A 45,901-nucleotide genomic window follows, 5' to 3' on the forward strand; every position below is an offset into this window, starting at 1 on the left:
GCTAAGGTTGTTTATGAAACCAAATTTATCATCAAAAACCTGAGTGTAGGATTCAAAAACGGAAGGGTCTTTTTTTCCATTAACCAAAAAACGATAGTCTAAAAATTTGTTAGAATCTACTTCGTGAAAGTATTCGTTAGTTGTTTCGAAGTCAAATTTCATTCGCATACATTTCGAAATAATTTCTAAGGCTTCTAAATTCAAATCCATTAAAAACTGATGTTTTTTTTCGAAAAAAGGAATAAAATCATCTTCAAAATATTCAAAAAAAGGCGAGCTTCGGTAAGCGGCTTCTAAAGATTTGAAATGCTGTTTTTGCCAGTCAAAATCATTTTCTATCTGAATATCTTTTGTTTTTTGATGACTTGTTCGGGAATGTTTTATTGGAATATTTAGTAGTTGTACACCATTTGGACTATAAATGTACGTACGGTTTCTGTTTGTTTGTTTTTGAAAATTATCTTCCATTTCAAATACAATACTTTCAGCCTGAACCATGGCTACAAAATGGCTGATTGACGGGAAATAGGAAGGATGTAATAGGGTTTTCATTTTATTTTTTTGTTTAATTGGTTAATCGTTTAATAGTGAAAATAGTAAACGATTAACCAGTTCAACGAATAAACGGTTTACATTTTACTCGCTTTTCTTTTTTTCCAAAAATACTCACCGACAAAGAAAGCGGCTAATAAAATTAAGAAAATCTTGAAATAAGATTGTGGCTGACCTTCGCCGCTAACAGTTGTAAATACTCTGTTCCAGCGTACTTTGTTCCAGCCTTTAGCGTTAGTATCCCAACTCATCCAGATAAAAACCGGCTTTCCTACAATGTGATCTTCCGGTACATATCCCCAATAACGACTGTCTTCGGAATTATGACGGTTGTCTCCCATCATCCAGTAATAATTTTGTTTAAAAGTATAGCTGTTTACTATTTTTCCGTTCAGTCTGATTTCGTTTCCGGTTACTTTTAAATCGTTTTTATTGCCGTTATCGTCTTTTTCATAAGTTGTAATAATTCTTTCGTAAAACGGCAGGCTTTCCAAGTTAAGAGGAACTGTTTTTCCTTTTTCAGGAATGTAAATTGGGCCGTAATTGTCAATATTCCATTTATTGATTTGTGGGAAAACACCTTGTCCAATTCCTCTGCTTATTTGTCTTTTTACAGAAGTAATACCTGCTGTGTTTTTTAATCTTTCTGCACTAGCAGCAGTTAATGCACTAAAATATAGAGTATCTTTAAATTCGTTTATTCCTACACGATCAGTAACATCCATTTCTTTTAATAGATTTTCAAAGTTTACTGGAGGATTTTTAGTGTCAATTCCTACTGTGTAAGAAAACTGAGGTTTAGCACGTTCTGGAAGTTCTAAAGCTTTTCCGTTAATGTGAACAATTCCTTCTTTAATGGATAAACTATCTCCCGGAATCCCCACGCATCTCTTTACGTAATTAGACTCTTTGTCAATCGGTTTGATAACTCCTGGAGATCCTTTAGGTTCAAAGAAATAATGTACCGTATCTACAGGCCAGTTGAAAACAACAATGTCGGTGCGTTTTATTTTGTCTTCAATTCCGGGTAATCTAAAGTAAGGCAATTGAGGCCAATTTAAATAGGATTTTCTTTTAGTCATTGGAATCGAGTCGTGAACCATCGGTAAAGCAACTGTAGTCATCGGAACTCGGGCTCCGTAATTCACTTTGCTAACAAAAAGGAAATCACCAACTAACAATGATTTTTCCAAAGATGGAGTTGGAATAGTATAAGGTTGTACAAAGTAAGTATGCACAAAAGTAGCTACAATGATGGCAAATAACAAAGAACTAACCGTGTCTGCTGTTTTATTCGCCGGATGTAAACTTCTTTCGGCGTTGTATTCTAATTTTTGCGTGTAATTAACGTAGTAGATATACAATCCGCAAGTTACAATTCCTAAAAAGGTATCTAATTGAGAGCGTTTCCCAAAAGTTCTTAAGGTTTCGACCCAAATCACCGGAAACATAATCAAATTGATAATTGGGATAAAAAGTAATAAAGTCCACCAAGTTGGCCGACTAATAATTTTCATTAGGACAATAGCATTATATACCGGTATTGCAGCTTCCCATTTTTTTCTTCCGGCTGCTTCATATAGTTTCCAAGTTCCTAAAAAATGAATAACTTGAACTAAAAGGAAGAATACAAACCATTGATATAGTGTCATAGTTCTTTTGAATTAAAAAGTTAATTGTTTTTTGATTATAGTCCTAAAACGTCTCTCATACTAAAAATACCGTGTTTTCCGGCAAGCCATTCGGCAGCGATTACAGCGCCAAGAGCAAATCCTTCACGATTGTGAGCGGTATGTTTAATTTCGATACTGTCAATTCCTGAGTCGTAAGTTACCGTGTGCGTTCCAGGAACTTCACCTGTTCTGACAGCTTCAATATGAATTTCGTTTTCTTTGGCGTTTTCCAATGTCCATTTGTCGTAATTGCTGTTTTCAATAACGCCCTGAGCTAATGAAATAGCAGTTCCGCTTGGTGCATCAAGCTTATGGATGTGGTGGATTTCTTCCATTGAAACTTTGTATCCTTCAATGTTTGACATGATTTTGGCTAAATATTCGTTTAAACCAAAAAATAAATTTACGCCTAAGCTAAAGTTAGAACTCGAAATAAAACCACCATTTTTTTCTTTGCATAAAGCAATCATTTCGTCATAACGATCCAGCCATCCGGTAGTTCCGGAAACAACAGGAACGTTGTTGTTAAAACAGGCAGAAATATTTTCAACAGCGGCCATAGGAACACTGAAATCAATGGCTACATCGGCAGTCGAAAGTCCGTCGAAAGTATTGAATTCGTCTTTTTTCAGGACAATTTCATGACCTCTTTCCAGAGCAATTCTTTCAATTACCTGTCCCATTTTTCCGTATCCTAAAAGTGCTATTTTCATTTGTGTTTTATTTTTAAATTAAAAGAGTTCTTTCTAAAACTCCATTGTTTTTTGTTAAAAGTCGTATGTCAGGCTTACGCCAACATTGGTTTTGTAATTCAGATTGTTTTGGTAAAGAGTAGGGCGAATGGATAAGCGCTCGTCTACATTGAACTGTTTCAGAGCCGCATCAACATTGGCATCGATGATGTTTAAAACATAAAAACCTACGATAAACAAAGTGGAATAATCCCGATTACGCTGATAAAATTTTTGTGCAGCAATCAAACGGCTGTCGTCCAAATAGGTAAAATCGTCATCGTTGTATCCTTCCAGTCTTCGTTTGTACGCATCTCTGAATTGATGGTATTTTTTATTACTGTCTATGTAAAAATAAAGACTGGTTCCTATGGCACCATAAACCAAAGGAATTTTCCAGTATCTCTTATTGTATGCCTGACCTAAACCCGGAATAACAGCCGAATAAAAAGCGGCTTTTGCCGGAGTTAACGGGTCGATGTCTATAGATTTTACAGTGTCTTTTGCTGTTACAACAGTTTGAGTCGTTTTTTGTGACCACCCGCTAGTATTGCAAAAAAGAATAAGAAATAGTGCTATGGAAATACTCTTGTTCACTATTTCGTAATTAATTCAATTATGCGATTAAAATCATCTTCCGACTGGAACGGAATGGTAATTTTTCCTTTTCCGTTATTGGCTACTTTTATATCTACTTTGTTGCCAAAATAAGAATTAAAAAGTCTTTTTTGACTTTCGTCGATGTCAAACGAAGCCGCTTTAACTTTTGCAGCCGGTTTTGGTTTCAAACTTTCGTGATAATTTTTTACCAAAGCTTCGGTGTCACGAACCGAGAGATTCTGACTTACAATTTTTTGATAAATATCGGTTTGAGCGTCTAAATCTTCAATGTTGATAATGGCTCTTCCGTGTCCCATGCTGATAAAACCGTCACGAATACCCGTTTGGATAATCGGATCCAGTTTTAATAAACGCAAATAATTGGCAATAGTAGAACGTTTTTTTCCTACGCGATCACTCATTTGCTCCTGAGTTAATTGGATTTCATCCATTAAACGTTGGTACGAAAGCGCAATTTCAATCGGGTCTAAGTCATGACGTTGGATATTTTCCACCAAAGCCATAACCAAAGATTCGTTGTCATTGGCAATTCGGATGTAAGCAGGAACGGTAGTTAGTCCGACTAATTTAGAAGCACGCAAACGGCGTTCTCCCGAAATTAACTGGTATTTATTGAAATCTAATTTTCGAACGGTAATTGGTTGAATCACTCCTAATTCTTTGATAGAAGTAGCGAGTTCATTTAAAGATTCTTCGTTAAAATTACTTCGGGGCTGAAAAGGGTTTATTTCAATAGCTTCAATTTCAAGCTCAATGATATTTCCAACAACTTTGTCAGCATTTTTGTCCTCAACCGATTTGATGTCATTATCCGGATCTTTCAATAAGGCAGATAATCCACGTCCTAAGGCTTGTTTTTTTATTGCTTTTGTCATAAAAATTATTGGATATTTTTCTTTATAATTTCCTGAGCCAGATGCAAATAGTTAGTGGCTCCTTTGCTGGTGGCGTCATAATTAATGATGCTTTCACCAAAACTTGGCGCTTCACTCAACTTCACGTTTCTCTGGATAATCGTTTCAAAAACCATGTCGTTGAAATGCTTTTGAACCTCTTCAACTACCTGATTAGACAAGCGTAATCTGGAATCGTACATCGTTAATAGCAAACCTTCGATGTCTAATTCCGGATTATGGATTTTTTGAATGCTTTTTATGGTATTCAAAAGTTTACCAAGTCCTTCTAGTGCAAAATATTCACATTGAATAGGAATAACAACCGAATCGGCAGCTGTTAAAGCGTTTAGTGTTAATAGTCCTAAAGAAGGAGCACAGTCGATAATGATATAGTCATAATCGTCTTTAACGCTTTCTAAGGCTTTTTTAAGCATGTATTCTCTGTTTTCCTTGTCTACCAATTCGATTTCGATAGCCACAAGGTCAATGTGAGCCGGAATAACATCCACATTGGGAGCCGAACATTGTACCACGGCTTCCTTAGGAGTATTGCTGTGTTCTAAAATTTGGTAAGTACCAATTTCTACACTTTCTACATCAATACCTAATCCGGAGCTGGCATTTGCCTGAGGATCAGCATCTATTAATAATACTTTCTTTTCTAAAACACCTAGTGAGGCAGCAAGATTTACCGATGAGGTTGTCTTTCCAACGCCTCCTTTTTGATTAGCAATCGCAATGATTTTGCCCATTTATCTTCTATAATTTTGAACGGTAAAAATACAATTTATTATTGTTTCTGAAAATCTATTTTGTTAACAATTGTTAAAGGGATAATTGTATTCTTTCAAGAAATCCGGCTTTGATTTTTTGGTTAGATTTTGATGAACTTAATTTTTTTAAAATTTTAGTTGCAAAAGAGAAAAAGAGTTGTATCTTTGCAGCCGCTTTCGGGGTGTAGCGTAGCCCGGTTATCGCGCCTGCTTTGGGAGCAGGAGGCCGCAGGTTCGAATCCTGCCACCCCGACATTATGCTTTTTAAAAGCAGTCAAAACCCCTTAAATCGTATGATTTAAGGGGTTTTTCTATTTATTTGACTCCAAAATGTTCAAGTTGTATCAAATAAAATGAGACCTATTCGGCTACCCTTTTTGTTTTCCTAAATTTAGGTCCCTTTTAAAGGGATGACATCTTCTAATTCAGTCAGTTTTTTTGTTTGGTATTTTTAAATTCTTGGGGTAATCGAATCTATTTATTGACATAATAGTATCTCCAATATAATTTGAATTTACCAGAAAAGAGATGTTAGATATTAAATTTTGGAAATATGAAAACAATGAACAACACATTTGGGGTATTATTTTATCTTAAAGTACAGAAGGTTTCTTCGCAGGGTAAAATGCCAATTTGCGCAAGGATAACGGTAAATGGTAAGCGTACAGAAATATCAGTAAAGCGCTCAGTAACGGCATCAGAATGGGATAGTAAGAAAGGGATGCCAAGGGGAAGTAGAAAGGAAATCGCTGAGCTTAGTATGTTTCTTAATCAATTCAAGGCGAAAATTATAAGTATATATCAACAGATGCTGCTTGCAGATGTTGTAATAGATGGCTCTGCAATTCGAGAAAAAATGTTGGGTACAGGAAAATTAGCTCCAACATTGCTAACACTTATCGAACATCATAATGAGCAACAGATCCATAAATTGGCTCAGGGTACTATGAAAAATTACTATACAACCCAAAGATATATTAAAAAGTTTCTTATGGAGAAGTACTACAGGGGAGATATCATTCTTTCTGAATTGACCTATAGATTCATATTAGATTTTGAGAGTTATTTATTTAATCATGTCCCGAAAGACCATCAAAAGCCTTTAAATAATAATGGGATTATGAAACATATTGAAAGACTGCGTAAAATGATAAATATGGCCGTATTGTTGGATTGGTTACCCAAAGATCCGTTTTCAAGCTTCAAAAAACATTTTGATAAAGTGGAGCGACAATGCCTGAACAATCGAGAACTCGCAGGATTAGAAAATAAACATTTTGACATCGAACGTTTGAGACATGTTAGGGATATGTTTTTATTCAGTTGTTATACAGGACTTGCTTATATTGACCTTGCTGAACTAACACCAAATAATATTGTTACTGGTGCTGATGGAGAGCTTTGGATATCTACAAGTAGGGTAAAGACTGATACTGGAGTGCGTGTACCTCTATTACCGCAGGCGATTGACTTAATGGAAAAATATAGAGATGATCCAAGGGCGTTAAATAACGGAACCGTTTTTCCTGTAATTTCAAACCAGAGGATGAACGGCTACCTGAAAGAAATTGCAGATCTTTGTGGAATAACAAAAACTTTGACATACCATATCGCGCGTCACACCTTTGCAACGACTATTACGTTGAGCAACGGTGTGCCGATTGAGAGCGTATCTAAAATGTTGGGACATACAAGTATCCGTACCACTCAGATCTATGCGAAGGTAATAGAACGCAAACTTAGTGAAGATATGCGTAATCTTAAACAGCGAATATCTTCCAGTAACTTGCAAGACAAATAAAAGCGACATATAGAAATTTTGACATATACAAGGTGGTTATTTAAGACCACCTTTTACTTTTAGTTGACTTAATCCTCAATTATTTTATTCTTGTTAGCTAACTATGGTGAAAAATATTTTGGTAGTAAATGAGAGTCAAAGTTAGCCAAATGGATCCAATTATATTTGTTCAGGACTGTAGTGGCTTACTTTGCATGTCTAATTATAAACTACCTGATTAATAGGTTCAGATGGTATAAGCTAATAAAAATATCAGAATTATGAACGTGGATCTAATTACAAAGGATGACCTTGAAAAATTTAAAAAAGAATTGTTGGAAGAAATTCGCAGATACCAGCAGTATCCTCGTAAGCAAGGTCAGGAAGCCCGTGTTTGGCTAAAAAGCTATGAAGTTCGTAAACTTTTAAATATTTCAGCAGGAACTCTTCAGAATCTTCGATTGAATGGTACTCTTCCTTATAATAAAATAGGAGGACTTATGTACTACCGTTATGAGGATATTCAAAAATTGATGGATGGAACTAGAAGTGTTAAGTGAAATCCATGAGAAGAAAATTAAGTATAAGTGAATTTGTGTGATCCTGATCACATTTCCCTCTTTGATGTTACTTTAATTTAAAAAGGTATACTATTAAGTGTTTACAACCGAACAAATCTCGAACCATTTTATAGAGGATTTGGAGCAATTAGCGGATATTGATAATAAAGTTTTGTTCATTCAATTTTAAAGTTTTTTTAATTTATTCTAAAATTTATTAAGTTAAAAAATTAGTATAATTTCCTGATTTTTTGAAAATTGAATTAAAAATTTGAAGTTCTGATTTTGAATAAAAAAGCAACCACTGTTAATGGATAAAAATAACAGCAGTTGCTTCAACTAAAAACTAAACTAATCTAAGTTTTAATATAGAGTATTTTTTTAAGATTTTTATATTGAATTACCAATACCTACCAAAACAATAGAAAGTAGAATTAAAGCAATTCCGTATAAAAAGATGCGGAAGGTTTTAGCGGTAACACCTGTCCATTCTTTTAGGATTAATCCCCAAACGTTTGCGGTTAAGATGATGGTTGCCATGTGTACAATCCAAGAACTAGCACCGTTACCTAGTTTACTTTCACCCATTCCATAAAAGAAAAACTGTAAATACCACATGGTTCCTGCTAGACCTGATAACAAAATGTTTCTCACGATAGGTGTTTGCACATTGGTATAATCAACAAAGGTTTTGTTACGGAAATTAAGGAACATACACCATATAAAATTGGTTGTCAATCCACCCCAAAGCAAGACAATATACGTAACATTGTTTTGGAACAAAGGATTGAAACCTTGCGCTACAGCTTCGTCAGCCATGGGTTTCCCTGCTTCGATACCAAAGTTGAAGAATGAACTTAAGATTCCAGAGATAATAGCGATAATTAAACCTTTCACCAAATCAAATTCTTGTTTGTCTAATTCACCACCAGATAGATCTTTTTCTTTCATCATTCCTGCTTTACCAGAGAATGCAATTCCTAAAAGGCAAACAACAACACCTAATAATACTAATTGTCCACCAGAACTGGCGAGCATATCTGATGAAGTCACCTTTCCATCGGTTGGATTAAAATTGTAATATATAGGAGGCACCAAAGCACCAAAAGCTGAACAAAAACCTAATACGATAGAGTTCCCTAAAGACATTCCAAGGTAGCGAACACCCAAACCATAAGTTAGTCCTCCAATTCCCCAGATTACTCCCATAGAATAGGTAAAGGCTTTTACAGAAAAAACAGTTTCTGAGATGATTTCCATGAAATTAGGGACGGTTAAGTAAGCTGCCAATGGAGGTACAATAAGCCATGAAAACAGACCACCAACAATCCAGTAGCTTTCCCAAGCCCATCCTTTCACTCTTTTGAAAGGCATGTAAAAACTACCCGAAGATATTCCTCCGATAGTATGAAAAATAAGACCTAATAATGCTTGCATATTTTTGGTTTTTTAAAATTAATTATGGTTAGAAATAGAATATTTATATCAAATGATTTTTGAATTCTTCAACAGTGGCACAATTCAATTGCTCCATTACCTGTTGTAATTCGGTTTTTAATAATGTCATCGTGTGATCGCCTCCTTTTTTACCAAGGGCAGCCACGCCATACATGAAAGAGCGTCCCATAAAGGTAAACTTCGCTCCACAAGCCATTGCTCTTGCTACATCTGGTCCAGAGCGTACCCCACTGTCCATCATAATTTCGATTTGGTCGCCATATTTAGCCACCAATCGTTTTAATGAATTGATAGCTGATTCACCAGCATCCAATTGACGTCCACCGTGGTTGGAAACGATAATCCCATCAATTCCTAAACGAATCGCTTCTTCGATATCCTCTTCAGAAGCCACCCCTTTCAGCACTAATTTCCCTTTCCACATGTCTCTGATTGGCTTTATTTTAGCCTCATTCAAACGTCCAGAAAAAGTATCGTTCATGAATTTTCCTAATTGTTTTAAATCCAAACCTTTAGGCATATAAGGTAGCAAGTTGGCAAAATTAGGTTGTCCATGAATTAAGGTTTGCATTGCCCATTCTGGTTTGCCCATTACTTGTAAAATATTGGCAACAGACATTTTAGGAGGCATTGCTAAACCGTTACGAACATCTCTAGGTCTGAATCCAAAAGTAGGCACGTCACATAGAATCACCAACACAGGACATTCGGCTGCTGCGGCTCTATTAATCAAAGCATCTCTTAGTTCATCTTTTGCAGGATGATACAATTGAAACCATGCTTTACCTTCTGTGATTTCGCTAACGCGTTCGATATTGCTGGTGGTTACTGTACTTAAGATAAATGGGACATTGTGTTCAAATGCGGCTTTCGCCAAAATTTCAGTAGCATTCGGCCACATTAATCCTTGGAGTCCCACAGGAGCTACACCAAAAGGCGCGTCGTATTCGATACCAAATAATTTGGTTTTCATGCTCGAACCTTGATGGTCTCTAAGGTAATTTGGTTTTAGTTGTACTTCTCTTAATTCCGAAGTATTTCTATGTAAATTAACATCTTCGTTACAACCTCCGTCAAGATACTCAAAAGCAAATTTTGGTATCTTTTTTTGCGCTTGTTTTCTTAAGTCGTCTATCGAAGGGTAACTAGAGTCTAATTGTGATGCCATAATAGCTTTTTTAATTGATTATAAAAGGAACGTGTTTTTTGAGCGAATAATTTTCTTTCAAAAACTTAGAGTTCAATTTGGTGTCCGAGATAGAAATAGCTGCTCCAAGTGCTGAGCCTAACGAAGAATTCGTAGAACGAAGCACCATATCTCTTAGATAATGAGATAATAGTTTGATAAATACATCATTATCACTAAAACCACCATCGACAAAGAGTTTCTTTATTTTGGTGTTTCCAGCGGCTCTCTTGATGCTTTGTACTTGCAATAAAACCAATTCAATCATCAAGTGATGGTAGGCCTCTTTGAAATTATCATAAATAATCTCTGTTTTTGCAGGCATGTTAGCATCTTCGATAGCATTCCATCTGAAACAGTATTTGAAATCCTTTTTGATTTTATGATACAAATTAGAGTCAAATAAAACGGTTTTATGATAGTCATGCGCTAAACCAAAATGATCAGCTAAGGCATGCACTTGATGTGTGTATTCATTCCCTAATAACAATCGAGCTGATTTCACGGGTTTACCGTTAATTCGCATATAATTGATACAGTCGTCTTGAATGTCTTTTACCGTTAACGTTTTATCTGAAAAAGGATTCAGAGAAACGCTCCATGTTCCTGTAGAGACTAAAATAAACGGTTCTTTAGAACTACGTACATAAGGTAATAAAGCCGAAGAACTATCGTGAATTCCTACCCCAATTTTAATTCTTTTTCCGTTGTAGTTCATATTGATACTCGTCTCGGTAGAAACAATAGGAGGGAGGATTTTGTGAATTTCTTCTTCGTACACCCAAGAGTGATAATCTTTCTTTTCATAATCCCAAAGTGCGGTATGACAACCAATGCTGGTGTACTCGCTCAACGGGATTCCAGTAAAGATATAACTCATATATTGTGGCAAGTGCAACGAGTATTTGATTTTTTTGAATACTTCAGGCTTGGTATGTTTTAACCAATACAATTGCATTCCTGAATTTAACATACCAGAATTAGTTGAGCCTGTTTTAGCCGAAAATTCCATTTCAGGCCCATATTTTTCATAGAACGAAGCGATTAACGCTTCGTCCATGGGTTTAGTATAATTGTAAAGAGGAGTTACTAGTTCGCCATTTTCATCCAAATGAACAAAACTAGCGCCGTAGGTAGAGAAATTGATGGCTTTGACATCGTATTCCTGTGCCTCTAATATTCTATGAAATAATTCTTTGAGCCATTTATGTAAAGCTACGATGTCTTCGGTAGGAAAGCCATCTTCGTCCTGAATTTCATCAAATTTTATGTATTCGCGATACACTTCCTTGAAGTCTTTATCAAAGAGGAAGAATTTTTTATTGGTTTTTCCAATATCAAAAACAGCAGTTACTTTTTGTTTCATTATTATTTAATTATAGACCTGTTGCTACTGAATTACGACCTCTTTCTTTGATTAAACCATTTCTAACATCTAAAGAACGGAAGGCATTGATAGGGCTAATGACACCACCTCTGTTCAATCTTGCTTTTTCAAGCAATGGTCTCACATCTGTTCTGTAGGCACCTTGCAAAATTTCTTGGCATTTTATTACATCATGAGCTAGTTGTGCTGCTTTTAAAGCTGCTTGGTCTACTAATAATGCTTTAGCAAATGCTTCTTGAATAGCCTCCAATGATTGGATTAAATCTTCCAAAGGATCTTTTACGTTATGACTCGCATCAATCATCCAAGCTAAGTCTGGATTTTGTGGGTTGTTAGCCATTCCGTACACCAATTCGTTAAAAATTAAGAATAAAGCATAAGGTTTGATACTTCCAGCAGTTAAATCGTCATCACCGTATTTACTATCGTTGAAGTGGAAACCACCTAATTTTCCTTTTAACATCAAAATGGAAACGATTTGTTCAATATTGCTGTTTGGTAAATGGTGTCCTAAATCGACTAATGATAAAGCTTTTTCACCACATTCGTTAGCCAACATATACGAAGTTCCCCAGTCTTGAATAACAGTAGAGTAGAAGTTAGGTTCGTATGGTTTGTATTCGATTAACATTTTCCAGTCTTCAGGTAATCCTTTGTAGATGTCTTTTAAACTGTCTTGTGTATTTTGTAAAGCTGCTTGAAAGTTGTTTTGTCCTGGGAAACAAGATCCATCCGCTAACCAAACTGTTAATGCTTTTGAGCCTAATTTGTTACCAATGTTGATTACATCAATATTGTGTTGGATGGCTTGTTCTCTTACCTCTTTTTCAATATTACTTAACGAACCGTATTTGTAGCTGTATTTAGAGTCTTTTTGATCTTGAAACGTATTCGAGTTTACTGCATCAAATTTGATGTCTAATGATTGTGCCAATTCTTTAACAGCATTGTAATCTTGCGGTACATCCCATGGAATGTGTAAAGAAACCGCACCAGCAGTTTGTGTTAAAGAGTGGATTAATCCAATATCTTCAATTTTTTGTTCCAAAGAAGAAGGTTCTCCGTAGAAAGAAAAACGTCCAAAACGTGTTCCTCCAGCTCCCAATGCCCAGCTTGGGATAGCAATTTGAAAGTCAGCCAATTTAGAAAGGATAGCCTCTACATTGTGACCGTTTTGTGTTAATTTATTAGCTAAAAAGTCAAAGTTTTCTTTATGAGAACCTAGACCAGCTTTATTAAAATCCTGAATTTGTTCAGTGGTTATTTTCATAATAGTATTTTTATATAAGTCGAAAGTGAAAAGTCTAAGGTCGAAAGAAAAAAAAGAACTGAGACAGCTACAATATTTTAAAAATTTCGACTTTAGAACCAAAATGATTAGGTACTAAGTTTCTAATTTTCTAAGTTTTGTTGACTAAAGTTATAGTCTCTGAGTATCTTAGGAACTTAGTACCTTAAAAGTTTTTATCTTACAAAAGCATTGGCCATTCCACCATCAACATTGATGATGTTACCTGTAGATTTGTCTAATAAACCTACTAATGCAAATACACCCGTAGCAATATCATCTGGAGTGATGATTTCGTTTAATAAGTTTCTTTTAGCGTAGAATGCTGGTAATTCTTCAACGGTAATTCCGTTTGCTTTAGCTCTTCCTTCAGCCCAAGCTCCTTCCCAGATTTTGCTGCCTACAATAACTCCGTCAGGATTTACCGTATTTACTCTTACTTTGTCTTTTGCTAATTCTGCAGCTAACAAACGTACCATGTGTTGTTGCGCTGCTTTTGCAGTTCCGTAAGCTACATTGTTTGGTCCAGCTACTAAACCATTTTTACTAGCAATAGCAATATAATCACCACCCAAACCTTGTTTACGAACGATTTCAGTAAATTGTTTTGCTAAATCAAATTGTCCTTTTACAAGGATACTTTGTAGAATATTCCAGTCTTTTTCAGTTGTATCTTCGATAGATTTAGAAATTGCTAATCCCGCACTGTGTACGATGATGTCCACACCTCCAAATTCAATAACCGCTTTTTTGTATGCAGATGCAATAGAATCAATATTGGTTACATCACAAACTGCATAGGTTGAAACGTCTCTTTTATACGTAGCATTCGCTTCGATAAGTGCTTGTTCATTGATGTCAGTAAGGACTACATTAGCTCCATTTGCTGCTAATTTATCAGCAATCGCTTTACCAATTCCTCCACCTGCTCCAGTAACTAAGGCTACTTTACGAGACAAAGCCGCTTCTTTTGGCATACGAGATAATTTAGCTTCTTCTAGCAACCAATATTCAATATCAAAAGCCTCTTGTCTTGGTAATGAAGTGTAGGCTGTAATCGCTTCAGCACCACGCATTACGTTGATCGCATTGATGTAAAATTCGCTTGCAACTCTAGTAGTTTGTTTGTCTTTTGAAAAACTAAACATACCTACTCCTGGATAAATAATGATCACAGGGTTTGGATCACGCATAGCTGGGCTATTGCTTTTCTTGCAAATTTCGTAGTAGTTTTTGTATTCTGCTCTATAGGCCTCAAATGCAGGCTCTAATTTTTTAAGAATAGCGTCCGAATCAGATAAATCTTCATTTGGATCTAAAGTCAATACTAAAGGTTGGATTTTAGTTCTCAAGAAATGGTCAGGGCAAGAAGTACCCATAGGCGCTAAACGCTCTAAGTCATTACTGTTAATGTATTCCATGACCACATCACTATCAGAGAAATGTCCAATCATTCTTTTTTCAGATGAACATAGACCTCTTAATAAAGGCATGATTTGCGCTGCTTTTTCAAGACGCGCTTCTTTAGGTAAGCTTTGTACTTTTTGTCCACCAAAAACACTTCCTTTTTCAGCAATTTTTTTCTCAATATATTCAGAAGCCATTTCGATAACCTCTAAACTGTTGATATAGCACTCATAAGAAGTATCTCCCCAAGTAAACAAACCGTGAGAACCTAAAACGATTCCTCTGATTCCAGGGTTATCTGCTAAACATTTTTCTAATTGTAATCCTAAGTCGAAACCAGGACGTTGCCAAGGCACCCATCCCATGGTGTCACCCCAAATTTCTTTGGTTACTTTTTCGCTATCAGCAGCAGCTGCCACAGCAATCAAAGCATCAGGATGCAAGTGGTCAATATGTGCAAACGGCAATAATCCGTGCAAAGGCGTATCGATAGAAGGTGCTTTACTGTCTAAGTCATAGATACAGTGATCAAAAAGTCTTACCATACGGTCTTCATCTTCTAGTCCACCGTACACTTTTTTCAAGTCACGTAATCTATCTGTGTATAATCCAGCGATTCCAGCTCTAGTCAAAGTTCCAATATCACCACCAGAACCTTTTACCCACATTACTTCAACATTTGAATTGGTTAAAGGGTCTTTTTCGATAGTTTTACAGCTTGTGTTTCCACCACCATAATTAGTTATTCTAAGGTCTGCACCTAAAATGTTTGAGCGATATAAAAATAAAGCTACTTGATCATCTCCTAAAGCATTTGCTTTGTCATTATCCCACAGGTAATTAACGTGGTTGAATTTTTTTACTGCTGTATCCATAAAATGTTTTTAATGTGTTTTCAGCAAATTTATATTATGTATTAAGTTCATCTATCCTGTTTTGTACTGTAGTATGGGGAGTTTTTTTTAAAACGTTTTTTTATTCTTATAAAAAAATGTTGGTTTTAGAAAAAAGCTATTCCTCAAAAAAGATTTTAAAAATATATTTTCAATCAGAAATTAATAAAATGGTAAAAGTTTAAAAATTATAGTATGTATATTTTATTTTTTACTTTTTTTTAATTCATAAAAAATAAGCCTAATTTTTTTTAAACCAAAATTGACTTAACATTTACTTAACTTGTTATCGATTATTTTTCTTATCAAAGTGTAAATTGAAAGAAAAAACCTTAAAAATAAATAGTTTTTACCAATGAATCATTAAAAATGGAATTTTTGACCCCTTTAATTGGTACTTTTTGATTCTTATAACCCTTTAAATTGCACTCAAGATTTAGTTAAACTTTAAAACTTGATGTTGTATGAAACTGTTAAATTATATTGATATTAATAAAAATTCGAGAGTGCCAATGTATAAACAGATAGTAGATTCGGTTATGAATAATATTTCTAATGGGAATATTGTATTAAACGATAAATTACCATCAATCAATACAATTAGTGAAGATTTTAATTTATCACGAGATACAGTAGAGAAGGCTTATAGTATTTTAAGAGAAAGAAAAATAATTATTTCAATTCCTAGAAGAGGTAATTATGTGGCTAATGTCGATACCAATCATAATTTGCGAATTTTATTTTTAATAAGTAAGATGAGCTCTTATAAAATGAATATATATAATTCATTTTTAAATGTAGTCGGTATCAATTCTAAAATAGATTTAATTATATATCATTGTGATGAGTTAATATTTCTCAATTCATTAAAAAATTGTATGGGTATGTATGATTATTATGTTGTAATGCCACACTTTAAGAATGATAAATTACAGCATGCCAGCTTTACGGAAGCTACATTAAAAGCTATAAATAATATACCTAAAAACAAATTATTAATTTTAGATAATATTATGCCTCCCTTACTCGAAGATATTGATGTTTCGGCAGTTTATCAAGAATATGATAATGACATATACGAAGCCTTAAAAAAGGGGATTAATAAAATTAACAAGTATAAAAAAATTGCATTAATATATCCGGAAAAGTCTGTATATCCATATCCAAGAAGAATTTTACATGGCTTTAGGAAATTTTGTTTAGAAAATGAAATGGATTTTGAAATTCTTAATGGTGTTTGTGATGATATGGTTTTTAAAAGAGGGGATTTATTTATAGCTATAGAAGAATCGGATTTGGTTGAATTAATGAATCAGATTAGAGAAAACGAATTGGAGTTGGGAGAAGAAGTGGGGGTTATTTCATATAATGATACTCCACTTAAGAATTTATTAGGGATTGCTACTATAAGTACTGATTTTAAGATAATGGGAGAAACTGCAGCTCAAATGATTTTAAATAATGAAAAAGCAAAATTTAAGGTTCCGTTTAAATTTATAGATAGGAAGTCTATATAAATTTTTGGGGCATAAAGAAAAATTAACTTAAGAGGTTTGGAAAGTTATAGGAAATATTTTTTAGGATTATTACTTGGATTTTATAGGATTTCAAAGTGAATAATAGTTTTATATGTGAATTCTTTATTTTACTTTTACATTATATCTTTTTAAAATCCTTATTATTTCAATAAATAATGTCTAAACTATACGTTTTTTTCTTTCTTTTTTGTTACACATGGCTTGGATTTTCTCAAAATGATATATATAAGTTTAAGCATTTATCTACAGCCGATGGTTTGTCTCAAAATTCTGCAATAACCATTATTCAAGATGATTTAGGTCAAGTATGGATTGGAACTAGAGATGGATTAAATAAATACGATGGTTCTAAATTTACCATTTACAGACATAATAGAGCCAATCCCTTATCAATCAGTAACAGTGATATTCTTTGTTTAAAACAAGATAGTGATGGCTATATTTGGGTAGGAACAGCCATAGGCTTGAACAAGTACAACCCCCAGAATGATTCGTTCAAGACGTATTTTACAAATAAAGAGAAAACGACCCTTAGAGACAATACCATTTGGGCTATAAAAGAATTGTCAAATAAGGAGTTGTGGGTAGGGACTCCATCGGGACTATCCATTTATGATAAAGCTCAGGATTCTTTTAAATCGGTATCTTCTGAAGGGTTAATATTATCCATTTTTGAAAATAAGAAAGGGAAAGTTTTTATTGGTACTAAAAATGGTTTGAAACAACTTGTCAACAAATCCCGTACTGAATACCAGTTTAAAACAATTAAGGGAACTGAAAATTTTAATATTCTGGATATCATTGAAAGCCCTACTGGGAATTTGTTATTAGGAACAAGAATGCAAGGGCTTTTAGAATACAATACCGTTACCGGTGTAGTTTCCCCTTATTTAAAAGAACTGAAAAATACCCATAAAAATGTAAGACAAATGCTTTTTGATGATAAAGGCAAACTTTGGGTGGGTACTTACGGCGGGCTTTTAGTAGTTGATAAAAACAAAAATATACGACTCTTTAATAGTAATATTAATGACAATGAATCTATTAATGATGATTTTATTAAATTTTTATTTAAGGATAAAAAAGGATCTATTTGGATTGGGACTTATAATGGTGGTATCGGTATTTGGGATGAATCCAATGTGAATTTTATTAATATTACTCAAAAACCGGGAAACTTGGGGTTGGGTTTTAAGGTGGTGAGCTCCATAGTGAGTTATAAGGATTATTTTCTTTTTGGTACAGAAGGAGGAGGGGTTTCTATTGTTAATAAGAAAACCAAGTCCATCGAACATTTAAACACTAAAAATACACCAGCTTTTTTAAGTGACAATATAAAAACCTTGTTTGTTACGAAAGACAATAATCTTTGGATTGGAACCTTTGAAGATGCATTTGTGGTGTATAATTTGGAATCCAAAAAAATAACTACTTCGTTACACAGCCAATTATTTAATTATTTACAAGGTATTGGTGTCTATTTTATCAGAGAAGATAGTAATGGCGATTTGCTATTGGGAACCATTGGAAAAGGATTAGTTAGGTATAATCCGACGACTAAATCGATAAAGGCAATTAACTTTGAATCAAAACCTAAAGGATTAATTGTTGGTATTGTAAGGTCTATAAAAATTGACTCTAAAGGAAATATTTGGGTGAGTACCATTAGGGGATTGAATCTTATCGACCGCAAAGGGAATATAAAAGACTATTTTTTTGATAAAGAATCGCAAATTGGCTATAGCGTTACCTCTGTTTTTGAAGATTCTAAAGGTCAAATCTGGGCAACGACAGAAGGCGATGGGCTTTTTAAAATGGTCAATAATCAATTTAAAGCTGTTGATGTAAAAATAGGAAATGCAACTCCAGTGAATGGGGTTAGATGTATCATTGAAGATGCAAAAGGTAATTTTTGGATGAGTACCGTTAATCAAGGCATTATTTATTTTAATCCTGTCAATAATATAGTTTTAGCCAGTTATACCCGAAAAGAAGGTTTAGGAAGTAATCAGTATAATAATAATGCTAGTTTACGAGTGGACGATTCCAAGTTCTTTTTTGGAGGTCCTTCAGGTGCAGTTTATTTTGATGCCAACAACTTGGTAAAAAACACCTATTCGCCTCAGGTTATTATTACCGATTTTAAGGTAAAAAATAAGTCAATTGGTGTTAACGATAAAAGTAAATTACTTACTAAAACAATCACATTTACCGAAGAAATTGAACTGTCCTACGAACAAGGTAATTTTAATATCAGTTTTTCTATCCCCAATTTTATTAATTCGAGTAGTAACCACTATCAATATCGTTTGAAAGGTTTGGAAAAAGATTGGAACGAAACCACACAAAATTCGGTTTCCTATACCATTCAAAATCCAGGAAATTATACATTTGAAGTAAAGGGGATCAATAATGATGGTGTTTCAAATAGTAAACCAACTCAATTAAAAATTAGAGTAAATCCTGCACCTTGGAGAACATGGTGGGCTTTTTTAATTTATGGGATTTTTATATTCAGTAGTTTGTATTATTTATTAAACATTTTAAAGTCAAAAACAGAACTTAAACATCAATTATATTTGGAAAAGATTGAAGCTGAGCAAACAAAAAAAATCAATAAAGCTAAACTTGAATTTTTTACAAATATTTCTCATGAGTTTCGAACACCTTTAACTTTAATTTTGGGGCCTTTACATCAGATATTAGAAGATTATAAAGGTAGTAGCTTGATGTATAAAAAATTAAAAGTTATAGAAAGTAGTGCTAATCATTTATTACAATTGATTAACCGTTTGATGGATTTTAGAAAAGTAGAAAACGAATTAGTAAAATTAGAATCTGCCGAAGGAAATATTGTTAAGTTTTTAAAAGAAATTTATTTGTCTTTTACAGAGTATGCTAAAGATGGAAATTATGAATATAATTTTTATACTCCATCAGAGTACATTATGGTTTATTATGATCGATATAAATTAGAGAGAGTATTTTATAATTTAATATCTAATGCATTTAGATATACTCCTAAAAATGGCAAAATAACGATTAGAATTATTGAAGAAGGTGGGAAAATTAAAGTTCAAGTTGAAGATTCAGGTGTAGGTATTGCAAAGGAATATCAAGATAAAATATTTCAACGGTTTTTTGAAGTAGCAGCTAATAAAAAACCAGATAATGATTACAATAAAGGTACAGGAATTGGTTTGTCTATAGTTAAAAGTATTGTTGATTTACATAAAGGAAAAATTTCTGTAAAGAGTAATGAGAATGATGAAGGATCTGTTTTTACGGTAGAATTGTTATTAGGTAGAGAACATTTGTTAGATTCTGAAATAATTCCTGATTTTAAATTTAGTGATGATTTGTCACAATATGTAGATCAGCTGGAAGAACAAACTGTTTTACTTGAAGAAGATGTGCTGGATAATGTTTTTTTAAGTGAAAAACCAAACATTCTTTTAGTAGAAGATAATAAGCAGTTACGAAAATTTATACGGAATTTATTAAAGCAGGATTATAATGTTTTAGAGGCAGAAAACGGAAAAGTAGCGTACACAATTGCACAAAAGGAACAAATTGATCTTATTGTGAGTGATGTTATTATGCCTGTAATGACTGGTACTGAATTGTGTTCTTTGATAAAAGAAGATATAAAAACAAGTCATATTCCATTTATATTATTAACCTCTCGTTCTTCTTTAATTTATAAGTTGGAAGGTCTTGAAAAAGGAGCTGATGATTACATAAGCAAACCTTTTAATGTAGTTGAATTTAAACTAAGGATTAAGAATTTATTAGCTTCAGTCTTTCGTTTAAAGCAAAAGATGTCTTCTGTTGATCAATTGAATCAAGATGAACTTGTTTTATCTTCTTTAGATCAGGAATTATATAAAAAAGCAATACAAGTTGTGGAGAACAACCTTGGAAATGAGCAATTTGATGTTTTGTTTTTTTGTGAAGAACTAGGAGTGAGTAGAACTGTTTTATTTAGAAAAATCAAAGCATGGACAGGTTTTACGCCAAATGATTTCATTCAGCATATCAGGTTAAAAAGAGGTGCTTTGCTGTTGGAGCAAGGGAAAATAAATATTTCTCAAATTAGTTATAAAATTGGTTTTAAAAATCCAAAATACTTTAGTAAATGTTTTCGTGAAAAATTCGGAAAAACTCCTTCTGAATATGCTAAAACTTTTATGGATGAATAATATGTTGAAAGAATAGGTGATTTGTATTAAAGTCTGTCGTATAAATATATGAACCAGTCATGATTTTGTGACTGGTTTTTTTGTATATAAAGTTAAGTTTTTAACAAGTAATTGTATTGATTTGTATGTTTTTAGTAGTTTTTTATTACAAAAAAAAACAAAATGGTACTTTTGGATACCTAAATTGATACTTGTCAAATGTCTTATTAACCTAATTTTATCTTGAAATTAATTATCAAAATTTTGAGTTAAACATGAGAATTAAACATACAAAATCTTTTGAGCTACTAATAATACTTTTCGTTGTAGTTATGGTGTTAATTATTTTTTATTTTATATAATTTTTACAAAACGTATTTCAAATTAATTAAGAAGTTGGGTTATGAATATAAAACAATAATTTGGAATAATCTACAACAAGATTTATTAAAGTGTAAACAAATTGAATTTTATATATAGTTTCAAAATAATTTTTATACCATACAGAACAGGACAGGATTAATTTCTTTATGTTTTAAAATTGTACTGTTTTAAAAGATGGTGATTTTTGTCAATCTAATAAAATTAACCAATAAAAAATTAATTTATGCTAAAACCAAAACTAATTATGAAACGAAAAGTGAAAAGAAAGAACGGAGTTTCTGGGTTAGAATTATTGCTGTTAATGTTGTTTTTAACATTTTCAGCCTCTAATTTATTTGCCCAAGATAAAATTTCAGGAGTTGTAAAAGACAACGCAGGCCTTCCAATACCAGGTGTGAATGTGTTAATAAAAGGTACAACTACAGGTGTTCAAACAGATTTTGATGGTCGTTACTCAATAGTATTGACTAATGGAGCTAAATCTTTATTATTTAATTATGTAGGTTATAAAAACCAAGAAATCCTCATTGGAGATAAAAAAGTTATTAATGTAACCTTAGTAGACAATACAGAAGATTTAAACGAAGTTGTAGTTATTGGGTATCAAAAAGTTGAAAGAGAAAAAGTTTTAGGTTCAATTGCTACTGTTAAGTCTGAGTCTATTGAAAAATCAGCGCCTATTGATGTTTTGCAAGGGGTTCAGGGGAAAGTAGCTGGAGTTCAAATATTATCTAACAATGGACCAGGAGAAGGGTTTGATATCAGGATTAGAGGTATTGGCTCTATAAATGGATCAACAAGTCCTCTGTATGTAGTAGATGGTCAACAAACTTTTAATATAGATAACTTAAATCCAAGTGATATTGAAAGTTTTGAAATTTTAAAAGATGGAGCAACTACAGCGCCTTATGGTGCTCAAGGGGCAAATGGAGTTGTAGTAATAACTACAAAATCAGGAAAAAAGGGAGAAATTAAAATTGATGCAACTGCTGTATCAGGAATCAATTCTTTGGTGGGTGCCGTGCCTGTTGCTAATGCAAGACAAAGAATTTATATGGAAAGAACGTTAGATGGAGGTAATACTAATTTAACAAGGTTAGATTCTTTAAATTTAGGATACAGACAGTCTCCAGATAATCAGAAATTAATTACAAGGTCTGGTTTGAGATATCAAGCTAATGTGTCGTTGAGTGGAGGTGGTGATAAATCTAGCTTTTATTGGAATACGGGTTATTTAAAACAAGAAGGTGTGGTGCTTAATAGTGATTTTAAAAGGTTAAGTACTCGTTTGAAATTAGATTTAAAGCCTACTCAAAAATTTAATGTGGGAACAGTGGTTAATATGTCATTTGAAGAAACAAATGGGATTAGTTCAGGTGCTGTACTGGGGAATGCATTAAATAGGATTCCTTATATTACAGTTTATGAGCCTAATGGAGATTTGTCTCCAACCCCTACAAGTTACAATGGTTCAGCAAATCCAGTACAACAATTGTTGCTCCGTAAGCAAGCTAAGAGAGCTTACAAGTTCAATATTTTTAATTATGCTGAATATAAAATTTTACCTCAGTTAACATTAAAATCTACTTTAGGGTTAAACATGAGTTATATAAAAGATGAAGAGTATTCTCCTAAAGCGCTTTTAGTGGGTGGTGGGACTTCTACTGATTCTCGTTCTACTGCTGGTGAAAAACATGCTTTGGCGTATAATGTACAACAAGATAATTTCTTGAATTTTAATCAAAAATGGGGAAAACACAGTTTATCTGCTTTTGGAGGTATGCAAATACAGGCTTTAAGATTCGAAACTTTGGGGGTTAGTACATCCTTGTCTAATGATTTAATTACGACATTAAATAATTCTAATTTAGATTATCTAGTTCCTCAGTTCTCAAATTCAAATAGAGATCAAACTGAAAATTATAGTCAAGGTCAATTTTCTTTATTTACAGGATTTAACTATGATTATAATAATAAATATTTGGTGGGTGCTACTATGCGTAGAGATGGTTCTTCTAAATTTGGACCAAGCAATAAATATGGTTATTTCCCTTCAGGATCAATTGGTTGGAGAGTAAGTAAGGAGAGTTTTATGAAGAATATAAACGCTATCGATAACCTATTAATCAGAGCAAGTTATGGTATTGTGGGTAATGACAGAATTCAAGATTTTCAATTCCAAAATCAATCACTTCCAAATGGTCTTTATAATGGAGTGCTTGGAATAAATCCAGATGTTGTTGGGAATCCTAATATTAAATGGGAATCAACAGCTTCATCAAATATTGGTTTTGATTTAGCAATGTTTAAACGTAGATTAAATATTACAGTTGATACATGGTTGAAGGATACCAAAGATTTGTTAGTTCAAACCCGAATTCCTCAAGAGTCAGGTTTCCAATCGATTCAGGAAAATAGAGGAGTAATTAGAAATAAAGGTTTAGATTTTTCTGTAAATGGAACTATTATTAAATCAAAGGATTTTACATGGGATGCAGGATTTAATATTGGGTTTTTAAATAATAAGGTGACTAAATTAGATGCTCCTATTATAAATGGAGTATCAATTATTGAGCAAGGGCAACCTATTGGTAATTTCACAGGTTACAAACAAAACGGTATATACCAATACGATGAATCGAATGCTTATAATCCAGACACAGGTGAGCGTTTATATCCTAATTTTGATGCAAATGGTTTCTTTTTGGGAAGTTATAATACAAAGAATGGTCAAATTTATACAGGTTCAATTAGACAATTGACTTATAATAATAATGTATTAAAAGGAGGAGATTATATTTGGGAAGACACTAATAATGATGGTAAAGTAACTTCTGATGATATTCAAATTTTAGGAAATGGAATCGCTACTACCTATGGTGGTTTAACCCAGGATTTTAAATACAAAAATTTCACTCTTGGTGTGCTTTTCGATTATAGTTTTGGAAATGAAATTTATAGACGCTACGATCATGACAGAAATAGTTTTAGAGCGGGTACCATTACACCTTCCCCTGACCGTATCGATCAAGCATGGTCTCAACAAGGAGATATCGCTACTTATCCAGTAATTGCAAGTGCATCAAGTCGCCCTCAAAATAGATTTGATTTTGCTAATAACACAGCAAATAGTTTATATATTGAAGATGGTGCTTTTATCAAATGGAGATATGTTCGAATGGGGTATAATTTTTCTAAAGAGGTTCTTAATTCATTTAATATTGGATTAAATGCTTTAACATTAAATCTTCAAGTAAATAATATTATGACTTGGACTAATTATTCAGGTTATAATCCAGAGTTTGGTAATAGAGATAGTCTTTTGCAACCAAGTGTGGATAATTTAAGATATCCAAGTGATAGAGAAATAATATTAAGTTTAAGAGTACAATTTTAACAGTGAAATTATGAAAATATTAAAATTTAAACGTGTTGCTATATTATTTGCAGCTGTAGGAATGTTTTGTTCTTGCGATAGTTTTGTGAATGTTGATGGGGAAAGTTTTGTAGTAACAGATAATTTTTATAAGACTCAAGAAGAGTTGGATTTAGGTTTAGCAGGGGTCTATGATGGTTTACAAAATGCATATTCTAATGCTAATTATGTTTTTGGAGAGTTTAGATCAGATAGTTATTTTCCTGCTCCATCAAGTACAAATGTATCCAGAACGTCGTTTCATAATAGTACGATGGATCCTGGTGACGGTTCTTTGAGTTGGAAAGATTTTTATGTAACTATTGATAGAGCTAACAGAGTGATTATTGGAGGTGAAGCTTTAGAAGGTGTTAATCCTAATACTTTAGCACAAGCTTACGCAATTCGATCTAAGGTTTATTTTGATTTAATCCGTATATGGAAAAATGTTCCTTTGTTATTAGAGCCTATAAAATCTCGTGAAGATGCATATAAGCCTGTAACTTCTTATGATGAGATAATGAATACAGTAGTTATTCCTGATTTACTTAAAGCGGAATCTTTGTTTACAATTTCATCATCCCCTTTTAATTTTTCAAAGTCTAGTTTGTTGGCTCACAAAGCAGAAGTATATATGTGGCTAAAACAAGAGGGGGTTGCTGAAAAAGCTATTGAAGATTTAATTGCACTTAAAACACATTCATTGGTGACAACTCCACAAGCTTGGCAGGATTTGTTTTATAATCAATATGTTACAACTGCTTTTCCAGATGCACGAGGTAAGGTTCAAACTGGTTCGGAACTAATCTTTTCTATTCGTTATGATGTGGCAGATGCTACAGTTTCAGGTTTGTGGAATACATGGGTTGCAGGATCGTCTATTACAGTTATTTCACCATTAGTAGAAAATAAGTGGATTGAAAGATTTCCGCAAGATGAGGCTAGTTGGAATGCTAAATATCCTACTACACCACCCGTATTTAGTCAAACTACTACAGTAGGAGGTGTTACTACTGTCACGCCTCTTTATGGCGATTGGAGGCAATTTGCTTCAAGACAAGGTGGAGATTTTTTAATCGGTATGGGGTCTACAGCTATAGGAGAAGCTAGATTACACAAATGGACAAAAGATCGTTCTAATATGGTAGTGAATTTAGATAGATCGGATGTTGTCATGTATCGATATGCAGACATGATTTTATTATTAGCTGAAGCTAAAGTAAAATTAACAAAACCTGGAGAAGCTCTTACTTTATTGAATCAAATCCGTACAGCTAGACAATTACCGTTAGTAACTGAAAGTGATTTCGGAGCTACAAAAGAAGAACAAATTAATTATCTATTAGATGAGCGTCAATTTGAGTTAATGGGTGAAGGAAAACGTTGGTGGGATTTAATTAGAAATGATAAAGCTTTAGAAATCATGAATCCTATTTTAAGTAATAGGGGAGCAGGACCACTTACTCCAGAGCGTTTGTTTTTCCCAATTTATAATAATCATATTAGAGAGGCTTTAGGCGCTTATGGACAAAATGAAGGATGGGGATCTTAATTTTATAAAAAAAATAGACAGATGAAAAAATATATAAAAATGTTATTAGCTACTTGTTTAGTAGCGACTCTTGGTTCATGTACTTTAGGTGTTCAAGAACAGTTTGATTTTAAGGGAGAAACCTATAGTGAAGAGGATCCTTTTGCTAATATTACTGCTTGGGATTATATTCAAACCAGAAAGTCTAATGCTATTAGAGATGCTCAAGGTAGGTTTAAATTAGTGAGCAATACTTCAGTCTTAGGAGCATCAGGAGATGAATTAGATTTTATGATTGCGGCTATAAAAAAAGTAGGGTATGAAGATTTATATAATCAAACTGAAACTACAAGTAGAACTTATTTGTTGTTGAATAACAATGCATTTACAGGAAATAATGATCGTGATATTATAAAAAGTATCAGGGGAGCTCAATTAGCTGATAATTCAACAGTTAATCCAGATACTTATTTTGATAATTGGACTCCTGAGCAGCTTAATTTATTAAAGGCTGTTTTAAAATATCATATTGTAACAGATTTTGTAGCACAAAAACCTACAATTCCTACCTACGATGTCTATGTTTTATTTAAGACATTATTACCAAAAGTAGTCACTGATGGAGCAGGTTTACCAGTTAGTTTATCGGAAGATAAGGCTGCTATTTCATTCTCTCGTGATGTTGATGCAAGAAGTACACTTAAGGTGAATGAATCAGGTTCTCCGTTACCAGAAACAGCTAATACTGCAGGTTGGGACGAAAATGTTAGAAGACATAATTATGTTTTTAGCAATGGTATTGGTCATTATTTAAATGAGTCTGTAAGATACCAACCCTATTCTCTTTACAATAATTTTACTATAGAGTAATTTATACCCTTGTATAAATTAAATATTCATACATAACAAAGTAATTATGAAAATAAGAAAACATATAACAAATTTATTTACGGGAATTTTGGCTAGTGTCATTGTACTATCCTGTAATATTCCTGATGATAATATAAATGTAATTCATTTTGTACCAGGTGAAGTTAAAAACCCAGTGACCATTACTCAGGTTATTATTAAAGATCCTAATTTAAGTATATTTGAAAAACTTATGCGTCGAATAGAAAATTCTTCAAATTCTGCATCAGGAAAGATACTTTCTCAACTAAATTTACCTGGTAATACGACTGTTTTTGCTCCTACAGATACAGCTTTTGATGCTTTTATGCAAGCTAACGGTATTACTAATATAGATAATTTACCATTGGCTACTATTCAAAGTATTGTTTATAATCATTTGATTTCAGGAAAAATTTTAGCAGCTGATTTTACTACAGGTTTTGTTTCAAGTCAAGCAACTAGAGTTAGTGGTTCTAATACAGTTAACTTAAGTATGTACATTAATACTACCGATGGAGTGGTTTTAAATGGTAATTCAAAAGTAATAACTCCAAATGTGGAGTTGGAAAATGGAGTTATTCATTATGTTGATAAAGTTGTTGATCTTCCAACGATAGATAAATTGTTGAGTTTTGATTCAAATTTCTCTACATTAAGAACAGCTATTACTTATTCTGATTCACAATCAGCATCTCCGGTTATTTTTGATGCTATCAATAATACGAACACTTCAGTAACTTTATTTGCTCCAACGAATACAGCATTTTCAAATGTTTTAACAGAGTTGTCAAAAGCATCTCTTCAGGATTTAACACCAACTCAGGTAGGTAATATATTGAAAATACATACAATAAGTACCGCTACTACTACTGCAGCTATTAGTTCGTCTCTTTTTGTGAGTAGAACTAATACAAAGCTTCAAACTTTATTAACAGGAACTGTAGGTCAGATTAATTTTAATGGTACTGCTAAAACGATTAAGGATCCAAGAGCTCGTACTGCAAATATTACTGTGAAAGATTTGCAAGCGATTAATGGTGTAATTCATTCAGTAGACAAAGTAATTTTGCCAACAACTTTATAATGAAGATTAACTTTTAATATCTATTTTAAAATCATTTTTTCAAGCTGATTTTATAAAATACAATTAATCAAAACTCACCTCTATATCTATTCATAGTGGTGGGTTTTTATATCTTTTTTTCAGAAAATCCTATTGATTATATCTTCTATTTATGTATTAAAAGAATGCATGAAAGTTGAAAAAATATTGATTTACCATGTACAGAATGAACTTTCCATCATTTCTATTAGTTATATTAACTACTGTAAATAGTGTAATTGCTCAACAGCAAACAGCAAATAATAAACCTAACATCATTTTTATTTTGACTGATGATCAGCGTTTTGATGCCATAGGTTGTGCCGGTAATAAGTATGTCTATACACCAGAGATGGATAAATTAGCTGCTTCGGGAACCTATTTTAAAAAGGCAATTGCTACAACACCAATATGTGCAGCCAGTAGAGCTTCATTGTGGACAGGATTGTATGAACGTTCTCATAACTTCAATTTTCAAACAGGAAATATTAGGAATGAATACATGAATAATTCCTATCCTGTTGTTTTGAGAAATAATGGTTATTACACTGGTTTTTTTGGGAAGTTTGGAGTTAAATATGGTGAGCTTGATAAACAGTTTGATGTTTATGATTCGTATGACAGGAATACCAAATACAAAGATAAAAGAGGGTATTTCTACAAAACAATAGGAAAAGATACAGTACACTTAACAAGATATACAGGTCAACAAGCTTTAGATTTTTTAGATAATGCACCTGATAACAAACCGTTTTGTTTATCCTTGAGTTTTAGTGCTCCACATGCACATGATCCAGCCGAAGACCAATATTTTTGGCAACCAGAATCTGATAAATTATTAGCAAATACTACTATTCCTGCACCAGATTTGGCAGATGATAAATATTTTAAGGCATTGCCCAAAGAAGTTCAAGCAGGTTTTAATAGATTACGATGGAAATGGCGTTTTGATACTCCTGAAAAATACCAACATAGCCTGAAAGGTTATTACAGAATGATTTCGGAAATTGATTCAGAAATTGCAAAAATTAGAAAAAAATTAAAAGAGAAAGGTTTAGAAGATAATACAGTTATCATTCTGATGGGTGATAATGGATATTTTTTAGGTGAAAGACAATTAGCAGGAAAATGGTTAATGTATGATAATTCTATCCGTGTACCATTAATTATCTATGATCCAAGAGTCAATAAGCATCAGGATATTGATGAAATGACCTTAAATATTGACGTACCTTCAACAATTGCAGATATTGCTGGGCTCAGTGCTCCCTCAACATGGCAAGGAAAAAGTTTATTGCCAATTGTGAAGCAAGAAACTAATACAATCAACAGGGATACTATATTAATTGAACATATTTGGGATTTTACAGAAATTCCGCCTAGTGAGGGGGTGAGAACTAAGGATTGGAAATATTTTAGATATGTTAATGATAAAAGAGTTGAAGAACTATATCATCTTGCAAAAGATCCAAAAGAGACCAAAAATCTTATTAAGGATAAAAAATACCAAAAAATTGCTGCTCAGTTAAGAGCTAAGTTAGATGAATTAATTAAAAAGAATAGCGACAAATACCGCACACCACCTACTGATTTAACGGTAGAACTGATAAGAGAGCCTAGCGGTAGCGTTAAGGTTTTGGATACAAAACCTGAATTCGGCTGGACGGTACCATTAGAATCTAAATACCAATCAGCGTACCAAATTCTAGTAGCTTCATCTAAAGAAAATATTGATTTGAATATTGGTGATGTCTGGGATAGCAAAACCGTTCGGTCTAATCAATCCACTAATGTTGACTATAATGGAAAACCTTTAGAAATCGGAAAGACCTATTTTTGGAAAGTACGTATCTGGGATGAAGATAATCGCTTGGTAGATTATTCGCAACCACAACAATTCACTACAGGTAAGAGTGATACCTATATGCTTTCAACAGAAAATAAATATGTAGTTAACAAGATAAAGCCAGTTAAGTTTGAAAACCGAGGTGATTTTCATTTCATTGACTTTGGTAAGGCAGCTTTTGCAACATTGGATTTTAATTACAAAACTACCAAACCGCATACTTTGACTATCAGGATAGGTGAGATGTTAGATGGGCAAAATATAAATCGTACACCGCCGGCAAAAAGTAATATAAGGTACCAAGAGATAAAAGTAAATGTAGTACCAGGTAAGACGAAATATCAAATAGCAATAAAACCAGATGTTAGAAATACGCTTCCTAACAAGGCAATTGCATTGCCGAAAGGAGTACCTGTTTTAATGCCTTTTAGATATGCTGAAATTGAAGGGAATTTAGAATCTATTACAGCCAATGATTTTGAACAATTAGCTTACCATACCTATTGGGACGATAACGCAAGTAGCTTCAATAGTTCTAATGATATTTTAAATCAAGTATGGGATTTGTGTAAATATTCTATCAAGGCCACTACATTTAATGGTTTGTATGTTGATGGAGAGAGAGAGCGAATTCCGTATGAAGCTGATGCTTATCTGAATCAGTTGAGTCATTATACTACGGATAGAGAATATGCGATGGCAAGACGTACCATAGAATATTTTATGGAAAATCCTACTTGGCCTACCGAATGGCAACAACACGTAGCCTTGTTGATTTATGCCGACTATATGTACACAGGAAATACAGAATTGATTGAACGTTATTATGAAAAATTAAAGCATAAAACGCTTTATGAATTATCAAATGAAGAAGGCTTGATTACTTCCACCAAAGTAACACCTGAATTCATGTACAAGCTAGGGTTTAAAGAAGGTTATACCAAGCCATTGACAGATATCGTAGATTGGCCGTTGGCTAATTTTATGCAAAGTGGTAATCAAGGTGAGCATGATGGTTTTGTTTTTAAACCGTATAGTACGGTGATCAATTCATTTTTTTACGAAAACATGAAAATTATGGCACAATTTGCTTCACTTCTAGGAAAAGCAGATGAAGCCTTGGATTTTGAATACCGTGCTGCCAAAGTGAAAAAAGCGGTTAACGAACAAATGTTTGATAAAAAACGCGGTGTTTATATTGACGGTATAGGGACTGACCATGCCTCTTTGCATGCTAACATGATGCCTTTGGCTTTCGGACTTGTACCAGATGAGCATATAAAAACCGTAGTGGAGTTTGTAAAATCACGTGGTATGGCTTGTAGCGTGTATGGATCTCAGTTTTTAATGGACGGATTGTACAATGCAGGCGAAGCTGATTATGCTTTGAAATTATTAGCAAGTACTGATAAAAGAAGTTGGTATAACATGATTAGAGTTGGATCAACTATTACACTTGAGGCTTGGGATTATGACTATAAAGTAAACTTAGACTGGAATCATGCATGGGGTGCTGTGCCAGCTAATGCTATTCCGCGTGGATTATGGGGAATCAAGCCTAAGACACCAGGATTTAGTATAGCGACTATTAAGCCTCAAATGAGTAATTTGAAGTCTAGCAGTATTGAAGTGCCTACAGTGTTAGGAACGATTAAGGGGAATTACACTAATAAGGGTGCTAGACATCAGGTTTATGAATTAGAAATTCCCGGAAATATGGTAGCCGAATTCTCCTTGAATAATCTTGCGGGTAAAGATTTGATTCACAATGGTGAAAAAGTACCTTCCGCTTTTCAAGTTGTTCGATTGACTCCCGGAAAACATAAGATTGAGTTGAAAATTAATTCTTTTTAAAATGAATAGTTTTGCTAAAAATATAGTAGTCCTACTATTGGTTTTGAATAGTGTTGTGGGAGTATCCCAAAATTTACAACGTCCTTTTATTTGGGTCAAACAAGAGGAAAAGGGGCAAGTTCTGAAAAAAATTGAGACACAACCCTGGGCAAATTCTTTTTATAAGGAGTTTAAACAAAGAGTGGATGGAGATATCCTACTGTACAAAAAATCGCCTGGGGAATTCTTGAATAAAATTCCTTTTGATTGGTCCAAACAAAAAGCGGATAGTACACCGCCTTTAAAGCGTTTTGAGAATTCAGTGAATGAAAATAATACAGACCGTTCGCTACAAAACAAGTTTTTACAAATAGGTATCGATTGCGGTGTGATGTATTTCTTGACCGAAGATAAGACTTATGCACAATGTGCCGTGGATATTCTCCATGCGTTTGTTGAGGGATTAATCCAAATACAACCTTCAACCGAAAAAGGAAATGGAGGTTGGCTGTATCCTACAGACCATTTGAGAGAGGCACGAATCATAGGTGCACAATTGCCTATTATTTATGATTTTGTAGCAACTTATATCGATAAAAATAGAAAAGCCTTTTCTATTGGTTCCCAAAAAAACACCAATTTTTCTGTTGAAAATGCGCAAAAAGTTTTTGAAACCTATGCGCAATTAGCGGTTGAACACGGTCATACAGGCTCTAATTGGTCAGTTTTGGAATCGTTTAGCTTGGTACAAAATGCGTTGGCTTTGAACGATGAAAGTCTGAGAAAAAAATATTTGGATTTTTATTTGGTTAAAGGAACAGAACAACAGGACGCTTTGCCCGATGTGGCTCATAAATATAAAAACGATGGTGATGTATATCCCGAGACTTCCCAGTATTCAAATGGAGTAGCCGAGTTTACTACCCGAATGTTAATCCTTTTAGATCGTTACAATCCAGATTTAAAATTAGGTCAAAAATATTATAAGATTCCATTTTCGTTAGACCGCTGGAATAGTATTCGTTATCCAAATGGTGAAATCATCCGTTTTGGTGATGGACATCGTCATTTTGAAACGCCTTATGATGCTTATGATATGGCCTACCTATTGGGAAAAAAAGAGGGCATTACTAAATTGACAACAAAATTTGGTCCCTTAGTAACAGAAGGAATCCAATCTAAAAAATATGATAGAGCCACAGTAGGCAAACGTTCTGGAGGCATTTCACCTTATTTTACACCCTTACAATTATTGTGGCTGGAGGATATAAAAGAAAGCTATGATGTCAATCAAACGACTTTACCAAGAACAGACCAATTTACTCATGCCGGTGTTTTTCTGCAACGCAATTTAAGTTCAACCAAAAATCCAGAGGATGGCCTAATGTGTTTTGTAGGCGGCGGACAAATGGTACATGGTCATGCCAGTGGAATGGACATGGAATTGTATGGATTAGGACAAGTATTAGGCGTGGATAATGGCCGTGGCGCATACCGCACCGATTTACATGAAAATTATTCCCGATTATTTGCAGCGCACAACACCGTAGTAGTTAATGGCGCAAGTCAAGGCGAAGGGGATTGGGTTAATCTGGGCATCAATAGAACCCAGTTGGTCGCAATGGAACCTAAGCCGCTTGAAACAGCAGTTTCTCCTAATTATTCCTTCACGAGAACGAATTTTTTAGACGATAGAGGAGACAAGGCCGAAGCGACGCAAGAGCGTACGTTGGCATTGGTAAGAACCTCACCTACAACAGGTTATTATGTAGATGTATTTCGTTCTAAGTCGGCTATGCCTAATGAATACCACGATTATTTGTATCACAACATTGGGGATGAACTGCAGTTTTTAAACAAAGACCTAACCCTTAAGCCTGATGAAAATCGTTTCCAAGAGAATGCCAATGTAAAATATGTTTACAATAAAAACTATAAAAATCCAGGTTGGCATTTTTTTAAAAAAGTAGCATCATCAGAGGTTTATTCTAAAGATGTAAATGCCACTTTTGAAATCTCCAAGTTACAGGATAAAAAGAACCGCTTTATGCATCTTTATATACTAGGTAATAAAGAAAGAGAATATACTAAAGTGATGGCACCGCATACTTTTGAAGCGCCAAAACCCTATGATAAATTGCCTACTCCTACCATGGTTATTCGTCAAAAGGGCGAGGCATGGTCTAATCCTTTTGCCGTAATCTACGAACCTAGTTTTGATGAAAAATCAGATAATGGAATTCAAACTGTAGAAAAATTGGAAACGGCTGGTCTTTTTAAAGGATTTAAAGTGGTGAGTAAAATAAAAGGTCAGAAAATAATCCAGTATATTATTTCTCAAGGGACAAATGAAATTTTTGAAAGTAAAGAATTGAAACTTTCATTTATAGGCTCTTTTGCTATAATTACACTAAATGAATCTGGTGAGCTTAACAATATTTATGTTGGTGATGGGCAATATATTCATTTTGATAAGCACATATTAAAGCCAAAACAACCTACGGACAGATCATTTTATGTCGAATTTTAAGATGATTTTAACGAAGAAATAAAAGTTTATTTTATTACATAGGAAATTAAGGTAATGGTAATTGTATCATATCTTGTATTGATATTTAGGATTTATGAGGCCTTTATAATTTGCTAAAGAGGGTGAACAAGTAACAATTTAGATGAAAACGACTATAGAGAAAATATTATGAATCCTTTTTTTTTATTTATTGTTTTAACTGTGACTAGTTTCTCTAGTTACTTGTGTGTTGCGCAAAAATCCGTTGTAAAAATGCCTAAAGGAAGAATTGCTTTCAGTTCCGACGGAAATTTACATGATACAGATGATTGGGGTGCAACTGCTTTTTCATTAGCGTTAATTCATTATGCTGGTTTAGAAAAGCGATTTGTACATTATGATTACAATAATCATCTCGGGGATTCTGATAAAAATTGGGAACAAGTAATGACTGATGCTGCTAAGGGAGGAGCAAAAAGATTTGGTTTAGATGCGAGAAAAGTGTTTGATGATCAATCAGAAAAAGAAGCCGCTATTACCAACTTTGTCAAAGAAGCTAACAGTTCGAATAAAAAAAATCCTTTGTGGTTTATTTGTGCGGGACCTATGCAAATGGCATATGATATGATAAAAGCAACCTTGCCTGAAAAGCGAAAATTTATCCATGCGATCTCTCACAGTCAATGGAATGAAGTGCATAATCACTCAGAAAATAAAAAAACATGGGAGGACATGAAAAAAGATTTTCCTGATGTGGTTTATCATCAAATTTTAGATCAAAATAAATCTAATGGTGAAGATGATTTTTACTCTCATATCACTAATTGGAAGTGGCTTTTAGAAAGTAACAATGAAAATTGGAAATGGCTTTATAATATCGATGACACTGGTGTTTTGGACTTATTGACTAAAGGAAGAAAAGAATCTATTGAAAAATATTTTGATATTTCAGATGCTGGAATGACCTATTGGTTAATAACTGGAGGGCCTTACGGCGGAAATGAAAAAGGGGGATGGAAAGAGGTTAAAGCACTTTTTGAAAATAAACCAATAACAAACTCCACGCCCACTCCCGAAGTGGTCTTTGAATCAGATGATTATATTTTTTTAGAAGCAGAAAGTACTTCGTCATCATTAGGAAACTGGAATCTAATTAGGAAAGGAAATAAAAATTATGTTAAATCCGCATCAGGATTTGCGTTTTTAGAATTTAACGGGAACAAACCACAAATAGGAAATCCAGACTCTCCATTACAGTATGAGTTTGTATGTCCAAAGGATGGAAACTATCGAATGGTACTTATGACCAGTAAAAGGCTTGAAGGAGTTCCTTCTGATTGGTGTAACGATATCTTTGTAAAAATGGAAGGAGATTTTGAGTCAGGAACAAATCTAACTAAGAGTGATTTGACAAATTATATTAAGGTATTGCAAGAAGGTAATGAAGCAACCGCAGAATTAGAGTGGCACTGGGCGGTTCAAGCTGAGAAAGAAAAGCATAAGTATTACGATGTCATTTATAATTTTAAAAAAGGTCAAAAATATAAATTAACACTTGCAGGGAGATCACAAAGATTTAGCATTGATTATATATTACTCTATAACAGTGATAAGTTTGGTTTGTATGATGCTAAGGATTTTTTTTCTAAAAAAAAGTAGAATTACAAATCAAAATTTAAAAAAATGAAAATTATAAATCTAACATATTCGCTTATATTTTTTTGTTCAATTATTGAAAGCTACTCGCAAAACCCTATTGTGCCCAATCAAGGTCTGAATGATCCGCATATCCATATTTTTAAGGATACGGCTTATGTATATGCTTCTCATGATAAATCAGCCGATAACAAAGAATTTGTAATGGAAGACTGGTGGGTATGGTCTTCGCCTGATTTGGTAAACTGGACAAAACGTTCCGTATTGAACCCTAAAGACACCTATATTGGTAAAGATTTTCAGAGTTGTTGGGCAACAGATGTAGGACAAAAAAACGGAAAGTATTATTGGTATTTTTCAGAAAGTAATCAGCAAACAGGTGTGGTTGTAGGGGATTCACCTGTTGGTCCTTGGAAAGAGCCGCTTGGTAAGCCTTTGTTAACGTCAGATTTAACACCAACAGATGAATACGATATGGCTATTTTTGAAGATGATGGTGTACATTATATCATTTTTGGAGTTTGGGATTATTACATCGCAAAGTTGAATGATGACATGATAAGTTTGGCCGAAACTCCTCGAAAAATAGTCATTACTAATCCCAGAGGTCCTTATAATTTGGATGGGAAAAATCTAGAAAAGCCCACTGACGATAAACCTTTTTTACATAAATACAACAATAAATATTATTTGTCTTGGGGGTGTTTTTATGCCATGTCTGATAATGTATATGGTCCTTATGATTATAAAGACGTTATCATTAATAAAGAAAGCTTTGCAAAAGGGTATGACGCACCCACTTGGCCTACGGGTTTTTTACAAGGGCGTCACGGTTCATTTTTTGAATGGCACAATCAATGGTATTATGCATATTGTGACATGAGTCAAACTGGTAATCGTTATTTCAGAGATACCTTTATAAGTTATATTCATTACAAAGATAACGGCGAAATCGCTCCTATTCGTGTCGATGGTGTTGGTGTAGCCAATTATTTGGCCAGTAGTACCAGCATAGAATTTGAAGATTATTTTAAATCAGATGGATTTGTTAAAAAAGAATTTCAAAACGGTTTTGTGGTTGAAACTATTGCGAAGAAAAGTTATTTGTGTTTTCCAAATATAAAAGTAGATAGGGATTATACTAAATTGAAGTTAAGATTAATAGCTCCAATGGGAGGCCGTTTCTTGATCTCAATTCACCAAAAACAGGATAATAAGCAATTAATCGGGAAAAAGCAATTTGAATTAAAACCTTCAATAAAGTCGGAGGAAATTGTAATTGATTTAAAATCAATTCAAGACAAAGTCGATTTTATTTTCACTATCGAAACAATAAACAATAGCAATAAATTACAATTAGATTCTTATTCTTTTATACGATAATAATTACATTTTAAATAAATCAATATCTAATGAAAAGATTATATTATTTACCCTTACTCAGTTTAACGGTTATTTTTCAGTCCTATGGGCAGACGAAGGATCTCAAACGCTACAAAAATGCTTCCTTATCAGTTGAGGAACGCGTAGAGGCTTTGTTGCCTTTGTTGTCATTGGAAGAAAAGGTGGCTCAAATGCGTATTTTTCATGCTAATATTGGAGTTGAGGCAGATGCAAAAGGAAATTTAAAACTCTCCGATAGAGTTGTCGGAAAATTAAAATTAGGTATAGCAGGAATCAAAAATCCTGCTGAACACATGGAACCTGTTATGGCAGCCAAATTTAATAATGCACTTCAAAAATACATTATCGAACATAATCGTTGGGGAATTCCAGCCTTGTTTGTAACAGAGTCATACAATGGAGTGGATGCTGAAGGTTGCACTAAATTTGGAAGACCGATGACTTCTGCGGCTTCATTTAATCCAAGTCTGGTCAGAAGAATTTGGGATGTAATTGGGAAAGAAGCACGTTTGAGAGGCATGCACATGTGCCATTCTCCTGAGGCGGATCTGGTTAGAGAACCTCGTTTTGGACGTATGTCAGAAGCTTTCGGTGAAGATACATTTCTAACTACACAAATGGTCACTAACGCAATTAAAGGTGTTCAAGGGAATTATGAAGGATTAGGGAAAGGTACACATATTGGTGCCGTAGCCAAGCATTTTGCTGGCTATGGACAAGTTTTGGGTGGGAAGAATTTTGCCGCTATCGAGATTTCACCACGAACATTAGTCGACGAAATTTATCCTCCGTTTGAGGCCGCTGTAAAAGAGGCGAAAACCTTAGGGATTATGGCTTCTCATGGGGATTTAAACGGAATTGCAAGTCATGGAAATCCAGAGTTATTGACAGGTGTTTTACGTGACCAATGGGGATTCAACGGCTATGTAGTTTCGGACTCTAATGATATTGCCCGTTTGTTTTACTTTATGAAAGTAGCAGAATCAGCACAAGCGGCAGCATTAATGGGGCTTGAAGCAGGAATTGATATCGATTTGTATGCTGAGGATTCGTACGCCTATCTTCCTGAAATGGTGAAAAAGAATCCAGAAATTGAAAAATTAATAGACCGAGCTGTAAGGCGAGTGTTACGAACAAAATTTATCTTAGGCTTGTTTGATAACCCTTATGTTGATGTTGCTAAAGTTGCTAAGGGGGTTCGTGCTAAATCATCCTTGGATTTAGCAAAGGAGTCTGATTTGGAGTCTGTTATTATGCTAAAAAATGATAAAAAAACCTTGCCTTTAGACAAAAATAAGCCGTTGAAAATTGCTTTATTAGGTCCTTTGTTACACAAGAATACTAAATCCATGTTTGAGGCTGTTTTGGGTAAAAATAGTACGATTATAGCTGAGAAAGGATTTGATTTAACTGATGGAAAAAAAGATATTCCAAATTTATTGCCTAGAAATCCTGAAGCAATGAATAAGTTAGTTACTATTGCAAAGGATGCTGATGTTAATATTGTTTTTGTTGGTGGAGATGAACACACTTCAAAAGAAGCTTTTTTTGCGAGTGCTTTAGGAGACAGAGCTTCAATTGATCCTGTAGGTGCCCAAGATGAGTTAGTTGAGCAAATTAAAGCTACCGGAAAACCGTTAATTGTTGTTTTGAAACACCGAAGAACACTTTCGATAAATACCATCGCTCAAAGTTCTGACGCAATTCTTGATACTTGGGATTTAAGTGAATTTGGTGATGAATCACTAGCAAGAATAATTTTTGGAGAAGTTGCTCCTTCAGGGAAATTACCGGTAACAGTACCTCGAACTATAGGGCAATTGCCATTTCATTATAGCATGAAGGAAATTAATTTCAAGAAAGAGTATCTCTTTCTTGAAAAGGGACCGCTGTATCCATTTGGTTTCGGGTTGAGCTATACTAATTTTGAATATTCAAATTTAAAATTATCAGTCAATGAAATCACTCCAACTTCTGAAATTGAAGTTAGCGTAACCATCAAAAATACGGGAGCCGTAAAAGCAAAAGAAGTGGTTCAAATGTACATCAAGGACGAAATCGGTTCGGTAACCAGACCTGATAAAGAGTTGAAGGGATTTGAAAAAATCGAATTAAGTCCAGGGGAATCTAAAGTGGTAAAATTTACTATTACTCCTAAAATGCTTGAATTTACAGGACTTAAAATGGATAAAATTTTAGAAGCTGGAGATTATACTGTAATGGTAGGAACTTCGTCACAGGAATATTTAAAAACAACTTTTAAACTAAATAAATAAAAAATGGTAATTAAATCAATAATCAAATTAGTAACGCTGGCAGCGGTAGTTAGCTTTTCAGTTTGCGAGAATGCAATGGCACAAAATGTCTTTGACAAATCTAAAGTCGAAGCCTCAATGGTTAAAGCCTTAGAATGGCAAGAAGCACATCCTATCATGGCAATAGCACCGACAGATTGGACTGTAGGGGCTTATTATACGGGAGTGGCTAGAGCTCATGCTGCGACTAAAAATCAAATTTTTGAAGCTGCGCTTAAAAACCAAGGGTATAATAATAATTGGCAAACTTATAAACGTTTATATCATGCTGATGATGTTGCGATTTCATACAGTTACATTTATTTAGATATGACTTTCAAGAGAAAAGATTTTGTTAATTTGAAACCTACACAAGATTTTTTAAAAGCTCACATTCTAGAGCCTAATAAATGGTCTGATGGTACGGCAAAAAACAAAGATGAGAATATTTTATGGTGGTGGTGTGATGCGTTGTTTATGGCACCTCCTGTGATTAATTTGTATGCTAAACATACTAAGGATGAATCTTATTTAGATGTTATGCACAAGTTTTATATGGATGCTTACAACAAGTTATATGACAAAGAAGAGCACTTGTTTGCTAGAGACGGACGTTTTATTTGGACGGGTTCAGACAAGGATATGAAAGAGCCTAACGGTAAAAAAGTATTTTGGTCTAGAGGAAATGGTTGGGTGCTTTCAGGCTTGGCTTTAATTTTGACTGATATGCCTGAAAATTATAAAAATCGTCCTTTTTATGTGAATTTGTACAAAGAAATGGCAGGAAGAATTCTAGAATTACAAACCAAAAGTGGTTTATGGCACACGAGTTTATTGTGTCCTGAAACCTATAATCATGGTGAAGTAAGTGGTAGTGGTTTTTATACTTATGCTTTAGCATGGGGTATCAATAACGGGATGCTTGATAAAGCAAAATATTTACCTGCTGTCAAAAAAGCTTGGGTTGCATTAACCAAGTGTCAACACAAAAACGGAATGATTGGTTGGGTACAAAACATTGGAGCCTTTCCAGAACCAGCTTCTGAAGGGAGTTGGCAAAACTTTGGAACAGGAGCTTATTTATTAGCGGGTAGTGAAGTTTTGAAACTACAAAAGTAATTTTCTGGTAAAATAAGTATTATACTTTATGAATCTGCTAAAGCTACGTCATAATTGACAGGTAGCTTTAGCAGATTTTTTTATTGTAATATTTTGTTATTAATAAGCCTTTTTCTATGAAAAAAATTTTATAAATGAAATATAGAAAGTTTATGAATTGCAGGACAAAACAGTACAGAAAATGTTTATGGGTTGAATACATTGCATTCTATTTTTAACCTAACCAACTATATTTTAGTTTAATATGAATAAAATTATACTTAAAAAATCTTTGAGTTTTGCAATCTTACTTTTTACTTTATTGCTTCAAGGACAAGTTACTCTTGAGAAAGAAGTAAAGATTACGGATTTTGCAATGTACTTTAATGGAGATAAAGTACCACTTACTCACACAGAAAATTCAACCACAGGGTACGATTATGTTTATGGTCGTTCACTTACACCTCATGGCGATTGTATTAAAGTGTATGATAAATACGTTTTCCTGACATGGTATCGAGGGGGTAAAGAAGACAGGCACGTGATGCTTACTCGTTATAATACGGTAACGGGAACAATAAAGACTATCGAATTTCCGCACCAGCATACTGGCTATGAAGGGAAATGGTGGATAGGTGAGACTCATAATACTATTTCGGTGGGGATTTGTCCTAAAAATGGGACTATCCACATGTTGTATGACATGCATAGAAATGGTAATGTACCTGAGTTTTCAAACGATTACTTGAGGTATTCTTATTCCGTGCCAGGTGCTGCAACTGTCTCTGATGAAGAATTTACAATTAATCAATTTGTTCAATCAGCAAATAATAATTATAAGCACTTATCTTTTCCGGGTATTGATAATGAGACAGTAACTAAATTATTGACTTATCCTGATTTTTTCACAAATGACCAAGGGGATTTGTTTATGAAAAACAGATTCGGTTATTCTGAGAATGGTAGATTCTTGTTTGCAAAATATGATGGTACTAGTTGGGTGGGCTACACTGACTTTAATAGAAGTAATGCATCAAGTTATGATAGCCCGTACAATTGGGGACTATATGGGGATATTAAATTCTTAAACGGAAAAATACGTGTTGGTTTTCAACAAAGAGCAAACCTAAATAATGATAAATATGAATATCAAAATGGGTTTTATTATGCTTATTCTGATGACCCAAGCGGCCTGACACAATGGAAAGATCATGCAGGGACTGGTTTTGCAAGACCAATTTCAAATTCAGATTTAATCAAAATTTCTGAACCAGGGGACTTGGTGGCAACCACAGAAAAGGATAAAGTGTATATGGTAAGTGGTTTTGACTGGACCGTTACAGATAATAATGATATCCATTTTATTGGTAGAGTAAAAGATAACAGTACCACAAGCAGCACTGCTGGACAAACCAAACAAGTACATACATATAAACCTGCTGGAGCAACGAGTTTTATTACAACAACTGATTTTTCGGGAGCTGAAACCTTGTATGCTTCCGGTAATTTTGTGTACATCATTGGTTTGACTTCTTCAGGCAGACCTTATGTTGAGAGAGCACCAGGAGGAACAAATTCTTTCACAAGGATTTATGAGGCTAGCTCAGGTAAAACTTTTGAAAAAGGACAAGTTTACATTCATAATGGAAAACTATACTATTATCTATTGGAAAAAAATGCGTTGGAAACAGATGATGCAAGACCAACTTATTTGCAAATTATAGATTTAGCTATAGTGCAAGAACCTAAGACATTTGGAGTTAACCTTGTAACACCGACAGATAATCAATCTTTTGAACAAGGAAAAACGGTTCAGTTATCTGCAAATGCGACTACAGATGTTGGAGTTTTAACCCGTGTTGATTTTAAGATAAATAATGAGGTTGTTTCGTCAGTTACAACTTTGCCATATTCTTATAACTGGATACCGCAAACTCCAGGTAATTATACAGTACAAGCTGTGGCTTATAATGATAGTAATGCACAAGTAAGTTCTTCACTTGTAAATGTTGTGATTACTGCGGTTGATAAGACTAATTTGACAGGTGATATTTATCGACTAAGAAATGTAGAAACAGGTCAATATTTACAAGCTCAGTTAACTTCAGCTTCTCCAGTACTTTTGAATAATTCTAGCGATGGACAAGACAAAGAATGGGTTTTTACTAGAACAACAGTTAATAATATTACTTATAATAATATAGATAGTCAAATAAATGGTGTTTTACGTGCTACAGGAAGTACTTTTACACCTCCAAATGCAGTTGTCAATACAACTAAGGCTTCTCCTACTACTGATTCTGATAAAATTTGGACAGTACATTATATTCAAGCCGATAATACATATAGATTTGAAGCAGGTAGTAGTGGTAGATTTATGTATATAGATGCTAATGGTACGGTAATTAGTAGTGCAGTTGCAGATACAGATGCTCGTAGTAAGTGGCAAGTTATTTCAACAACACCAACACCAACACCAACACCAATATATAATTTTACATTAATACACCCTCATATTTGGGTAAAAGATGCCCAAAAACAAGAAATATTAGATAAAATTGCCAACAATACTTGGGCACAAAATTTATTCAATCAGTACAAGAGTAGAGTTGATTCTAAAAAGAATTCCCATAAAACAGACCCGTCCACGATTATTAATACAATACCCGGTTTTCCAGGAAGTTATTCGACACATATTAATATTTTAACTTTAGGTTTTGATGCTAGTTTACTATATTGGTTAACAGGAGACGAAGATTATGCTCAGTTAGCAGCCGATATACTTTATCATTATACAAAAAAAATTGCTCAAATTTCAGGGAATGTAGATTTTCAAACCGGGAACTCTGATTCATATTTAATTGATTCTAGAGGGGCATATACTAAACCACCTATGATATATGACTTTGTACATACTTTTTTAAATAAGTCAGGTAGTACGGTTTATGATTTAGACACAGGAACAAGAGTTCCGTTTAATTTTACAAATTCTGAAACAGCATTTAAAAAGTTAGCTGATAATGTTTTTAGTCGAGGTGGAATTAATTCGAATCATCCCGTTTTAGAAGCTCCGGGAGCTCTTTTTAATGTACTCTCAATTGAAGATGATGCAACTAGACAAACTTATTTTAATAAGTTTATGAATGGTACTTCGAATCAAAACGGATTAACTTGGATGATGAACGAATGTAAAGATTCGGGAGTTTGGCCAGAGGCTACGGGTTATAGTGTAGGACCGCAAAGAATTGTATTAGAATTGATGGAAGTGGTAGATAGATACAAACCTTCTCTTAATATTATTGATAATAATAAGGCTATTTTAGAAGACTCTTTCTTTTTTGAAAATTATAGATTTCCTAATTCTAAAGAAGTTATGAGATTTGGTGACGCCCATCGTACCAGTTTAAATACCGAAGATTTAATGGAAAGGGTATTTGTGATTTCTAAACGCAAAGGTTATATTGATTTAGAATCAAAATCCAGAGAGATGCTAAAAGCTTTTTATTTTAACAAAGGAGGATATAATCCAACCGTTGCAACACAGACTTTGGAATGGAATAGCCCATTGGATTTATTATGGAATTCTAATATAGAGTTAACAAATGTAACTCCAATTACTTATAATTCCTCAATTAATATTGACTATGCTGGTATTGCCATGCAAAGAAATATTAACACATCTGATAGGGTAGAATCTGGTTTAATGGGATATACAGGTGGAGCCCATTATGTACATTCGCACTTATCAGGTATTGATATGGAAATATATGGTTTGGGAGCTGTTATGGGTACAGGTGGAGGAGATGTTGGTGCCGGGAATAATGCCAGAGACGGTGAAGAGTTTAGAAATTATCATAGGATATATGCAGGACATAATACAGTAATTGTAAACGGAAAATCAAAAGGAAAAGGGGATGGTGCTTGGAAAGGAGATAATCAGCTTTTTATGAATACTACTAAAACCGTAGCAGCAGAACCGCTGTCACTTGCACAACCAGTTTCTGATAATTTTTCTTTTTCATCACAAGTTCTGGATGATGTTGTTAATAATGCAAAGCAACAGCGTGTTTTGAGTATAATTAGAACCAGTGATAATACCGGTTATTATTTTGATTTGTTCAGGTCTAAATCTTTGGGAACAAATGATTTTCACGATTATGTTTATCATAATGTAGGTGATGGTGTTTCTATGGTAGATAGCTATAATAATCCAATACAACTTACTCCTACAACGGGTAGATATCAATCCATAGAAAGTGTATATGGAGGAAAGTCCATTTTCTTTCCGGGATGGCATTATTTTGAACAAGTTAATACTTCAGCAGCGACTACAGCTTCTGTTAAAGCAACTATACCAATGACCAAGCAGGGTGTAAGGTACATGCACATATTAATGCCAGGTGGTGAGAACAGGGAGTATACAGCTTGTAAAGGACCTGCAACAATCGAAGGACAAATGGGGTATGAAGGTATTAAAACACCAATTGTTACGGTAAGGCAACCTGGAGAAGCTTGGAATAAACCTTTTGTTTCCATATTTGAACCTTCAAGAAATACTTCAGGTACAGTACAATCTGTGGATAATCTTTATACAGATGATAAAATTGTTGGAGCAAAAGTCATTTCAAAAATTAATGATACCACTATTACCGATTATATTATTTCTAATGAAAATGATGGAGAGATTTTTTCATTAAATAGTCCTAGTATTTCTTTTACGGGAAGATTTGGAATTATTCGTATAGAAGACAAAAAAGGGAACAATAAAAAAGAAGTTTCATTATACATCGGAAAAGGAAATGAAATAACCTATGAAGGACAAACCTTAAGTGCTGATGGTGATGGAAAAGGGATTCTTAAATACACTACAGAAGCAACACCATTTATATTGCCTTCTAATAATTTCAAGGTACAGCTTAATGGCGAAACATGTGTTGGTAAAAATAACGGAAATATTGTTATAGAAGCTCAAGCTAGTAATAGTTACGAAGCTAAAATTAATGGTAAAACCTAT

General features: G+C 33.8%; 26 protein-coding genes and 1 tRNA gene (1 of these 27 running past the window's edge). 16 read left to right on the forward strand and 11 right to left on the reverse strand.

Translation table 11 applies throughout. The features are described from left to right. The 6 genes from B6A10_RS05810 to B6A10_RS05835 form a co-directional block, all read right to left on the reverse strand. Positions 1–552, reverse strand: partial view of a WbqC family protein gene (locus B6A10_RS05810; protein WP_188220079.1) — the 5' portion only. 72 nt of this gene lie to the left of the window's left edge; 552 of the gene's 624 nt are visible here — the first part of the coding sequence; its start codon is at positions 550–552; its stop codon lies off the left edge, out of view. A 77-nt stretch (positions 553–629) separates the two neighbouring features. After that, complete coding sequence (gene lepB, locus B6A10_RS05815) at positions 630–2,204, reverse strand: signal peptidase I (RefSeq protein WP_188220080.1); 1,575 nt, start codon at positions 2,202–2,204, stop codon at positions 630–632. A 35-nt stretch (positions 2,205–2,239) separates the two neighbouring features. Further along, complete coding sequence (gene dapB / locus B6A10_RS05820; protein ID WP_188220081.1) at positions 2,240–2,938, reverse strand: 4-hydroxy-tetrahydrodipicolinate reductase; 699 nt, start codon at positions 2,936–2,938, stop codon at positions 2,240–2,242. Between the two features lie 54 nt (positions 2,939–2,992). Beyond that, positions 2,993–3,553 (reverse strand): DUF5683 domain-containing protein, encoded by a 561-nt coding sequence (locus B6A10_RS05825; protein WP_055090811.1) that lies wholly within the window; start codon positions 3,551–3,553, stop codon positions 2,993–2,995. Further along, on the reverse strand, positions 3,553–4,452 hold the full coding sequence (locus tag B6A10_RS05830) for a ParB/RepB/Spo0J family partition protein (RefSeq protein WP_055090809.1): 900 nt from the start codon (positions 4,450–4,452) through the stop codon (positions 3,553–3,555). Before B6A10_RS05830 ends, B6A10_RS05825 begins: the two co-directional genes overlap by 1 nt. 5 nt (positions 4,453–4,457) lie before the next feature. After that, positions 4,458–5,225, reverse strand: a complete 768-nt coding sequence (locus B6A10_RS05835) for a ParA family protein (protein ID WP_188220082.1) — start codon at positions 5,223–5,225, stop codon at positions 4,458–4,460. 199 nt (positions 5,226–5,424) lie between these two features. On the opposite strand from B6A10_RS05835, the gene B6A10_RS05840 reads away from it, so the two are divergent. From B6A10_RS05840 to B6A10_RS05850, 3 genes are all read left to right on the forward strand, one after another. After that, positions 5,425–5,499, forward strand: a tRNA-Pro gene (locus B6A10_RS05840). 300 nt (positions 5,500–5,799) lie between these two features. Next, positions 5,800–7,047 carry a site-specific integrase gene (locus tag B6A10_RS05845; RefSeq protein WP_188220083.1) on the forward strand — a complete coding sequence of 416 codons (1,248 nt, stop codon included), beginning with the start codon at positions 5,800–5,802 and terminating at the stop codon, positions 7,045–7,047. Between the two features lie 260 nt (positions 7,048–7,307). Next, positions 7,308–7,586: a helix-turn-helix domain-containing protein gene (locus B6A10_RS05850; RefSeq protein WP_188220084.1), complete on the forward strand. Its 279-nt coding sequence runs from the start codon at positions 7,308–7,310 to the stop codon at positions 7,584–7,586. A 390-nt stretch (positions 7,587–7,976) separates the two neighbouring features. Here the strand turns inward: B6A10_RS05850 and rhaT are convergent, their stop codons facing one another. The 5 genes from rhaT to B6A10_RS05875 form a co-directional block, all read right to left on the reverse strand. Then, a complete protein-coding gene (gene rhaT, locus B6A10_RS05855) occupies positions 7,977–9,023 on the reverse strand; it encodes an L-rhamnose/proton symporter RhaT (RefSeq protein WP_188220085.1) in 1,047 nt (348 codons plus the stop codon). Between the two features lie 43 nt (positions 9,024–9,066). After that, positions 9,067–10,212, reverse strand: a complete 1,146-nt coding sequence (locus B6A10_RS05860) for an alpha-hydroxy acid oxidase (protein WP_188220086.1) — start codon at positions 10,210–10,212, stop codon at positions 9,067–9,069. Between the two features lie 10 nt (positions 10,213–10,222). After that, entirely contained in the window at positions 10,223–11,596 is a 1,374-nt protein-coding gene (locus B6A10_RS05865; protein ID WP_188220087.1) for an FGGY-family carbohydrate kinase, read from the reverse strand. Positions 11,597–11,606: 10 nt separating this feature from the next. Beyond that, the gene (locus tag B6A10_RS05870; RefSeq protein WP_188220088.1) at positions 11,607–12,887 is read right to left on the reverse strand and encodes a sugar isomerase; all 1,281 of its coding nucleotides are present in this window, start codon (positions 12,885–12,887) and stop codon (positions 11,607–11,609) included. 194 nt (positions 12,888–13,081) lie between these two features. Beyond that, positions 13,082–15,187, reverse strand: coding sequence for a bifunctional aldolase/short-chain dehydrogenase (locus B6A10_RS05875; RefSeq protein WP_188220089.1), 2,106 nt, complete (start codon positions 15,185–15,187; stop codon positions 13,082–13,084). Positions 15,188–15,669: 482 nt separating this feature from the next. On the opposite strand from B6A10_RS05875, the gene B6A10_RS05880 reads away from it, so the two are divergent. From B6A10_RS05880 to B6A10_RS05940, 13 genes are all read left to right on the forward strand, one after another. Further along, the gene (locus B6A10_RS05880) at positions 15,670–16,722 is read left to right on the forward strand and encodes a GntR family transcriptional regulator (RefSeq protein ID WP_188220090.1); all 1,053 of its coding nucleotides are present in this window, start codon (positions 15,670–15,672) and stop codon (positions 16,720–16,722) included. Between the two features lie 176 nt (positions 16,723–16,898). Beyond that, on the forward strand, positions 16,899–20,945 hold the full coding sequence (locus B6A10_RS05885; RefSeq protein ID WP_188220091.1) for a hybrid sensor histidine kinase/response regulator transcription factor: 4,047 nt from the start codon (positions 16,899–16,901) through the stop codon (positions 20,943–20,945). 586 nt (positions 20,946–21,531) lie between these two features. Further along, entirely contained in the window at positions 21,532–24,705 is a 3,174-nt protein-coding gene (locus B6A10_RS05890; protein ID WP_188220092.1) for a SusC/RagA family TonB-linked outer membrane protein, read from the forward strand. Between the two features lie 10 nt (positions 24,706–24,715). After that, positions 24,716–26,275 (forward strand): RagB/SusD family nutrient uptake outer membrane protein, encoded by a 1,560-nt coding sequence (locus tag B6A10_RS05895; RefSeq protein ID WP_188220093.1) that lies wholly within the window; start codon positions 24,716–24,718, stop codon positions 26,273–26,275. Between the two features lie 21 nt (positions 26,276–26,296). Further along, positions 26,297–27,124 carry a hypothetical protein gene (locus tag B6A10_RS05900; RefSeq protein WP_188220094.1) on the forward strand — a complete coding sequence of 276 codons (828 nt, stop codon included), beginning with the start codon at positions 26,297–26,299 and terminating at the stop codon, positions 27,122–27,124. 46 nt (positions 27,125–27,170) lie between these two features. Further along, positions 27,171–28,229, forward strand: a complete 1,059-nt coding sequence (locus B6A10_RS05905) for a fasciclin domain-containing protein (protein WP_188220095.1) — start codon at positions 27,171–27,173, stop codon at positions 28,227–28,229. A 196-nt stretch (positions 28,230–28,425) separates the two neighbouring features. Then, positions 28,426–31,947 carry a sulfatase-like hydrolase/transferase gene (locus B6A10_RS05910; protein ID WP_188220096.1) on the forward strand — a complete coding sequence of 1,174 codons (3,522 nt, stop codon included), beginning with the start codon at positions 28,426–28,428 and terminating at the stop codon, positions 31,945–31,947. 1 nt (position 31,948) lies between these two features. Next, positions 31,949–34,456, forward strand: a complete 2,508-nt coding sequence (locus tag B6A10_RS05915; protein WP_188220097.1) for a heparinase II/III domain-containing protein — start codon at positions 31,949–31,951, stop codon at positions 34,454–34,456. A 252-nt stretch (positions 34,457–34,708) separates the two neighbouring features. Next, on the forward strand, positions 34,709–36,094 hold the full coding sequence (locus B6A10_RS05920) for a hypothetical protein (RefSeq protein ID WP_238929367.1): 1,386 nt from the start codon (positions 34,709–34,711) through the stop codon (positions 36,092–36,094). Between the two features lie 24 nt (positions 36,095–36,118). Continuing rightward, complete coding sequence (locus B6A10_RS05925) at positions 36,119–37,474, forward strand: family 43 glycosylhydrolase (RefSeq protein WP_188220099.1); 1,356 nt, start codon at positions 36,119–36,121, stop codon at positions 37,472–37,474. 29 nt (positions 37,475–37,503) lie between these two features. Further along, a complete protein-coding gene (locus tag B6A10_RS05930) occupies positions 37,504–39,771 on the forward strand; it encodes a glycoside hydrolase family 3 N-terminal domain-containing protein (RefSeq protein WP_188220100.1) in 2,268 nt (755 codons plus the stop codon). Positions 39,772–39,774: 3 nt separating this feature from the next. Beyond that, complete coding sequence (locus B6A10_RS05935; protein WP_188220101.1) at positions 39,775–40,908, forward strand: glycoside hydrolase family 88/105 protein; 1,134 nt, start codon at positions 39,775–39,777, stop codon at positions 40,906–40,908. 244 nt (positions 40,909–41,152) lie between these two features. Continuing rightward, a partial coding sequence (locus B6A10_RS05940) for a BNR-4 repeat-containing protein (RefSeq protein WP_188220102.1) occupies positions 41,153–45,901 on the forward strand: 4,749 nt, incomplete at its 3' end.

The sequence above is a fragment of the Flavobacterium pokkalii genome, from assembly GCF_014596575.1.
Lineage (GTDB): Bacteria > Bacteroidota > Bacteroidia > Flavobacteriales > Flavobacteriaceae > Flavobacterium > Flavobacterium pokkalii.

Coding starts and splice junctions, on each gene's coding strand:
- lepB (WP_188220080.1), bottom strand. CDS start 2,204: ATGACACTATATCAATGGTTTGTATTCTTCCTTTTAGTTCAAGTTATT.
- dapB (WP_188220081.1), bottom strand. CDS start 2,938: ATGAAAATAGCACTTTTAGGATACGGAAAAATGGGACAGGTAATTGAA.
- B6A10_RS05830 (WP_055090809.1), bottom strand. CDS start 4,452: ATGACAAAAGCAATAAAAAAACAAGCCTTAGGACGTGGATTATCTGCC.
- B6A10_RS05835 (WP_188220082.1), bottom strand. CDS start 5,225: ATGGGCAAAATCATTGCGATTGCTAATCAAAAAGGAGGCGTTGGAAAG.
- B6A10_RS05845 (WP_188220083.1), top strand. CDS start 5,800: ATGAAAACAATGAACAACACATTTGGGGTATTATTTTATCTTAAAGTA.
- B6A10_RS05850 (WP_188220084.1), top strand. CDS start 7,308: ATGAACGTGGATCTAATTACAAAGGATGACCTTGAAAAATTTAAAAAA.
- rhaT (WP_188220085.1), bottom strand. CDS start 9,023: ATGCAAGCATTATTAGGTCTTATTTTTCATACTATCGGAGGAATATCT.
- B6A10_RS05860 (WP_188220086.1), bottom strand. CDS start 10,212: ATGGCATCACAATTAGACTCTAGTTACCCTTCGATAGACGACTTAAGA.
- B6A10_RS05865 (WP_188220087.1), bottom strand. CDS start 11,596: ATGAAACAAAAAGTAACTGCTGTTTTTGATATTGGAAAAACCAATAAA.
- B6A10_RS05870 (WP_188220088.1), bottom strand. CDS start 12,887: ATGAAAATAACCACTGAACAAATTCAGGATTTTAATAAAGCTGGTCTA.
- B6A10_RS05875 (WP_188220089.1), bottom strand. CDS start 15,187: ATGGATACAGCAGTAAAAAAATTCAACCACGTTAATTACCTGTGGGAT.
- B6A10_RS05880 (WP_188220090.1), top strand. CDS start 15,670: ATGAAACTGTTAAATTATATTGATATTAATAAAAATTCGAGAGTGCCA.
- B6A10_RS05885 (WP_188220091.1), top strand. CDS start 16,899: ATGTCTAAACTATACGTTTTTTTCTTTCTTTTTTGTTACACATGGCTT.
- B6A10_RS05890 (WP_188220092.1), top strand. CDS start 21,532: ATGCTAAAACCAAAACTAATTATGAAACGAAAAGTGAAAAGAAAGAAC.
- B6A10_RS05895 (WP_188220093.1), top strand. CDS start 24,716: ATGAAAATATTAAAATTTAAACGTGTTGCTATATTATTTGCAGCTGTA.
- B6A10_RS05900 (WP_188220094.1), top strand. CDS start 26,297: ATGAAAAAATATATAAAAATGTTATTAGCTACTTGTTTAGTAGCGACT.
- B6A10_RS05905 (WP_188220095.1), top strand. CDS start 27,171: ATGAAAATAAGAAAACATATAACAAATTTATTTACGGGAATTTTGGCT.
- B6A10_RS05910 (WP_188220096.1), top strand. CDS start 28,426: ATGTACAGAATGAACTTTCCATCATTTCTATTAGTTATATTAACTACT.
- B6A10_RS05915 (WP_188220097.1), top strand. CDS start 31,949: ATGAATAGTTTTGCTAAAAATATAGTAGTCCTACTATTGGTTTTGAAT.
- B6A10_RS05920 (WP_238929367.1), top strand. CDS start 34,709: ATGCCTAAAGGAAGAATTGCTTTCAGTTCCGACGGAAATTTACATGAT.
- B6A10_RS05925 (WP_188220099.1), top strand. CDS start 36,119: ATGAAAATTATAAATCTAACATATTCGCTTATATTTTTTTGTTCAATT.
- B6A10_RS05930 (WP_188220100.1), top strand. CDS start 37,504: ATGAAAAGATTATATTATTTACCCTTACTCAGTTTAACGGTTATTTTT.
- B6A10_RS05935 (WP_188220101.1), top strand. CDS start 39,775: ATGGTAATTAAATCAATAATCAAATTAGTAACGCTGGCAGCGGTAGTT.